Raw genomic sequence first — 55,878 nt, forward strand, 5'->3', positions numbered from 1 at the left:
CCAACGGCCACCACGGCGCCGTACTTTGGCTGACCGGGCTGTCCGGGGCCGGCAAGTCGACCATCGCGATGGGGCTGGAGCGCACCCTGTTCGAGCGCGGCCGGCAGGTCTATGTCCTGGATGGCGACGGCGTCCGCCAGGGCCTCAACGGCGATCTCGGTTTCTCTCCCGAAGACCGGGCGGAGAATATCCGTCGGGTCGCCGAGACGGCCCGCCTGTTCGCCGAGGCCGGCATGATCGTGGTCACCGCCCTGATCTCGCCGACCCGCGAGGACCGTGCCCGCGCCCGCGAGATCGGCGGCGCGTTCTTCCGCGAAATTCATGTCGCGGCCGATCTGGAGACCTGCGAGTCGCGCGATCCCAAAGGCCTCTACCGCCGCGCCCGCGTCGGCGAGATCCCGGATTTCACCGGCGTCTCCGCTCCCTACGAGGCTCCGGAAGCGGCCGAGTTGGTGATCGACACCGGTGCCCTCGCCATCGACGAAGCGGTCGCCGAACTGGTCGCTTTCGCCGAAGCCACCACCGCCCTGAAGCATCCGCGTGATGCGACGGACGGGCCGGGCGACGGTATCTAGGAGCCCGGCGTCCTCTCGGCAGCCTCCGATATCACCCGCCGGTCGTCCAGCCGGCGGGTGAATCGTATGGCGTCCAGGTGCTCGAGCAGCGGGATGCTGTATTTTCGGGATATCCCCAGCAGCTTGCCGAGATCGCCGACGAGGAAGCCGCCGTTCCGATCCGCCAGATGGGTCTTCATGATCCGTTGCGCTTTGACCAGCGCGTCGCGATGGAACAGGATATCGCGCTTTTGGACCCGGTCGGTGGCTCGGACCAGCACGCCGGTCCGGGTCAGGTACAGGATCGCCTGAAAGCGCTCCCGGTCGTTTCCGACGACGGCGGAAGCGTCGGGCGGCATCAGCCCGCCGCTCAGGAACTCCCGTTCGACCGCAGCGATCAGTCGGCGAGAGCGCTCTGGCAGGAGAGCGGCCGGGTCGAAGTCGCGATGCCGCAACCTTCCCTGCTCGTTCCGCAACTCGCCGCGTTCGACCAGTACCGCCGCCATGGCGCCGGCGTTCCTGCCCAGCCGGTCCCGCGGCAGCCCGGGTTCCGCCGGATGGTCGCGGTGATGCTTCTCCACCAGCGCCAGCACCTCGCATTCCAGCGTGCGGCCCGCCGTTCCGTCGAGCACGGTTCCGTCCGGCAGCAGGATCGCACCGGCATCCTTGAAGTATCTGTGCAACCGGTGCGGCGATACCGCCAGCAGCCGCGCCAGGTCGGCCTCGGCGCATCCGGTCGTGCCGGCGGCGCGCAGGCGGTCGGCCAGTGTTTCCGCAGGTGGCGCCTCCGCCAGGACGCGCAGTCCCGCCAGCGTCCGTCCGTCGTGCCGGCGGTGGCGCCGCGACACTGGATCCAGGATGCGGCCGCCGCCGACTGTAGCCGGCGGTGACGGTGTCCGGATGATGAAGGGCTCACCGGCAGGCACGGCTATGGAAGACTCCGTGAAGAGCTGGACCAGGGCGCTCGTCCCCGGTTCCAGTCGGTCGCGGTCGAGCAGCCTGAGCCGTGCCGAGGTCTCGACCGTTCCGGTCAGCAGCCGGACCACCGCGCCGCTCCGAAGCTCCTTCGAAGCCGTTGCCAATACCGTCAGTTCGGCGTCGAGCCAGCGTGAGCCGGTCAGCAGTCCGGGCGACGCCAGCGCCGTCCCGCGTGGAACATCGGATTGATCGACCCCGCGCAGGTTGACGGCGGTTCGCCGTCCGGGCGGCGCCGTCTCTACCGGACGGCCATGGATCTGGAGGCTTCTGACGCGGGCCTTCCTGCCGCCGGGCGTCAGTTCCACTTCGTCGCCGACGCTCAGGGCGCCGCGCCTCAGCGTCCCGGTCACCACGGTCCCGAAGCCGGGCACGGCGAAGACCCTGTCGGTCGGCAGCCAGAAGACGCCGGAATCGCCTGGCTCTGCCGAACCCTCCGGCAAGTCTCCGAGCAGCCGGCGCAGTTCGTCCAGCCCCTCTCCCGTCACCGCCGAGGTCCGCACCGCCGTCACTTCGGCAATCCCGGCGTCCCGGGCGAGACCGGCAGCGGCTTCTCCGGCGGCGACGGCCTCCTCGACCGGGACGAGGTCGCATTTGGTGACCGCGACGATGCCGCGCCGGACGCCGATCAGTCCGGCGATGCCGACGTGCTCGACCGTCTGCGGCTGGATGCCTTCCCGGGCATCCACAACCAGCAGGACGGCGCCGATCCCGGTAGCGCCCGAGATCATCGTGCGGACAAACCGCTCATGGCCCGGCATGTCGATCAGGTCGATCTCGCCCCCGGCGGTCACCAAGTGCGAAAACCCCAGCACGATCGAGATCCCGCGCCGCTTCTCCTCCGCCAGCCTGTCGGTGTCGATGCCGGTCAGCGCCCTGACCAGCGCCGTCTTGCCGTGGTCGACATGGCCGATCACCCCTACCAGAGCGCTCCTCATTCCGTTACGGACTCCACAAGCACGGTCCCGACCGCACCGGCAACGGCTGGCAAGTCGCGGTCATCGAGCGTCCGCGCATCGAGCGTCAGCCGCCCGCCGGCGATGCGCCCGACGACCGCCGGCCGGTGAAGCCGCAGCCGCCGCGCCAGTTCCGCCGTACCCAGGCCGTTCGCCCTGATCGCCACGATCCGGGTCGGCAGGGTTGTTTCGGGCAGGGAGCCGCCGCCGGAATAACTGTTGCCGTCGGCGGTATCCACCTCCAGTCCGCCGATCCCGCGAAGACGCGCCGCCAGATCCTCCGCCCGCCGCTCCAGTACGGGCATCGGCGCCGCCAGCATGGCGAGCACCGGCACCGCTGCGACCAGCCGGGCGGGGTCGCGGTAGAGCTTCAGCGTCGCCTCGAGCGCCGCCAGCGACAGCTTGTCGATCCTCACGGCGCGCAGCAGCGGGTGGGCTTTCAGGATTCCGATCAGGTCCTTCCGGCCGACGACGATGCCCGCCTGCGGCCCGCCCAGCAGCTTGTCGCCGCTGAACATGACCAGATCGGCGCCGGCGGCGACACTCTCGCGCACGGTCGGCTCATGGGGCAGGCCGATGGTCCTGAGGTCGAGCAGGGTGCCGCTGCCGAGGTCTTCCATCAGCACCAGTCCCCGAGCCCGGGCGAGCGCCGCGAGTTCGGTCATGGCCGGGGCGCTGGTGAAGCCGACGATACGGTAATTGCTCTGATGAACCTTCACGATGGCGCGGGTATCGGACGTGACCGCGGCCTCGTAGTCGGATGCCCTGGTCTTGTTCGTGGTTCCGACCTCCACCAGCCGGGCGCCGCCTTGCCGGATCACGTCGGGCACGCGGAACGATCCGCCGATTTCCACCAGTTCTGACCGCGACACCAGCGCTTCGCCGCCCTGGGCGATGGCGCTGACCGCCAGCAGCACGGCGGCGGCGTTGTTGTTGACGACCAGGGAGGCTTCGGCTCCCGTCAGCTCGTGCAGCAGCCCGGTCACGGCCACGTAGCGCGAGCCGCGCTCGCCGCTTTCCAGGTCGAACTCGAGGTTCGAGTAGGCGGATGCCGCCTCCGCCACGGCGGCGACGGCGTCCTCCGCCAGGGGAGCGCGCCCGAGATTGGTGTGGATGACGATGCCGGTCCCGTTGATCACGCGCCGCAGGTGCCGGTGCCGGCTGGGTTCCAGCGCGCCCCGCGCCGCGGCGATCAGCGTGCCGTTCAGCGATTCGGGGGAAACCGCGTCGCCGCCGATATCCCCCGCCAGCAACGCCCGCCGCACTGCGTCCAGCGCGTCCCGGAGCGCTCCGACCACGGCTTGACGCGGGAACAGGACGGTAAGCTCCCGCGCCGCTTCGGTTTCCATCAGCTTCTGGACCTGGGGCAGGGCGCGCAGCAGTGCCGGGTCCGCGATCGGGGCGGGCGGCGGCCGGGCAGGGGAAGGGGGCGCTGCAAGGGTCATGGAGTGCCATGTGGAAGGAGACGCCCCGAAGCGTACCCCCTCCAATCGATCTACCTCCGGTGACGACCCATCGAGATCGAAGCGGAGATCGAGGCAGTTACGTGCTTCAAGATACCGAAGCGGTCAGTAGCATGCCGCCGGTTCCTCCGGTATCGAATGATTTCTCTTCCGACTACCGCATCACCGGCCCGCAAGGGCTAGGCCCAAATCATCATAGAAATATTAAATCAAATTTTATACGATCTGGACGACAATTTTGATCCGGACCATAGCGATGCGTTCTCTGCCCAAGTTCATGGATGTGTCATTGCCGGCGACGGAGACGGAGACGGCGCCGATCGGCGGTGGCCGTCCGCTTCCAGCGCGCAAGGCGCTGGTGGTCTGGGTGGCCTTGATGTCGGCAGCATGGGTGATCCTGGGAGCGGGCGCCTATGCCGTCCTGATGCCGGGTTCATAAACAGCTTCGCCTTCTGCACGGCACTGCTGCCGGTTTATCCGGAGCATGATGAGATCATGGGGTTTCCTTGCCCGCGATTCGTACCAACATCGATCCGCGGGATCGAGTACGGAGAAGGCGGGAAACCATAGTGTACCTTGGCGGCTTGCGCAGCAGTACGATCACCTTGCCGGACGGACGCCGTCTCGGGATCGCGGAGTACGGCGATCCGGCCGCGCTGCCGGTATTGTATTGCCATGGTTTTCCCAGCTGCCGGCTGGAACCGTCGATGCTGCCGGTTTCGGGCATACGGCTTATCGCCGTCGACCGGCCGGGGTACGGTCTGTCCGATCCGCTTTCCGGACGTACGCTGCTGGACTGGCCGCAGGACATCGCGTCGGTGGCGGATGCCTTAGGGCTCGGCCGCTTCGCCGTCGCCGGCGTTTCCGGAGGTGCGCCATATGCCGCAGCCTGCGCCGCCCGGTTGAAAGACCGGATTATCGGTCTGGCGCTCATCTGCGGCATTGCGCCGCCGGGGGAAGGCAAGGAAGGAGCCAACGGGGCAGGGTGGGAGGCCGGCGGAGCGGCCGCGCGCCTCATGACCCTGGACCGGTTGCCCGGTACCGTTCCTGTCATAGCGGCCTTGGCAAGGCGGCTGGTCGTCGGGGTCGACTCACCCAGGCTCCTGCGCACGCTGTTGCGCTTCGGACATCTGCCGGAACCCGACCGCGCCGTGCTTTCGGCGGGCTTCGGCATCCCCGTCCTCGACAATTTCCGGGAAGCGTTGCGCCAAGGCATCGGCGGCGCCGTCGCCGATGCCCGCATCTATGCGCGGCCCTGGGGTTTCGATCCAGCCGGGATTGTGGCGCCGACGGTGATCTGGCATGGCAATCTGGACAATCAGGTGCCGGTCGCCGCGGCGGAAGTGTACGCCCGGCTTATTCCACATGCACGGTTGTGCTTATTGGAGGGTGAAGGCCATTTTTCCTTGGTCGTACGGCATCATCATGCGATCCTTGCGTCGCTTTTTGCCATTGCGGAACGGTACGCTGGCGACGATGTTACGTCACACGCTCGCGCGTGTCCCGGCTTGGATGCTTGAGCCGGTGCGTCTGCCCGTTTCTCTCAACGATAGAATAAGCACATGCACATAGATACCGTACGCGCTGCCTATCGCCGTTATGCCGGCGTCTACGATCTTGTCTTTGGCAAGAGTTTCGAGGCGGGACGCCAGCAGACGCTAGATAGCATCAACCGTCGCCGGGGCCTGCGAGTCCTCGAGGTGGGGGTCGGCACCGGGCTGTCCCTTCCCGATTATCATCCCGACAACATCATCGTCGGCATCGATGCCTCGGAGGAAATGCTGAGGCTCGCCCATGAGCGCGTCGCCAAGAAGGGACTCAAGAACATCGAGAGCCTGGTCGAGATGGACGCTCAGAAGATGACCTTCGAGGACGCCAGCTTCGACGTCGTCGTGGCGATGTATGTGATGACGGTCGTGGAAGACCCGAAGGCCGTGATGGACGAGTTGAAGCGCGTCTGCAAGCCGGGCGGCGACATCTATATCGTCAACCACTTCTCGGCGGAGAAAGCCGGTCTCCGGCTGAAGTTCGAGCGCATGATCGCCAACTTCGCGGAACTGCTGGGCTGGCACGCCGATATGCCGATGACGCCCTTGCTGTCGAACGCGGGCATCGAAATCGTGAAGATCTCCAAGCTGCCGCCGTTCGGCATGTTCACGATGGTCCACTGCCGGAACCAGGACACTTCCGGAGAGGCGATGCTTCAGGGTGCCGGGTAAGCCTGCCGGCCCGCGACCTCGGTCCTGAAACAGCAATCTTGAGACAAGTTATTCCGGCGGTTCAGGCCCGCCCGCTCAATTCAGCGATGAACGAGCGGGCGGGCCTGAACCGCCGTTGCATATCTGCGAACAGGGTCTTTACCGGGCGACCGCGAGCAGAAGGGCGAGGTTGATGCCCGCCATGGCCACGACAACCGGAACCAGCCAGGTCGGGTGGGTTACGAACAGGGCGATGATGACCAGCAGACCGACCAGGGCCAGTACACCGGCGGCCAGGGGCTTGAGATAGACGTCCATTTCCGGATCTCCGTTCTACATACAGCAACGCGCAAAATTCCAGGCTGCAAGCTACACGAACCGCTCCCCGGCCGGTGTTCAAACCATGGCCGCCGGTATGCGGCCTGTTGTCACAAGATGTCCTTCGATCCTCGGATGCGGAACCGCTGCCTCTCCCCACGGTTTGACTTGGGATATACCGTTCGATCCGATCGAGGAGCCGCGACATGGACCACTCACGCCTGTTCGCCCTGTATGACAGTCCCGATAACGCCCTGGCGGCGCTGGACGACCTGACGAACGCGGGAACCGGCAGGGATGCCGTCACTTTGCTCAGCCCGCATGCCGCCGGACGCCACGGAAGCGCCACGTCGGCCGACATCCCTGCGGACCGCCACGCGAGCAGTAACGTCAATGTCACGGGCATAGGGCCGCTGGTGGTGATCGGTCCGCTCGGGGCTCAACTGCACGACCGCGACATCGTCGCGGTGCTCCGCGACGGCAGCGTCGAGCTGCGGGACGCCCAGACTGCGGCGGAAGGCTTGCGCCGGGGTGCCACCCTGCTGGTCGTCGATGCTCCCCGTTCGTCCCATGACGAAATCCTGGAAATCGTGGACCGCCATCACCCGATCAGGCTGGAAAGCCTCGGCCCGACTTACCTGGAGCCGGGATGGAGTCGTGTCGACCGGGTCGCGGGCGACGATGGCGTGCTGGAAGTTGCCGACGACCTGCTGAACGTCAAGCGTCCGGGTGAAGACGCTACGGCGTTCCGTCCGCTGGCGCCGGGAAAGGAAGAGTTGGGGCTTTCCAAGTCGGGCGCCGAGAACCCGGAAGCCGGCAAGGGAGAAATCCTGGGTGGCCAGGGAGCCGGTCCGGACCGGTGAAACGGGTTCGAACCGCTTCCTGAAATGACGAACCCCCGCGTGCTCAGTGGCAGCGGGGGTTCTTAGCGGTTAAAGGATTACCGCAGTTCGGCGCAATGCCGTTCAAACTTGGTAGCATGTGAAGTGCCAATTCAATGGCATATTCATGTAATCGCCGGCGGACTCATGGATTTTACTCACCCTCCAATCAATCGGCACTTGGCCTTTTAGATGGATCCTAGCCATTTTGCAGGCTACGGAGAAGTTTGTCCTGATCTGACGACCTCCTCGTTCTTGCTACACTTTTATGATGTGCCTTTGTCTTAGGGCTGTCAAGCGTCGGACGCTCCGGAAAATTCATTCGGATCGAAAAAAAATGCTCATTGGGTATGGACAAGGCCTCTCTGGCGTCGTAGTTACCCGGCCTCACGACGCGGGTGTAGCTCAGTTGGTTAGAGCGCCGGCCTGTCACGCCGGAGGCCGCGGGTTCAAGTCCCGTCACTCGCGCCATTCTCCCGAATGGCATCTGCCTGGATAAACCGTCCAGCTTTCCGCACAAGATCCAATAGTCGAGATCCTCGCCTTTCGGCGAGTCGCGGTAACCCTCCCCTCTATCCACAAGCCTATCGGTCGGCCGCTCGCCTAAAGCGGTATCCCGCAAGCCCATCGACCGCTGCGCCCGATCCACCTGTTACCGCTTCTGATAAATTGGCCGTACGCCTCCCCACGGTGGGGAGGCGCGACTGTTTGATACCGTCCAGGAAACCCCATGAAGGGGACCGGACCAGGGGGGACGGAAGTATGCGGATAGGGCAGAAAGCCCATGGTCTCAGGCCGAACCGGCCGTTCTGGCCAGGAGCCGGCAGAGGGACCGATCTCGACCAGATTTCAACGGCCCTGACACGGGCCGGCGCCGTCGTCGTGGTGACCGGCGCCGCCGCCATGGGCAAGACAAGGCTTGCACTCGAGGCGACGGCCCGGATCAATGCGGCCTCGATCCCGTGCAGGATGGTCAACGGGGACCGTCACGACGACCTGAACGCGATTATCGAAGAAATGGCGCGGCTGCCCGAGCCGCGCTCTACCGACACAAGGGCGCGTGCCCTGCTGGTTGTCGATCGGGCCGAAGATGCCGGCGCCCAGACCCTGGAGCGGCTGATCCTGATCGCGGGCGCCACGTCCATTTCCGTGATGCTGGTCGGGCGGGCCGAACTTGTCGGCATGCTGGTCAGATCGGTGCCGGAACAGGTCTGTGACGCCATCACCCGCTACGTGGCGCTGGAACCGCTGGACGCCGACCGGACGGCGGAGTTCGTGGCGCACTGCCTTGGTGACGAAACATCGCCGGTGACCTGCGGCAGCGATGCGCTTCGCCGTATCTCCGCCCATAGCCGAGGTGTTCCCGGCATCATCGACAGGCTGATGACGGATGCCGTGCGGCTGGCCAGATTAAGCCGGAGCGCCCGGCTGACGGCGACGGTCATCGACATGATCGCCGACGAGGAACATCCGCCCGCCGAGCAGCCGGATCCGGAAGTTCCGGCGCAATCGCATGCCCGGCTGGACCCGCCGTCATCGGCCACCCCGGCTTTCCGGCGGAAGGCCAGACCGGCCGCCGCACCGCAGCCGGTCCAGCCGCAGCCCGAACCCGACCGGCACGAAGGTCGCACAGGATCGATGCGGAGGGTCCTGACAGGACTTCAAGGGGCGCCCGACCCCCGCCACGGGTACGACACCCGTTACGGATACGGCGACGACTCCGCGTTTCTGGACGAGGACGCCGACGTCACTGACTGGCCGCGGTCTTCGGCGGACATGCTGCATCCGCCAGCGCGGCCGGCACGCCGGATCCCGCCCTGGGCCGGCGGCATAGCCTTCGTCTTGGTAGCGACCAGCGCCATCGCCCTTCAGCATTACCTGCAGTCGGGCGCACCCATCCTGACCCCGGCGGATGGACAGCGTGCGGTCGTAAGCTCGGTGCTTGGGGATACCGGCAGCCGTTCGGCGGCACCTTCCCCGATGCGGCAACCCGACCCGGCGCAAACGGCAGGCCAACCAAGTGCCCGCAGCCCCGAACAAGTGCCTATGGCGGACTATCTTCAGCGGGTGCAAGTGGCGGTGGTCGAGTCGCGCATGCTCAGCGCGCCGGCCGACGAAGGCGAGGCGGAGCGGTCCGTTATGCCGGAAGCAGCCGCCGAACCGAACCCGGAGATGCCCGTTGTCCAGGCACCGGCAACGGAGCCCCTGGCGGAGACCATGCCGGGGTCGGAGCCGGTTCCCCCGGCGCCGGCGGAAAGCGTTCAGCCGGTTCAGGAGCCGCCCGTCTATGAAAACGAAGCGATAGCTCCCGCCGAGCCCGAGCCGGCTCCTGCGGAAGCCATGCCGGCAGAGCCCGCACCGCCTGAACCTACGGCTGAATCTCTGCCTGAACCGGAGACCCCGGCGCCGGCGGTAGAGGCCGTCACGCCTGCCGAGCCGGAAGAGGTTCCGGCGGAAGCGGTTCCGATGGCGCCCACACCGACAGCGGAAAGTCCGGCGGAACCGGCGCCAGCAGACAGAGCGGCCGAGTCGGCTCCGCCTGACGCCGCCCAGCCGCTGGAACCGGAAACCCCGGCTGCGGAAATGTCTCCCCCGGCGGAAACCGCACCAGGCGACCCCGCTCCGAGCGAGCCGGTGGCATCGGAGCCGGAGTTGCCGGCAGCGTCCGAACCCCCGGCAGCCGCCGTCGTTCCGGAAACCCTTCCGCAGGATCCGGCCGCCGAGCAGACCGCACCACCGGAGCCGGCGCCTGAGCCGACCATCGCGGAGCCGGCGCCACCAGCGGCCCCGGCCGCCGAGCCCCCGGCGGACATCGCCATCCCCGAGCCGGCCCTGCCGGAGCCGATCCCCGAGCAGGCTTCCCCACCGGAACCCGAACCGGCACCAATCATCGCGGAACCGGCACCACCGCCTGAACCGGCTCCCGAGCCCCCGGCGGACATCGCCATTCCGGAGCCGGCCCCACCGGAGCCGATCCCGGAGCAGGTTTCTCCGCCGGAGCCGGAGCCGGCGCCGACCATCGCTGAGCCGGCGCCACCGCCTGAACCGGCTCCCGAGCCCCCGGCGAACATCGCCATTCCGGCGCCGGCCCCGCCGGAGCCGATCCCGGAGCAGACTTCTCCGTTGGAGCCCGAGCCTGCACCGACCCTTGCGGAGCCGGCACCATCGCCTGAACCGGAACTGCCATCACCGGAACCGCCGGCACCTGCGCCCGCAGTCGTTACGGCGGCACCTCCGCCGGCTCCCGCACCGGCAGCGCCGAAGCCGCCTTCCATCGCGGAATCGGTTCTTCTGGAAAGGGGGGATCGCCTGCTCGCACTCGGCGATATCGCCTCGGCACGCCTTCTATACGAGTCGGCCGCCGCCGGGGGCAGCGCGCGGGGCGCTCTGCTGGCGGGCCGGACGCTCGATCCGTCCTATCTGCGCAGCTTGGGCACCAGGGGCGTGACCGGCGATCCCGCACGCGCGGCCGAGTGGTATGAAAAGGCTGCCAAGCTGGGCGACGACTTGGCAGCGACCCATCTGGAGGCCTTGGGGCGCCGCTGACCGGCGCCCTACTGGGTCTTGCGGCCGTTCAGCCACATGTCCGCCGCGCTGAACCGGGTCCAGCCGGGGAACTGGGCCGCCAGATTTACCTCGCGCCACTTCGCATGGCGCGGGGGCCTCTGGAATTCTTCGAAGCGGTCGAAGAACGCCTGGGTGAAATGGGCCACCTTGCGGTACCGGTCGTTGTCCGCGGGCCAGTTGTAGACCACCATGACGGCACCGACCGCCACGGTGCTGACGGTGCCGCCATCGGCGACCAGTCCCGGATAATCTTGGTGGCCCAGTGTCGATGGAAGATAGGTATCCAGCAACTCGGCGCTCGCCTCGACCGGGAGGAAATGCAGCCCCCCATCCGACGTCAGGTCGCGGAACAGCCGGGTAGGCTTACCGGCCACATAGGCTGTCGCCGAGATTTTGCCGGCTGTCAGCTTTTCGACCGCCGGCGCCTGATCGAACGACGTCCGCTCGACGTCGATCCCCAGCTTGCCGAACAGCAGCGACGCCGTCATGTCGGTGCCGCTGCCAGCGACGTCGAAATTGACCATTCGGCCAGCCAGATCCTTGACGTCACGGATCCCGCCGGCTGCCAGCAGGTGGAACTCCTCGTTGTATAGCTTGGCGATGTAGCGGACGCGCTTGTCGATGGTCGGGAACAGGCGTTCCCGCTGTGCATAGGCCAGCACGTCCGACTGGACGATGCCAACGTCGATGCCGCGCGTACGGGTGACCCTCTCGAAAGGGGCGACGGCAATGGCAGAGGGAGTGCGGCGGACGCCGGTCAGCCGGTGAACTGGGTCAGCAGGAAGAGTGCCGAGCCGACCAGGGAGGCGACGATGGTGCCGGAAATCCGGACATATTGGAGGTCACTGCCGACCGCGGTTTCTACCCTGTCGGAGACGGTTTGGGCGTCCCAGCCATGGACCACTTCGGCGATGAAGCGGCCGATGCCGCGCCGCCACGGCGAGACCATCTCCAAGGCCAGCCGCTCGACGGAGGCGTTCAGGCGAGCCCGCATGGCCGGGTCGGCTTCCAGCGTCGCCGCCAGCGACCGCAGTCCCGTCGTCAGCGCCTCGCGCGTCTTTCCATCCGGCCTTGCCAAGTCGTCGAGGGTGAGATCGCGCATCTCGTCCCACAGCCCGGCCAGCCAGATCTGGATTTCCGGCCGGTCGAGCAGCTGCGCCTTTGCGGCTTCCACCTGGGCACGCGTGTCGGGATCGTCCTGAAGGTCGCGCGCCAGATCCTCGATAGCCAGTTCCATCCTGATGCGGGTCACGGAAGCCGGGTCCAGCAGGTCGGTCAGGAACTCCTGCGCGCCCTGGCCGATCTTCTGGGCGACCCGCCGGTCGATCGCCTTCGGGATCCACCAGCCGCTGCGCTGTCCGACCATGGATTGCAGACGGCCCTGGTTGCGGTCCATCAGCGTCAGCGCCCAGGCTACGACGCGTTCCAGCAGCGGCTGGTGCTGGCCGCTGGATACCAGCACGCCCAGTATCTTGCCGAGCAGGGGGCTGACCTCGGCACCGCGCAACTGCTCGCCCAGCGCCCGGCCGAAGAAGGCGCGCAGTTCGCGGTCCTCGACCGACTGGATCAGGGTCGGCAGCGTCGTGGTCAGGCGCGCCGCCAGCGCTTCCACCATTCCCGGCGCATTCAGCCAGCGGACGACCCTGTCCGCCGGGTCGATCGACCGGAGCTTCGCCGCGACCAGCGAAGGCTCCAGGAAGTTCCGCTCCACGAAGCTGCCAAGCCCGTCGCCGATCCGGTCCTTGTTGGCCGGGATGATGGCGGTATGGGGGATCGGCAGTCCCAGCGGACGGCGGAACAGGGCGGTGACCGCGAACCAGTCGGCCAGGGCGCCGACGATGGCCGCTTCCGACGCGGCGCGTGCCAGTTCCACCCAGAAGCCCGGCTCGGGCACGAAGCGCAAGGCGGTGAACAGGGTGGCGGCAAGCACAAGCAGGCCGGTCGCCAGGTTCCGGTTCCGCCGCAGGAGGCGGCGCTGGCCCGCTTCGTGGTCGGTATCCTGATCTTCAAGCATGTCGGCCGATCATATCGGTCTGGCGGTCGTACTGGTCGGGCATTTTTTCGGCGATGGTCGCGTGAATCGGTTCGCGGCAGGTCCGCATCCCGGCAACACGCGTGGTGCTCTCCTGGTTGCCGGATGGCTGGACTAGGGCTATCGCATCGGCGTCAAACCGGATAGAACCGCATTTCCAGTTCGTGAGATCCGGCCAGTTCAGCTTACCTTCCGTCGTCCTAACCCGATCGGGTGTCATGATCGGGGGGACAGGATCACGGAGATCATGAAACAGCGCGTTCATTTCGTGGGGTTCGCCGCCACCGTCCTGCTGCCGCTGCTGATATTTTGCAGTGCCATGGTTTTCCTGTTCGACCGGCAGCAGCAGGAGCAGATCGAGCGCATGCTCGTTCAGACGGCGCGGACATTGTCCGACGCGGTGGACCGTCAGTTGATCAACCATGTCTCCGGCCTTGAAGCGCTGGCGACCTCGATCCACCTGGACGAAGACAATCTGGCGGACTTCTCGATCGAAGCGGAACGCCTGCTCGACAGCCGGCCGGAGTGGATGTCGCTACGCCTCAGGCGGGCGGCCGATGCCGCCCTGGTTGTGGTGGCGTTCCCCCAGCGGAGCGGCGACACCCTGCCTTCCGACCAGTTGCCGCCGGCTGCGGTGCAGGAACAGATCGAGAGGGTCGCCGCTTCCGGTGGGCCGGAAATCAGCGATCTCCACGTACTTGCAGGAGGCGAGCCATTCGTTTCCGTGATGGTGCCGGTGAAGCGCGGTGGAGAGGTCCGTTACTTCCTGTCGGTCAACCTGCGGAGCGGCAGCCTTGGCGCTACCCTGGCCGGTCCGGCCATGCCCGATGGATGGGTCGGATCGGTGCTCGACCGCGAGCGGGTCATTGTGGCGCGCTCGCGCCGTCAGGAAGACTTCGTCGGCCAGCCGGCTACCGAATCGCTGCGGAAAGAGATCGAGCACGCGGCTAGCAGCTTCTTCTTCGCCCGCTCCGCCGAAGGGAGTGAAGTTTATGGCGCCTTGACGACGTCGTCGCTCTCCGGATGGACGGTGGCGGTCGGTGCACCGGCGGAGGTGGTGGCGGGTCCCCAGCACCGGTCGCTGCTTGCGGTATCGGCTGGAGGCCTGCTGTCCTTGGCGGCGACCCTTGGGCTGGCGGCCTTGCTGACCCGGGGCGCGTTGCGCCGCCAGAACATGGAGCGGCGACTGGCGGCGCTGGAACAGGAGCGCCTCGTCGAGCGCCGGCTGGGCGATGTCGCCGCCAACCTTCCCGGCATGATCTTCCGGCGGGTGGAAGAGGCGGACGGAACAGTCCGCTATCCCTATGTGACCAGGGGCCAGGGGGGACCGGCACCAGCTCCGTTCGTGCCGGACCCGGACGGCTGCGGAGACGAACTGGCGCACCTGATCCATCCCGACGACCGCCCCGCCTGGGCCGCCGCCTTCACCTTGCCAGCCGGGACGGAGCCGTCGCACCTCGAGGTCCGCGCCGTTCCCGATGCCATGTCCGAGGCCTTGCCGGATGGCGAAGCTGGTGGGAAGGTCATTGGGGAGGCCGACGGGGGAAGAGTGCGCTGGCTCCGGGTCATGGCGCGTCCGTCGCCCCAATCCGAGTCGGGTGGAGGGCGTGCCTGGGACGGCGTAGCCCTGGACGTCACCGACCTGAAGGAAATTCAGGACCGTCTGACCGGCGCCCTGGAGGAAAGCCAGACGCTGCTTGCGGAAGTCCATCACCGGGTAAAGAACAACCTGCAAGTGGTGTGGAGTCTGGTCCAGCTCGAGGCCATGCAGATCGACCATCCGGCGGCCCGTACCCGAATGGAGATCATCGGCCAGCGCATCAACGTCATGGGACGGATCCATGAACAGATCTATGCCCACCAGGAATTCACCCGCATCGACTTCAGCCTGCAACTCCGCGCGCTAGCCGAACGGTTGATCGGTCCGCGCGGCCAGCCGGCGCCGATCGCGCTGGAAGTGACCGGAGAGCGCCTGTTCTGTTCGCTCGATACGGCCATTCCCCTGGCCCTGATCGCCAACGAACTCGTTTCGAACGTCGTCGCGCATGCCTTCCCGTCCGGTGCATCTCCGTCCGGAACGCGCGGAACGGTCCGGATCGACCTGCGCCGCCATGACGAGGACGTCGTCATGACGATCGCCGACGACGGTGTCGGCCTGACGGAGGGCGGGAACGACGGCAAGGGGCTCGGCATGCGGCTGGTCGCTGCACTGGTCGGTCAGCTGGGAGCGCGCATGACCGTGGATGCCGGCGGAGCGCCAAGTATCGGAAGTTCGGCTAAAGATAGCCGTGATCCGGGTGGCGGAACCGGGGGAACCCGTGTCACAATAAAGGTTCCGGGACCCTGGTATGCCGCCGACTGAATTTTTTTGTCGAACTGGAGAGCGCACCTACTTTAGAAACAGTTTAGATTGGTGTGCCAGCCCGAAGAAAAACCGAGGAACCCATGCCCACGCGCCTGGAAGAACTGTGCGTCCAAAAAGGTCTGAAAATGACAGAGCAGCGCCGGGTCATCTCCCGAGTGCTGTCCGAGGCGACCGACCACCCCGATGTCGAGCAGGTTTACCGACGTGCGGTCGAGATCGATCCCAAGATCAGCATCGCCACGGTCTACCGGACCGTCCGCCTGTTCGAGGAAGCCAATGTCATCGAAAGGCTGGACTTCGGCGACGGCCGGTCGCGTTTCGAGGAGAACCGCGAAGAGCACCACCATCACCTGATCGATCTGCAATCCGGTGAGGTGATCGAGTTCGTCAACGAGGAGTTGGAGCGGCTGAAGGAGCGAATCGCCCGCGACCTTGGCTACGAGCTGATCGGCCACAGGCTGGAACTCTACGGCATCCCAGTGAACCGTCCCGCCAAGCAATCAGGCGACAAGTGACGGTGTCGCGCCGGCAGGAGTCGGATGGGCAGGAGTCGCGCGGCCAGACGGCCGTGATCCGGACCTATCGGGAACTGCGCGGAAAAGGGCAGCCGGACCGATTCGCGCTCGAAGCCGCCCTTACCGTGTATTTTTGGCACCATCCCCTGGCACCGGCCGCGGAGGCCGGCCAGATCGTAGCCGGTTGGGTCCGGGCCAGTGGAACCGGCGATGCCACGTTTCACTGATCCCGGACGGTTCCGGCCGGGGCAGGGCCGCTGCGGTCAAGCCCTGTCAGGATAGAGACGGCAGACGATCCCTTATTCGTCGCCTTCTTCGGCGTCCTGCTCGATCTGGCTGGCAAGGTCGCGCAGCATGTCGACGACGTCCTCGTGGCTGGTCTCCTCGACCGCCTGGTTGACGGCGGCTTCGATCATGGCGACGGCAACATAAGAGGACAGCGGACCGCCCTCCTTCATCGCCGCTTCGAGATGTTTTTCGGCGAGATCGAGCGCCTTGTCGAACATGGCTTCGGCAGGGCTGTTGTTCTGGTCGGTCATTTCAAGGTCCCCTTGGGGCATGGTGGCGTGGCAAACAGGCCGTCGATGGGCGAGCTATAGCATTCCGGATTGAAAGGCGCGTCCCAAATCGTTCGCTGTCGTCGTGCGGGTTGTTCTCTGTCTAAACCGGTAACGGCATGCTTTGCTGCACCGGATCGACAAGCAAGGATTCTTCAAAATGGATAACGATGCCTCCACCGCAATCACCAGCCAGGATTTCTACCCCTACTGGATCGACGAATCGGTGCGCTTCGCCGACCTGGACCCGCTGGGCCACGTCAACAACGCCGCCATCAGCACCTATTTCGAAAGCGCACGGGTGGCACTGTTCAGCGACTCAGGCAACTCTCCCGTGTCCGGTCCGCTCTCCGTCGTGATCGCCCGGATCGTGATCGATTTCCGGTCGGAGATGCATTATCCCGGTGCTCTTCGAGTCGGCTTGAAGGCGACCCGCTTCGGCCGCTCTTCCCTGACCGTGGCAGGCGCCATCTTCCATGGCGAGACCTGCATCGCGACCAGCGAAGTCGTCTGCGTCCTGTTCGACACGACCGCGCGGCGGTCGGCGGAAATTCCGGCGGCGGTCCGCGCCCGCCTGACGGAACTGGCCGGCTGACGCGATGGCAAGACGCCCTCAGCGCAAGGCCAGGACCCAGGCTCCCGTCGAGGTCACCGTCGGCGAAATCGGCGCCCGCGGCGACGGTCTGGCCGACTACGGAGGCCGGCGGGTCTATGTCCCGCTGACCGTGCCGGGCGACCGCGTCCGCATTCTGCCGGGCGAGCCGCGCGGCGATGGCATCGCCGCCCGCCTGCTCGACGTACTGGAACCCGGCCCGGACCGGGCGGTCCCGCCCTGTTCTCATTTCGGGATCTGCGGCGGCTGTGCGCTTCAGCACCTGACCGACGGCGCCTATGCCGGCTGGAAGCGTGCCCAGGTGGTGACGGCGCTTAGTCGTGCCAAGCTGACGGGGATCGACGTCGCGCCGACCGTCCGCACGCCGCCCGCCAGCCGCCGCCGCGCCACTTTCGCCGCTACCCGGCGCAGCGGACGCGCGACGCTGGGTTTCAACGAGCGGCAAAGCCACAGGATCGCCGATATCTCCGGGTGTCTGGTGGTCGAGCCGGGCATCCGGGCTCTGCTCGGGCCGCTCGAAGACCTGCTGACGGCCATGCTTCCAGACGGGGCCGCGCTCGACGTGACCGTGGCCGTTCTCGAAGGTGGTCCGGACGTGCTTCTGACCGGCGGTCCCGAACCGGGGCTCGATGCCCGCGAGCGGCTGGCCGCCTTCGCCGAGGAGCAGGACATCGCCCGCCTGTCGTGGCGGCGCTCGCCGTCGTCGCCGCCGGAACCCGTGGCCGCCCGTCGTCCCCTCCATGTCAGGTTCGGCGGAACAGCTGTACCGGTCGAGCCCGGCGCCTTCCTTCAGGCCAGCGGCGAGGGCGAGGCGGCGCTGGTCGATGCCGTTCTGGCCGGCGTCGGCGGTGCCCGCAAGGTGGCCGACCTGTTCGCCGGTCTCGGCACCTTCACCTTTCCGATGGCCAGGACCGCCACCGTCCATGCGGTCGAAGGGGACGCTTCCGCCATGGCCACCCTGTCGGCGGCGGCCCGGACCCTGCCGAACGTGACCACGGCACGCCGCGACCTGTTCGAGGATCCGTTGACCGCTTCGGAATTGTCTCGCTTCGACGCCGTGGTCTTCGACCCGCCCCGCGCAGGCGCCCGCGAGCAGTCCACCCGGATCGCCGAGTCGGGGGTCCCCGTCGTGGTGGCCGTGTCGTGCAACCCCGCCACCTTCGCCCGCGACGCCCGCATCCTGACCGACAGCGGCTACCGCCTGGAAAGCGTCACGCCGGTCGACCAGTTCGTGTGGTCCGCCCATATCGAACTGGTCGCCCGCTTCAGGGCAGCCGGGTGAGACCGTGCGTCAGGTTGTTCCCGTAAGGGATCGACCTGTGTGAATACTTTAACCCCGTAGGCCGGCTGCTGCTTCGCTTCAGCCGGCCTACGGGATCGGGGCCTCCATCAGTCAACTTCTTTCGGCGCTTGGTACAAGCCGTGCTCGTCTATCCGTGCGCCTCGGCAGGGCGGATCGCTGCCGAGGGTTCCTCGTTCTTATCGCGCGGTGCGATGGTGTGCACCGTGACTCTTTGTCGGCGACACTCTTGCCGATTTACCGGGTCATGCCTTCGGCCGGGAGTTCACGGTCTCTCGTCATGACCAGCGAGACGATGACGCCGCCCAGCAGCAGGGCGAAGGTCACCGACAGCGAGATCACCGGGTCGAGCTTGCCGTAGAACTGGTTGTAGAAGATTTTGCCACCGATGAAGACCAGCACCAGGGCCAGCGCGTATTTCAGATAGTGGAAGCGATGGACCATCGCGGCCAGGGCGAAGTACAGCGCGCGCAGGCCCAGGATCGCGAAGATGTTGCTGGTATAGACGATATAGGGATCGGTCGTGATCGCGAAGATGGCGGGTACGGAGTCCACCGCGAAGACCAGGTCGGCGAACTCGATCAGGACCAGCGCCAGGAACAGCGGCGTTGCGAACCGGACCAGCTTGCCCGAACCTTTGGGATCGGGAGCCTTCACGAAGAATTTCTCGCCGTGCAGTTCCTCCGTGACGTTCAGGCGCTTGCGCAGGAACTTAAGGATCGGGTTACCGGAGATGTCCGGCTGCTTGTCCGCGATGAACAGCATCTTGATGCCGGTGATCAGCAGGAAGCCGCCAAAGATGAAGAGTATCCAGTCGAACTCGTTGATCAGCGCCGCACCCAGACCGATCATGATGCCGCGCAGGACGATGACACCCAGGATGCCCCAGACCAGCACGCGGTGCTGATAGATCCTGGGAATGGCGAAATACGTGAAGATCAGCGATATGACGAATACGTTGTCCATCGCCAGGCTCTTCTCGACGAAGAAGCCGGTGAAATACTGCATGCCCGGCTCGGGCCCGAGATACCACCAGAGCCAGGCGCCGAAAAGGCAGCCCATGGCGATGTAGCCGGCGCTGAGCCACAGACTTTCGGCGATGCCGATCTCGTGAGTCTTGCGGTGGAGGACGCCGAGGTCGAAGGCCAGCAGGGCGACGACGATACCGAGGAAAGAAAGCCAGATCCAGGCAGGTTTGCCCAGGAAGTCCGCCGAAACGGCGGCCAGGAGCGCGTCCATGGAAAGAATGACCCGTTTACGCTGCTGCGTCGGCTGTTGCTGACGGAAGGTCCGACATCACGGCCGACGCCTCGGCCGCCAGCGGGGCCCGGACCCGTGGGGTAGTCCATCCGAATTGGCACTGCGATGTGCGAAAATCAAGGGTCAGCCAATTGAAAATCACATAGCTGGTTCGAAAGTATGGCTAGGCTGAAAACGGCCGCGCCTCGGCGGGTTCCGGCGCGCGCCGGAGCGTCACCGTGAAGACGGCGCCGCCATCGGGATGGTTGGCGGCCGAGATCCGGCCGCCGAATCCCTGCACGATCCCATAGCTGATCGAAAGCCCAAGACCCAATCCCTCGCCCACTTCCTTGGTGGTGAAGAAGGGATCGAACAGTCTTGGCAGGTCATCTTCGTCGATGCCGGGGCCGGTGTCCCTCACGCTGAGCAGCACGTGTTCCTCGTCCTCCCCCAGGCTGATCGTGATCAGCCTGTGGTTGCGTGCCGACACCGCGTCCAGCGCGTTGCGCAGCAGGTTGACCAGCACCTGCTCCAGCCGTGCCTCGTCGGCAAGGACCGGCGGAGCCTTCTCCGGCAGTTCGAACACGATCTCGGCGCCCAGGTCGTTCGTCTGAGCGCCGAGAAGGCCCAACGCGTGCTCCACCACGGAACGCGGAGAGACAGGGGTGAGGATGCCCGAGGATTTCCGGGCGAAGGTCTTGAGCTGGCGGGTGATCTGCGCCATCCGCTCGGTCAGCTCCGCTATCTCGCCCAGGTTCGACCGCACCAGATCGAGCCGCCCGCGGTCCAGCAGAAGCCGGGCGTTCTCGGCATAGGACCGAATCGCCGAGACAGGTTGATTGACCTCGTGCACGATGCCGGCGGCCATCTGCCCCAGCGCCGCCAGCTTGGCCGCCTGTATCAGCTCGTCGCGGGCGCGCAGGACTTCCCGCTCGGCCCGCTCGCGCTCGGCGACCTCCTCCGTCAGCCGGGCGTTGGCGGAGCTGAGTTCGGCGGTGCGCTCCGTCACCCGGCGTTCCAGCATCAGTCCCGAACGCCGCTGGTATTCGAGGCGTTCGGCAAGCGCCATCCGCCGCTGGAGCACCACCAGCCCGGCCGCCAGCAGCAGCAGCGTCGCGATCCCGGCGCTCAGCGCCGCCGACAGGGCACGATCGCCGGCCGGCCGGCTGTCCAGCGCCACATGGACGTCCCATTCGGTATCGGGAATGCGCGCGGTGCGCACCATGGCGCTGTCCAGCGCCGGCAGCGGGCGTAGCTCCGCGTTGTGGTACTGCTGGCTGTCGCGCAACTCCTGCCGGGCATCGGCGCTCAGCGGCCGCAGGGTCCGGAAGCGCCAGTCGGGTACATTGGTGATGAAGACGATGCCGTGGCGGTCGGTGACGAAGACACGCTCGCCGCCCATCCCTTTCCAGGTCGTTTCCAGCGCATCCATCGCGACCTTGGCGACGACCACGCCCAGCGTATGGTTTTCCGCCCAGACCGGCCCCCATACCGGATACGCTATGTAGTAGCCGGGGATCTGCGACGTCGTTCCCAGCGCGAAGTACCGTCCGACCTTGCCGTCCAGCGCGTCCTGGAAGTAGGGACGGAAGGAGAAGTTGCGGCCGATGAAGCTGGTTTCGTCGGTCCAGTTGCTGGATGCCAGGGTAACGCCGTCGCGTCCCATGACATAGAGCGCCGACAGGGAAACGCCGGCGTTGAGCGCCGACAGCTTGCGGTCCACCCGGTCGATCAGTTCCAGGTCGCGCGGCTTGGCGAGCAGCGCCGTGACGTCCGGATCCCAGGCGAGCGCCAGCGGCAAGGCCCTGAACTTTTCCAGCTCGGCGGTCAGGGTCGCACTGTAGAGCGTCAGCCGCGCCTGCGCCGTCTCTCCCAGTTCGGTCAGCGCCCGTTCGCGCGCCCATTGGGCGGCACTGTATGCCGCAGGCGGCACCGTCACGCAGGCGGCGATCCCAAGCGCCAGCGCCAGCCCGCGAAAACCGCGCGGGAAAGCGAGCGGGCGCTTGCCCGCCGGCCACCGTGCCCCGATCACCGATATCAGATCCTTCAAGCGGCTTTCCTCAACCGGATACCAACCGTACAATGGAGGATGGTCCCGTCCACTTCCATCCGGAATTTCCAATCCGATAGAAGTGCCGAATGAAAGTGGACGAGAAGGGACCTTCCGGCCGGAGACGGCCGCTTCCCCCACGGAGAACCCGATGTCCGACGCCACCCTCGGCCCGCTGGCCGCTGCCGCTCGCTTCGTCTTCGGCGCCGACAATGCCACCGCCAAAGCCCTCACCGAGGCCGCGGCCGGCGGAACGGAGGCCGATGTCAAGCGCGCGCAGGCCCTGGTCAAGAAGCTCCCGGCCAAGGATCGCACCCGCCTGATGGCGGCTTTCCAGACATTCAGCGACGTCGGCTGACCGAAACCCTGGAACCGGTTCGGCCGCCGATCCCATCGCGGTCAGTCCAGCTGAAGGATCTGGGCCTTCAGATACGCCGTCTCGGGCAGGTGAGGATGGACGGGATGGTCCGCCGCCGCCCCGCCGGTGCGCAGGATCCGCCCGGTCCGACGGGCATCGTCCAGTCCGCGCGCGACCTGCTCGGCGAACAGCGGCACATCGACGTTGTGGCTGCACGACGCCACCAGCAGGAACCCACCGGGCGCCGTGATCGATGCCGCCAGCCGGGTCATCTTGCGATAGGCCCTGGAGCCCGCCTGAAGGTCCTTCTTCGACTTCACGAAGGCGGGAGGGTCGGCGATCACCACGCCGAACTTCTGTCCCGCTGCCGCCAGACGTTCCAGTTCCTCGAAGGCATCGGCCCGGCGGAACTCGCAGATGGATGCGACGCCGTTGGCGTCCGCCGCGGCCCGTCCGTTGGCCAAAGCGGCTTCGGAGCGATCGACCGCCACGACCGATCTGGCGCCGGCCCTGGCACACTGCACGGCGAACCCGCCGTTGTAGCTGTAGAAGTCGATGACATCGGCGTCTCGCGCCAGCGCCGCGATGGCGGCCCGGTTGTCGCGCTGGTCGTAGAACCAGCCCGTCTTCTGGCCCACTCCCGGGTCGGCGAAGAAGGCGCCGCCGTTTTCCTCCAGCCGGACTGGCCCTTCGAGGCTGCCGGATGCAACACGGACCCCGGTCGTCAGTCCTTCCAGGCCGCGTGACGGACTGTCGTTCCGAAGCACCACGGCTCTGGGGGCGAGCACCTCGTCCAGCGCCTCCAGCAGGGCCGGCGTCAGGCGGTCCATGCCGGCGGAGTTGGCCTGCAACACCACGACATCGCCGAACCGGTCCACGATCAGCGCCGGCAGTCCGTCCGCCTCGGCATGGACCAGCCGGTAGAAGGGCCGGTCGAACAGCTTCTCGCGCAGGTCCAGCGCCCGGCGCAGGCGGTCGGCCAGGAACGCCCGGCCGATCTCGGCGCCGGGATCGCGCGTCAGCATGCGCGTGCAGATCAGCGTGTGGGGGTTGAAGGTCGCGGCGCCGAGCGGGGCGCCGTCATGAGTCACCACACGGACCACGGTGCCGGGCGGGATCGCCTTGGCCGTGTTGTCCATGTGTATCTCGTTCGAATAGACCCAGGGATGGCCGTGCTGAACGCGCTTGTGGCGGCTGGGCTGCAAACGGATTGTCGGCCGCGACGCGGTGTCGCCCGACGGCGGATTGCCGGATGGAATGTCGTTCATGGGCCGCAGTCTACCCGCCCCGATCCCACAGGCAATAACAACTCGTGCGGTCCGTTTCGCAGGGGCCGGGCGTCGTTTCGAATGCCGGCATGCCGTCAAACGTCGTTGGCGGCGTCCGGCGTCGTCGGCGCGTCCTGGCCGATCATCCTTTTGCACAACCGCAGCGTTCCCACTGCGTGGCCCGCATCGCGGAAACAGGCCAGCAGCCAGTTGCAGTAATCGGGAAGACTGGAATAGTCATCGGGCAGGTTCGTATGGATGGCGGTGCAGCCAAGTGCCTCCGCCACGCGGTCCATGGCGTTCAGCAACTCGTCGGCGGCGCCCGCCATGTCGAACAGGTCGAGCACGATGAAGTTCTCGACCGTCAGTACACGGCCGTGGCGGAGGTGTTCTTCCACGGTATAGCTGAAAAGGCCGTGGATATAGCCCCGATCGTTCTGGACCGTCATGATCCCGCGGGGATTCGGAACGGCGCCGTCGTCCGTCCGGCCAGTCGTATCGAGCTCGAATTCAAGCTCCCGCGGTAACAGAACGGCTGCGGCAAAATCGCGCCATCGGTCCACGTCGAGATCGGGTGCAATGGTCTGCACCACGGGGAATGCCTGGTCGATCTGACGGCGAATCAAGGGTTTTGCGACATAAGTGGCGTGCATGGGCGTCTCGGCGACGGTTCAGGCACAGACGATGGCAGTCCCTCCGCTCCGGGGTCGTTGACGTAGATCAATGTTGCCGGACACCGGCGTCCTCATAGTCCGCAACCGGCAATGGGACCGTAACTGGCGCCGCGCTCATGCGCGGAAGCAAGGCGGAATCCCCACGTGAAATGATAAGCAACCTTACGGTGGTGTGGACCGACGGGGGGCTCCCCAGGGGCCGGCCGCACCAGACGGGAGATTTGGTAATGACAGCAGCGACCCTGTCCCACGGTTCATCCGTGGGGGGCGAGCGGGCAGGTGAGGAGACCGTCTCGTACAACGAGGCTGTCATCCGCCTGTTCGTCATCGCCACTATGTTCTGGGGCGTGATCGGCTTTATGGCCGGCATCTTCATCGCCCTCGAATTGGCGTTCCCGGCGCTCAATCTGGGCCTGGAATGGACCAGCTTCGGCCGCCTGCGGCCGCTGCACACTTCGGCGGTGGTCTTCGCCTTCGGCGGCAACGCCCTCTTCGCCACGTCGCTGTACGTCGTCCAGCGCACCTGCCGCGCCACTCTCTGGGGCGGTCCGCTGGTGGCCAACTTCCTGTTCTGGGGCTACCAGATCTTCATCGTGCTGGCGGCCTCCGGCTATGTCCTGGGCATCACCCAGGGCAAGGAATACGCCGAGCCGGAATGGTACGTCGACCTGTGGCTGACGGTCGTCTGGGTGGTATACCTGCTGACCTTCGTCGGCACGATCATGCAGCGCCGTGAGCCGCACATCTATGTGGCCAACTGGTTCTATCTGGCGATGATCGTGACCATCGCGATGCTGCACCTGGTCAACAACCTCAGCGTCCCGGTCTCCTTCTTCGGCGCCACCAGCTACTCGTACTTCGCCGGCGTCCAGGGTGCCCTGGTCCAGTGGTGGTACGGACACAACGCGGTCGGCTTCTTCCTGACCGCCGGCTTCCTGGGCATGATGTATTACTTCATCCCCAAGCAGGCCGGCCGCCCCGTCTACTCCTACCGCCTGTCGATCATCCACTTCTGGTCGCTGATCTTCCTCTACATCTGGGCCGGTCCGCACCACCTGCACTACACGGCGCTGCCCGACTGGGCGCAGACGCTGGGCATGACCTTCTCCGTCATGCTGTGGATGCCGTCCTGGGGCGGCATGATCAACGGCATCATGACCCTGTCCGGCGCCTGGGACAAGCTGCGCACCGATCCGGTGCTGCGCTTCCTGGTCACCTCGGTCGCGTTCTACGGCATGAGCACCTTCGAAGGTCCCGTCATGTCGATCAAGGCGGTCAACGCCCTGTCGCACTACACCGACTGGACCGTCGGCCACGTCCATTCCGGCGCGCTCGGCTGGGTCGCCTTCGTCAGCTTCGGCGCCGTCTACTACCTGGTGCCCCAGCTCTGGAAGACCGGCCGGCTCTACTCCCAGCGTCTGGTCAGCTATCACTTCTGGACCGCGACCATCGGCATCGTGCTCTACATCACCGCGATGTGGATCTCCGGCATCATGCAGGGCCTGATGTGGCGCGCGTACGACAATCTCGGCTTCCTCCAGTATTCATTCGTCGAGACGGTCGCCGCCATGCATCCCTTCTACGTGATCCGCGCTCTCGGCGGCATCATGTTCCTCGTTGGCGCTCTTATCATGGTCTACAACCTGTGGCGCACGACCAAGGGCGACGTTCGGGTTGAGAAGCCCTATGTCACCGCCCCGACGCGCAAGTTCGCGCCGGCTGCCGAGTAAGGACGCCGCATAATGGCAACCAGCAATAAGAAGCCCGGACTCTTCGATCACGGCCTGATCGAAAAGAACGTCACCCTGATGATGGTTCTGATCCTGCTCACCGTCTCCATCGGTGGCCTGGTCGAGATCATTCCCCTCTTCACCATCGAGTCGACGATCGAGAAGGTGCAGGGCGTCCGTCCCTACAGTCCGCTCGAGCAGTTCGGCCGCAACATCTACGTCCGCGAAGGCTGCTACAACTGCCATAGCCAGCAGATCCGTCCGTTCCGCGACGAAGCTGAGCGCTACGGCCACTACAGCCTCGCGGCCGAGAGCATGTACGACCATCCGTTCCAGTGGAGCTCCAAGCGCACCGGTCCGGATCTGGCCCGCGTCGGCGGCAAGTACTCCGACGCCTGGCAGGTCGCCCATCTGATCGATCCGCGCGCCGTGGTGCCGGAATCGATCATGCCGGGCTACGCCTTCCTGGCCACCCGGCCGCTGAAGGCCGCCGACGTCAAGGAGCACCTGAAGACGCTGAAGATCGTCGGCGTGCCCTATACCGACGAGCAGGTCGAGAACGCCGCCAAGGATCTGGAAGTCCAGACCCGTCCGGACGGCGACACGGCCGGCCTCCTGGCCCGCTACCCCAAGGCGGTCGTCTCGAACTTCGACGGCGACACCAAGGTCGTGACCGAGATGGATGCGCTGGTCGCTTACTTGCAGATGCTTGGCACGCTGGTCGACTTCACGAAATACCAACCGGCCGATTTCAAGCAATAAGTGGGGGGACCAATGGATCTCAACGCAATCGCTTCGTTTTTGCGCTCCTTCTGGACGGTTTGGTTGATGCTGCTGTTCATCGGCGTCCTGTTCTGGGCCTTGCGGCCCAAGAACAAGGATCAGTTCGAGGAAGCCAGCCTCATCCCGTTCAGGAATGAAGGCCAGGAGAATTAGGTCATGCCGACCAAGGTCGAAAAGGACTCCCTGTCGGGGGTCGATACCACTGGGCACGAGTGGGATGGTATTCAGGAACTGAACAACCCGCTGCCGAAGTGGTGGCTATACGTTTTCTACGTCTGCGTGGCCTTCTCGTTAGGCTACTGGGTCCTCTATCCCGCGATTCCGCTCGGCAAGAGCTATACCGGCGGCATTCTGGGCTATAGCCAGCGCGACGTGGTGCTGGCCGATATCGCGACCGCCCGTGCCGCCCAGGGCGCCTATCGCGCCAAGATCGACAAGGCTTCGTTCGAACAGATCGAAGCCGACCCCGATCTGCTGAGCTTCGCCATCGCCGGCGGCCGGTCCGCCTTCGCCGAGAACTGCTCCGCCTGCCATGGCGCCGGCGGTGCCGGCGGCAAGGGTTACCCGACCCTGGCGGACGACGATTGGCTGTGGGGCGGCAAGGCCGACGACATCCATACGACGCTGCTGCACGGCATCCGCTCGCCGGTCGATGGCGACACCAGGCTTTCGGAGATGCCGAAGTTCGGTGTCGACAAGCTGCTGACCGCCGTGCAGATCGATGAGGTCGCCGAATACGTTCTGTCCTTCACCGGACGGGACACCAACAAGGCCGCCTCCAAGAACGGCGAGGCCGTCTTCACTGAAAACTGCGTGGCCTGCCATGGCGAGAAGGGTGAAGGGATGCGTGAAGTCGGCGCCCCCCGCCTGAACGATAACATCTGGCTGTATGGCGGCGACAAGAAGACGCTGGTCGAGACGATAACCTACGCCCGCGCTGGGGTTATGCCGGCCTGGGGCAGCCGTCTGGACCCGATCACCGTCAAGCAACTCGCGGTCTACGTCCATACCCTGGGCGGCGGCGAGAAGTAAGAACTCCGATTCCACAGGTCGGCACCGAAACGCCGGGAAGGGCAATCTTCCCGGCGTTTTTGCTGCCGCACGCATCCGGCCGGCTTGTCCCGCAGGCCCCTCTCCCACGAAAGCTTTGATTTACCGCAATGCCGCGCCTGTTTCGCGGGCGCACAGTGCACAGGTCAACCGCGTTCCATCAGGGGCGCGGATGGATCGACGCAGACGCGAGCAAGGCATCCGGCATGAGCACGACTACCCAGACCCACGGCGGCGGCGATGAGCAAGTTCCCGCATCGCTGTTTGCGGCCCGTGAGAAGGTCTATCCGAAATCGGTCGCAGGCAAGTACCGGAAGCTGAAGTGGATCGCTCTCGTCGTTCTTCTGGCGATCTACTACGTCGTTCCCTGGATTCGCTGGGATCGCGGGCCGGCCGCACCGGACCAAGCGGTTCTGGTGGATCTTGCCGGTCCGCGGCTTTACTTCTTCTTCATCGAGATCTGGCCGCAGGAAATCTATTACCTGACCGGCCTGCTGATCATGGCCGCCATCGGACTGTTCCTTGCGACATCGCTGGCCGGGCGCATCTGGTGCGGGTATGCCTGCCCGCAAACGGTCTGGACCGACCTCTACGTCTGGATCGAGCGCAAGATCGAGGGTGACCGGTCCGAGCGTATCCGCCTCGACAAGAGCCCGCTGAGCGGCGCGAAGGTGCTGAAAAAGCTCTCCAAGCATCTTGCCTGGCTCGTGGTGGCTTTTCTCACCGGTGGCGCCTGGGCGATGTACTTCACCGATGCGCCCACTCTGGTTGCCGGCCTTTTCAGGCTCCAGATCGACGAGTTGTCCCTGATCTTCATCGCCCTCTTTACATCCACGACCTACCTGCTGGGCGGCTGGGCGCGTGAACAGGTCTGCACGTATATGTGCCCATGGCCGAGGCTCCAGGGTGCTATGATCGACGAGGACAGCCTCATCGTCACGTATGAGAGCTGGCGCGGCGAGCCGCGCGGAGCGAAGCGCAAGTCGCAGGACTGGGACCAGCGCGGCGACTGCATCGACTGCAAGGCCTGCATCCATGTCTGCCCGACCGGGATCGATATCCGCGAAGGCCTGCAGATGGAATGCATCGGCTGCGGGCTGTGCGTCGATGCCTGCAACGAGATCATGACGAAGATCAGCCGGCCGCTGAACCTGATCACCTTCGACACCCACAACAATCAGGTAGCAAGGTCGCACGGCTCCACCGCGCATGTCCGGCTGATCCGTCCCCGCACCCTGATCTACGGGCTGATCATCGTCGTGCTCGCCGGCATGATGGTCGCCGGCCTGGTGTTCCGCCCGCAGCTCGATATCAGCGTCCTGCGGGACCGGGCGCCGTTGTTCGTCACCCTGTCCGATGGCGATATCCGCAACGGCTATACCTTCAAGATCTCCAATATGACGCGCTACGCCAAGGACTACAGCCTCAGGCTCGACGGCGTGGCCGGCGCCACTCTGGCCGTCGTCGGACAGGAGGATCGGGTCGAAAGGATCGACCTTGCCGCCCGGCCCGACACGGTCGCGACATACCGGATCTATGTGCGGGCGCCGGCGAGAGCGCTGGCGTCCACATCGACTCCGGTGACCTTCACCCTGACCGACAAGACGACGGTCGGCAGGGGCGCTCCCGAAGAGGTCGACTATCACTCCGTCTTCATCGGGCCGGACAAGTAGTCCCGGATGAAACACGCGATCCGTTCAAGCGCCTCAGGCGCCGGTACAGCAATGGGAAACGCCGATGTCCGTTGAAAATCTGCAGGGTCGCCGCACCGGATCGTCTGGCGCCGCATTATCTGGTGCAGGATCGTCTGGCACCGGATCATCGGGCGGCCGTCCGCCCGGCTGGTGGTATCCCTGGATCTTCGTCGGATTCTTCTTCATTACCGTCGCGGTCAACGGGACCATGGTGTTCTTCGCCATCAGCAGCTGGACCGGGCTGGAAACCCAGCATTACTGGGAGCGGGGCACGGCCTATAACGCCGCTATCGACGGCGCTCGCGATCAGCGGAAGCGCGGCTGGCAAGTCGGGATCGAGTTTCAGGCACCGGATATCCGATCGGCCCGGCTGGCCGTGGATATCAAGGACCATGCCGGCACTATCCTCGCCGGTGCCCGGGTGACCGCCGAAGTGGTCCGGCCGACCAGCGAAGGGCACGATTTCACGGTCGAGCTCTCGGATCGGGGCCAGGGCCGGTATACCGCCGACTTTGCCTTCCCGTTGCCGGGGCAGTGGGACATCCGCGTCGTCGCCGACCATCCCCAGGGCGACTACCAGGAAGTCAAGCGGGTGATCGTCAAGTAAAATCCGGTCCGGATCGGCATCGGGAAAGTCGGCGTCTGGTAAATCAGCGTCAGGAAAATCAGGGTCAAGTGATGAGCACAGGCACTTCCTGTCTCCATTGCGGGCAGGATATAGCGGAACGGACGACGGCCGGCAGCCGGTTCTGCTGTTCCGGCTGCGAAGCGGCCTATGGCCTGATACAGGGCCTGGGTCTCGATACCTACTACGCGCGCCGCTCCATCGACCCCGACGCGCGGCCTCTCCGGCCCGACGAGGAAGTGCGGGCCGCCGACTTCTCCGCCCATGCCTCGACCACGAAGGACGGCCACGCGACCCTCCACCTGATGGTCGATGGCCTGCAATGCGCCGCCTGCGTCTGGCTGATCGAGACGGTGCTCAGGCGCGAACCGGGCGTGACATATGCCCGGCTCAACATGACGACCCGCCGCCTTATCATCACCTGGGACCCGGACCTGAGCGACGCCGCCGCCGTCACGGGACCGGTTCTCCGCCTGGGTTACCGCCTGGTGCCGTTCGACCCGGAAAAGCTCGACGCGGCGGAAGCGTTGCGAGAACGCGAATTGCTGCGGGCGCTGGGAGTCGCCGGGTTCTCCGCCGCCAACGTCATGCTGCTGTCGGTCGCGATCTGGGCGGGTCACAGCCAGGGAATGGGGCCTGCTACCCGCGACCTCCTGCACTGGGTCTCGGCGCTGATCGCGATGCCCGCGATCCTCTATGCCGCCAAGCCGTTCTTCCGCTCGGCCTGGAACGCCCTGAAGTCCCGACGCACTAACATGGACGTGCCGATCTCGATCGGCGTGACCCTGGCTACCGGCATGAGCCTTGCCGAGACGATCCGGGGAGCCGAACATGCCTATTTCGACAGCGCGATCACGCTGCTGTTCTTCCTGCTGATCGGCAGATACCTGGATATGCGGGCGCGGGGCCGGGCGCGGTCCGCCGCCGAACACCTGCTGTCCCTCAACGCCTCCGCCGTCACCGTCCTTGACGAGGACGGTCAAAGCCGCGTCGTCCGTCCGGAACAGGTCGCAGCCGGAATGACCGTGCTGGTCGCCGCGGGCGAGCGGATACCGGTGGACGGCCGCGTCGCCGACGGCGTGTCCGATATCGATACCGGCCTGATTTCCGGGGAGAGCGTGCCGGGCGCCGCCCGTCCCGGCGACAGGGTCTTCGCCGGCACCCTCAACCTCACGGCGCCGCTCCGGCTCGACGTGACGGCGGTCGGGGAAGGCACCCTGCTGGCCGAGATCGTCCGCCTGATGGAAGTGGCCGAGCAGGGCAGGGCGCGCTACGTGGCGCTGGCGGACCGGGTGTCGCGGGCCTATGCGCCGGTGGTCCACCTGACCGCACTGGCGACCTTCCTCGGCTGGGTGTTCATCGCCGGAACCGCATGGCAGCCGGCGCTGCTCAACGCCATCGCCGTGCTGATCATCACCTGCCCCTGTGCCCTGGCGCTCGCCGTGCCGGTCGTCCAGGTGATCGCCAGCGGCAGGTTGCTGCGGCAGGGCATCCTGCTGAAATCCGCCACCGCACTGGAGCGTCTGGCGGAAATCGACACGGTCGTCTTCGACAAGACGGGCACGCTGACCGAAGGCCGGCCGGAACTCCACGCCGCCGGATTGTCCGATGCCGACCTTCGTCTGGCCGCTTCCCTCGCGGCGTCGAGCCGCCATCCCCTGGCCCGGGCGCTCTGCCGGGCTGTTCCCGGCGCAGCGGTGGCTGCCGGCGTCCGGGAAATCCCCGGCTCCGGCCTGGTGCTCGCCGGTCTCGACGGCGAGATCCGCCTGGGAAGCCGGCGCTTCACCGGTGCCGCAGCCGAAGACGCCAACGAGACCGCAAGGCCCAATCCCGAACTCTGGCTCGCCCGGCCCGGCGCCGTTCCGGTCCGTTTCCGGTTCACCGACGCGCTCCGGCCCGATGCGGCCGCCGTCGTGGCGGCGCTTCTCGCCAGAGGCAAGCGAGTCGTGCTGCTGTCGGGCGATCGCTGGGCCGCTGTTTCCGATGTCGCGGCCCGCCTCGGCATCGGCGAGTGGCGCGCCGAGCAGAGCCCGGCCGACAAGGCCGCCTGCCTGGAGGAACTGGCGCGGAGCGGAGCGACCGTGCTGATGGTCGGCGACGGCCTCAACGACGCGCCGGCGCTTTCGGCAGCCCATGTTTCCCTGTCGCCCTCCACGGCGGTCGACGTCAGCCAGACCGCCGCCGACATGGTGTTCCAGGGTTTGAAGCTTTCCCCGATCCTCGAAGTGCTCGACGTGGCGCAGCGGTCGGGCCGGCTGGTCAGGCAGAACTTCGCCATGACCTTCGTCTATAATCTGGTGACGATCCCGCTCGCGGTGGGCGGTCTGGTCACTCCCCTGATCGCGGCTGCGGCGATGTCGTCTTCGTCGCTGATCGTGATCCTCAATGCCCTGCGCCTGTCACGGCGCCGGCACCGATTGGACCAAAGCGATGGACGCGCTGATCTTTCTCATTCCGCTGGCGGTGGGGCTGGGGCTGCTGGGCCTGCTGGGCTTCCTCTGGTCCCTGAAGTCCGGTCAGTTTGACGATCTTGACGGTGCGGCGCACCGCATCCTGTTCGATGACGACGACATAAAGCCGTCATCGCGTGGCGGCGGGGTAACACCGTCGCGCCGCGACGACGGAAAATGACATGAAATCGTTCGGTAAGATGCACGCATGTTGCAATCTTGCGAAAAATCCAATTTATCACCAGAATGGAACATGAGAAGCAGACGGCAGGGGGGATCGCCATGCCTCCATTCGACATGGGCAGAGTACGCGAAAAGAGTTCCTTGGCTGACACCACACCCTGCGGCGCCTGCCCTGTACGTACCCTGACGGTCTGTGCGGCCTTGGAAGCGGATGAGCTTCGCCGCCTTTCCGACATCGTCCAGATGCAGCGGGTCGAGGCGAATCAGACGATTTTCGCCGAAGGCGAGGGGGCCGACGCCTTGTTCAACGTGACCGCCGGGACCGTGAAGCTTTACAAGCTTCTTCCCGACGGGCGGCGCCAGATCACGGGCTTCCTGGTGACCGGCGATTTCCTCGGTCTCGCCATGAACGAGAGCTACGCCTACTCGGCGGAAACGGTAACGCAGACATCGCTCTGTCGATTCCCCCGCCGCAAGATGGAAGCGCTGCTCGACGAGTTCCCCAAGATGCAGCGCCGGCTCTTCTCCATGGCGTCGAACGAACTGGCCGCAGCCCAGGACCAGATGCTGCTGCTGGGGCGGAAGACCGCGCGGGAAAAGATCTGTTCGTTCCTGCTGATGCTGGCGCAGCGCCAATCCCGGCGCGGACACAAGGACAACCCCGTCTATGTCCCCATGAGTCGTGCCGACATCGCCGATTATCTCGGCCTGACGACCGAAACCGTCAGCCGCACCTTCACCCAGCTCAAGACTTCCGGCGCGATCTCGCTCCAGGAAGGCAACCGCATCCAGATCGCCGATATGGATGGCATCTACGATATGGCGGAAGGCGTCTGAAACGCTCCTCTCCGCCCGATCGCCTCTAGACAGGTTCCGCCCTGTCTCCCGCCGAGCGCTCCTCGACCTTCAGCGCGTCGGCGAGGCGGATCTGGGCGGTCCCCGGCTTCATAGGCTTCTGCTGGCTTTCATGCGGGGCCCAGCCGGCCAGATACAGGATCTGGAACGTCGCGGTCACCCGGCCGTCGGGCTCCGAATACAGCTCGGCATACCGGCGTGCGGCATCGACCATCAGGGCACGCGGAGTCGGGTGCTTGCGCCGGTTCAACCCTGCATTCGTCTCGCCCATGCCGCGCAGGTCGGTCATCAGCTTGAAGGCGCTCTCGTAAGTCACCGTGATCGTGTCGCTGTCCACCACGGGCAGGGTGAACCCGGCACGCTGAAGCAGTCCGCCGGCGTCGCGCACCTCGGCGAAGGGAGATATCCGGGCGGTAACGCCGCCGGTCAGGTCAAGTTCGGCTTCCATCAGGCAGCGGCGTAGTTCGAACAGCGTCTCGCCGCCCAGCATCGCCCCGATGAACAAGCCGTCCGGCTTCAGCGCACGCCGGAGCTGGAGCAGCGCGCCCGGCAGATCGTTGACCCAGTGAAGGCTAAGGTTGCTGACCGCGAGGTCGAAACTCGAGTCGGCGAAGGGCAGGAGCTCCTCGTCCCCGGCGACCCGCAGGTCTCCTTCCGCCGCACATACCATGGCGGGCGACAGGTCGCATTGGACCAGCGTCTCGATCCCCTTGCGCCCGCGCAGGACGCGGCCCGCTTGTCCCGTATGGCAGCCCAGGTCAAGCGCCGTGGGGAAGTTGCGGACGACGTCGTCCAAGCGGTCGCCCAGGCGTTCGGCGACCTCTGTAAAGAGGAAGTCGTAGCCGGCAAATCCGGCGGCGGCGCGGTCGCGGTGACGGCGCACCGTCTCCCGGTCGAACACGGTCATGATATCGCGGTCATCCATCCTCCTAATATAGAGGGGCCGCCGCGTCGCACAACGACCGGAAGGGACCGGTCCGGTGCGACTTCCTGGCCGATTGACCGGACCTGCATACGGGCGCACAGGGGATGCCATGAGCATCAAGCCGTCGCTATCCCGCTTCCTGGCCGGCATGGGCCGCACCGCGCTGGACGCGATCCTGCCGCCGCGCTGCCTGTCCTGTGCCGGCACGGTCGACCGCCAGGGCACCCTTTGCCTGTCCTGCTGGAGCGGGCTGACGTTCATTTCGCCGCCGCACTGCGCCTGCTGCGGCGAACCCTTCGACATAACGCTGGCTGTGGATGCCTCCGACACCCTGCTATGCGCGACCTGCATCGGCCAAACGCCCGCCTATGGGCGCGCCCGTTCGGTGCTGACCTATGACGACGGCTGCCGGGGCATGATCCTCGGGTTCAAGCACGCGGATCAGACCTATGCCGCCAGCGCCTTCGGGGCATGGCTCGCCCGCGCCGGGGCCGAACTCCTGGTTCCCGAGACCGTCCTGGCGCCTGTGCCTCTCCATCGCTGGAAGCTGTTCGCCCGCCGCTACAATCAGGCGGCATTGCTGGCTCATGCCGTCGGCCGCCATGCCGGCCTCGCCGTCCTCCCGTCCCTGCTGGTGCGCCATCGCCGCACGACGCCTCAAGGCGGGCATAGCAGGACCGGACGCCGGCGCAACGTCCGGGGCGCGTTCCATGTCCGGCCCCGGCTGGTGGAACGGGTCCGGGGGAAGCCGGTGGTGCTGATCGACGACGTGCTGACGACGGGCGCCACCGTATCGGAATGCGCCCGCGTGCTGCTCAGGGCCGGGGCATCCCGCGTCGATGTGCTCACCCTCGCGCGGGTTCCGAACGGCGGTATCTGGCGAAACTGATGGGGCTCGCCATATAGTCGTGAACAGTCAGGTTCTCATTTCCCGATCGGAGTTCACGGTCCATGGCCGAAGTCGTTATGTATTCCAGCCCCTGGTGCCCCTATTGCTCGCGGGCCAAGAAGCTCCTCAACGAGAAGGGGGTCCAGTTCGAGGAGATCGACGTCATGATGCAGCCGCGCAAGCGGGTGGAGATGACGGAAAAGGCCGAAGGGCGGACCACGGTTCCGCAAATCTTCATCGACGGCAAGCCGATCGGCGGCTGCGACGACCTCTACGCGCTCGACCGTTCCGGCAAGCTCGACCCGATGCTGGGACGCGCTTGATGGCCGGCTCCCTGACCGTCGCATGCGTGCAGGTGAACGCCGGGCCGGAGATCGAGCCCAACCTGCACACCGTAGGCGACCTCATCCTGCGTGCACGCGAGGCGGGGGCCGATTTCATCACGACGCCCGAGAACGTCGGCATGGTTGTCCAGGGCCGCGCCCGGGTGCTCGAGCGGGCACGGCCGGAACAGGACCATCCGGCGATACCCTTCTTCCAGGATCTGGCGCGCCGGACCGGCGCCTGGCTGCTGGCGGGTTCGCTCGCCGTCCGGCTCGACGGCGAGGACCGGGCCGCCAACCGCAGCCTGCTGTTCAGCCCGGACGGTTCTATCGCGGCACGCTATGACAAGATCCACATGTTCGACGTCGACCTCGCCAACGGCGAGAGCTACCGCGAATCGGCGACGTTCCGGCCGGGCGACAAGGCCGTGCTGGCGCAGACCCCCTGGGGCGGCGTCGGCATGACGGTCTGCTACGACCTGCGCTTCGCCCATCTGTACCGGGCACTGGCGCAGGCCGGCGCCTCGATCCTGACCGTGCCGTCCGCCTTCACCGTTCCGACCGGCCGTGCCCACTGGCACGTGCTGCTGCGCGCCCGCGCCATCGAGACCGGATGCTTCGTGATCGCACCTGCCCAGTGCGGCACCCACGATGCCGGACGGACCACTTATGGCCATTCGCTGATCGTCAGCCCCTGGGGCGAGATCCTGGCCGACGGCGGCGAGGAACCGGGGATCGTCACGGCGCGGCTCGACCTGGGCGAGATCGAGAAGGCGCGCGGCATGGTGCCGTCGCTCAGGCACGACCGCGGCTTCGCGCCACCTGCTCTCTAGAGTTTCGGCTTTTCAGGTGCCGGTGAAGTCCTTGATGACTTGCAGGAGCCGCTCGATCTCGATCGGCTTCTGCAATACCACCAGCCGGTCGTCGGTGGAGACGCCCTGCTCGTCGTTCAGCGACATATAGCCGGTCATGACTACGATCGGCAGGGCTTCGTCCAGGCTTCTCAAGCTGGAGATCAGCTCGCGTCCGCCGCCGCGCGGCATCCGGATATCGGTCACCACGACGTCCGCCGGGTCTTGCTTGTGAAATTCGAGGGCTTCGATGCCGTTGACCGCCGTCGTGATGCGATAGCCTTTTCGGGTCAGGAAGCGTTCCAGCGCCATGGCTGCGATCGCTTCGTCGTCGGCCACCAGGATGTGGGGCATGGCCGACGGTTCGGGGTCAGGCATCATATTCCCTTGTTCAGTTTCTGCGTACCGGCAGTGATATGGTGAAGCGGGCGCCCTGTTCCAGGTTTTCCGCGGTTATCCTTCCTCCCATGGCGCCGATCAGGCTGGCGCAGATCGACAGGCCCAGGCCGACCCCCTTGGTGGCGTCCTTGGTCGTGAAGAACGGATCGAAGATGCGTTCCGCCAGTTCGGGGGGCAAACCGATGCCGTTGTCGGTGATGGCGATTCGGACCTGTTCGGCGGAATGGTCCATGCCGACCGTAACCTCTATCCTGCCGGTCAGCGCCGGATCTTCTTCCCGGCGCATGGCTATGGCGTCGCGGGAATTGCTCAGCAGATTGATGACGACCTGCTCCAGGCGGCCGGGCCGACCCGCTACCTGGATCCCGTCCGGCATGTCGCCGCTCACCAGCTCCATGCCTTCGCTGGCATAGTGGCGTTCCAGCAGGTTTATCGCGCGCCGAACCGGCGGCACGGGATCGAACGGGGCGACCTCCGCGGTGTCCCGGCGGCTGAAGGAGCGCATCTGATCGACGATCTCGCCCATACGCGCGGCTTGCGTCGCGATCAGGTCCATCCCCTGCGACAGGTACGCGATATCGCTCTGTCCCTCCGCGATCATCAAGCCGCAGTCGTCGGCGGTGATCTTGATGATGTTGAGCGGCTGGCTCATTTCGTGCGCGATACCGGCCGCCATGGTGCCCAGGGTCGCCAGTTTCGATGTCTGCGCCAGTTCCTCCTGGAGCGTCCTGTATTCCGTCATGTCGCGCGCTGTTCCCAGCAGCTTGACCGGCAGGCCTTCGGGGGAAAGCACGGGGGCCAGGTTGGTCTGCCAGATCCTGGTTCCCGTCGGCAGCTTCAGGGTTTCCTCGTATTGGATCGGCTGTTCCGATTCGCAGCAGGCGCGATAGCGCTCGACCAGGTGGTCCGCCATGTCGGCATCGAAGACTTCGTGCGGAGTTAGGCCGGCGATATCCTCCGACCTGAGCCCGGTCTGACGCTCGTGACTGGGGTTGAGCGCTTCGTAGCGGAACTCGCCGGTGCCGGCGATCCGGATGACGAACAAACCTTCGGCCAGATGCTGGAAGATGCTGGAATAGTGGCTTTCGCTGGCGCTCAGGCGGCGATTGGCTTCCACCAGTTCGGCGGTGCGCTCGGCGACGCGGGTTTCCAGCAATTCGTTGGCCCGCTGAAGCTCGGCGGTCCGTTCCGCTACCCGTGCTTCCAGCTCGTCCACCATGCGGCGGACCTCCAACTCGGCGCGGCGGCGTTCCAGGACCTGCATTTCGAGCGAGCTGTTGGCTTCCCGGAGCTGCGCCGGGCTGGGCAGCGCCAGCGCCTGGGGGATCAGCGGCCACAGGATCACCGCCGTGACGACCGAAATGGCGGCCGTGAAGGCCTTGACGGCGCCTTGGGCCACGTAATCGGGATACCAGAGCGTCCAGGCGCCGAAAAAATGGGTCACGCCGCAGGCCAGGATGAACCCGCAGAACATCAGGAAGATCCATTTATAGGCGAGATCCTGACGCTGACAGACGAAGTAGAGCAAACCTACTGGAATGGAAAAATAAGCCAGCCCGATCATGATATCCGACAGCAGATGGACCCAGATCAGTTCCGGCCGCCATGTCAGGCAAAGGCCGTGCGGCAGGAAGTTTCCCGGTGCGGCAAGCGACTGAAGGAAGCTATCCATTCCGGCAATACCCGTACTGTATTTGCAGTTATTTTGAGAATTTCACGGTAGCCCGCAATGCATAGTCTTTATCCGGGAAGTGGCCAAGTCAAAGGATTCGCTTGGACATCGAACATCGCGCAGAGCCGCTGGACGACGGCTTTCTTCGGACTGTCGACCTCCCCCTGTTCGAACGCGACGACCTGAAGGCCGGTCCCGGCCAGTCCCAGCAACTCGCCGGGCTCCAGCAGGAAAGCAGGCGAGGACGGCCGCCCGAAGCGCTCGTTGCCGCGCGCGAAGGTCTCGTAGATCAGCACCCCTCCGGGCTCGATCAGGGCGGTCAGCAGCGGCAGCAGGGGCCGGTGCAGATAGTTGGTGACGACGACGGCGGCGAACCGCCGGTCAGGCGGCAAAGGCCACGGACTGCCGTCCTCGAGATCGGCCCGCAGCAGATCGACTTCCGGACGGCCGGCCAGATCGGCTACGCCGCCGAGGTCCCGGTCGATCCCGGTCACGGGATGGCCGGCGCCGGCAAAGAGCCGGAGATGCCTGCCGCTGCCGCAGGCGATGTCGAGGACGCCGCCGCCTGGCCTTGCCAGCGGCGCAAAGCGCCGAACCCATGCCGAAGCTTCAGGAGTGTCGTGCATTCCGGTACCCTCGCTTCCGCTTTCATCTTGGTCTAACGAATTCGTGCATATATTACAGTGCATGCTTGCCGGAAAGTCGGTGGTCCTGCGGCGCCATCAGGAGCGGAACGAGTAACGGTCGATGATCCTGTTCGATCTGAAGTGCGGCGAAGGCCATGTGTTCGAGGCCTGGTTCAGGAACGGCGGCGCCTATGATGCGCAGGCCGCCGCGAACGAGATAGCCTGTCCCCTCTGTGGCGACAGCCGGATCGCGAAGGCCCCGATGGCTCCGCGGATCGGAAAGTCGCGGCAGGATGTCGAGAAGACCGAAACCGCCGCCCTGCGTCGGGCGGAGGTGATGCGCGAACTGGTGGAACTGCGCCGCAAGGTGGAAGAGAAGTGCGACTACGTCGGCGATCGCTTCGCCGAGGAAGCACGCCGCATCCACTATGGCGAGATCGATAGGCGCGACATCTACGGCGAAGCGACCGAGACCGAGACGACGGAGCTCAAAGAAGAGGGGATCGTGGTCGAACGGATCCCCTGGGTTCCGACGACCAACTCCTGAAGCCCTTCGCGATCACTTCCGGTACTGCCCTCTGTCCGGTCATGTCTCTGTCCGGTCACGTCTCTGTCCGGTCACGTTTCCGGACGGTCGCGGCGGCGGGACGGCATGAGCTGGGTGGCGCCTGGGTTCATGCGCCAGCTTTGCAGGATGGGCAGTGCCGCTTCCGGCGTGACCCGGTCATAGAGCGCCAGCACGCGCGACAGCTCGCGCGGATCGACGATCTGTTCTCCCGGTCGGGCAGCCCGGCTGAGCAGGAAGATCGATGCGAAGAACCCCTTGTCGATCTTCAGGGCGCGGCATGCCAGGGTCAGGGCTTCCCCGCCGCTTTCCGCGATCAGCAGATGCATCGTTTCCGGCGCCAGCCCGGCGATCCGGCCGAACAGGGCCTTGAACAGGTCGATCTGCCCCAGCCGCAGCGTCTGGATCAGGATGGGCGGCGTGATGGCTCCCGCTTCCGCTAGACGCTCGACGGTTTCCAGCTGTTCCCCGGTCAGGCTGGTCCGCCCCCGCGTGCCGTCCACCAAGTCCTGGACCGTCGACTGGAGCGCCGCGTCGAGTTGCTGACGGGGAATGGGATAGCGTTCCAGGATGGCCCGCCGAAGCTCCTGCGAGACGAGCCAGTAGATCCTGGTCGCAAGGTCGGAGGTGAGTTCCGGCCGGCCGAGCAGCGGTTCGCGGAGCGGCGGGACGCGGCGCGCGGCGGTCGTCAGCTTGGCCATCGCCTGCGGAGACAAGCTGGCGCCCCGGTTGCCGAGCAGCGTTTCCGCCACCTGGACGCTGCCCATCTCCACCAGGGCGTCGGCCACCGGTGCGCTGACCGCCGGGCGTTTCGCCACGGCGATCTGATAGGCCTCCGCGTGGCGCAGGATGATGTCGATGAGATCGGCATCCCGAAGGACGCCGCTGTGCAGCAGGACCGGTTCGGCGATCTCGATCCTGTCGTTGGCAAGCAGGACGATCAGGTCGTGCGGAGCCTGGTCGTGGACGGCCAGACGCTGGGCCAGTCCCAGCCGGACGTCCATCTCAGCGTCGCGGATCACCTGCCGGAGGATATCCACGACAAGGTCCATCTCGCGTTTCGACAGGTCGTGCCCGGCGAAATAGAAGTCCCCGACCTTGTCGGCCAGATCGCGGCGCCCTGCCGGAGTACGGTCGCGCGCCATTTCGAACAGTTTGGCAAGATGCGCCATCGTACCGCCGCCGGTCTCCATATCGGTTCCCATCTCCACTCCGCTCATGGGCATATCCCGAAGCGATCCTGCCGCAGGCGCGCGGGACCAAGGGATCCGCCATACAGGGCGTCGGATGAGAACTCCCTCAATTCCTGAAACATCGATAACCAGTAGCCCATCGTCACGACCCTTCTGGTCGGGCGGTTTTAAGAATGGAGCCTTGTCTCCACTGACTTCGCAGTTCCCCCAGCATGAAGATTCTTCCTTAGCAAGTTGTTAACTCTTGTCTGCCGCAGCCGGCATGGGAGCCGTGAAACATGGGTCAAAACAGTGACATTTTAATTGTTTTAGTTCGATATTCGCCTGTTCGGCAGGATATGAGGCTGATGGTCCATCCTTCCGCCCGATCGGGGCGAATACTTTCGTCGCATTGGTGTGGCTATATACTGCCGATACGCGCTATGATTCTTTTGAGTACCTTCGAAAGAGTCCGGCTTTGGCGCCGGGCCGGGGTGCTGCGGCACATGGATCGCCCGTGATGCCGCCGATTGGATGCCAAGGGAGAGTTCGATGCAGATCCAGTCTTCGGGTGCGGCTCCGGCTGCGGGGTATTCCGCTGTTCAGTCCGGCGCAAGCCGTCCCGCTGGCGGCGCCACCGCTCAGGACGTTCAGCAGGACGGCGGCGTCCAGGCCAAAGGCAACGACGGCGGCAACCAGCCGGTTCAGGACCCCAACGCCACGCGTGGGCGAATCGTCAATATCACCGCCTGATCCGATCTCGCTGGGGGCGAGTGCCGGCGACTGCCGTTCCGCTTGCCGCGCGGCACGGCCTGAGCCACATTACGCCCATGAGTTCCGAATCCACCCCAAGCGGACCTGTCGTCCGCATGATCCCCGAGGGGGATGACCGCCAGCGTCTGGTATGCACGGACTGCGGCTTCATCAACTATGAAAACCCGAAGATCGTGGTCGGCTCCGTCGCCGCGTGGGAGGACCGCATTCTCCTGTGCCGCCGGGCGATCGAACCGAGCAAGGGCCTGTGGACGCTGCCGGCCGGCTACATGGAACTCAACGAGACGACAGCCGAAGGGGCGAAGCGCGAGGCTTGGGAAGAAGCGCGGGCGAGGATCGAGATCGATTGTCTGCTCGCGGTCTATGAAATCCCCCGCATCAGCCAGGTCCAGCTCATCTACCGCGCGCGCCTGCGCTCCCCCGACGTGGAACCGGGACCGGAAAGCCTGGAAGTGGGGCTGTTCCGCTGGGACGAGATACCATGGGACGCCATCGCCTTCCCCACGGTTCACTGGGCATTGGACGAGTACGACAAGCGCCGCCGCGAGCACGAGTTCAGCCCCGCCACCAATCCGGAACCGGAACCTCCGCCACCGCTGGGTCTGTAAACGCCCGTCGCCGCCGCGCCGGATAGCCGAACGTTCACCATCTGGAAACCATGGTGGATCATAAAGGGATCGAATACCCCTTCGTTCGGCAGTCCGGGGACGACCTTGTCCATCAAAGAGCAGATTCCAACGGTCGGCGGCGCGCTCGATTATGAAACCTCGAAGCGGATGGCGCAGAGCGAGGATGCAGCCACCCGCGCACAGGTGGCGAGCCGCGAGGATGTCCGCCCGGAGCTGCTCTACTATCTGGCGATCGACCCAGCGGTCGAAGTCCGCCGCGAAGTGGCGGCCAACCCGGCGGCGCCGTCCCAGGCCAGCGCCGTCCTGGCACGCGACTCCGACGAAAGCGTACGCAGCCTGCTGGCCGGCAAACTTGCCCGTCTCCTGCCCGACTTGTCGCAGGAAGCCCAGAGCCAGCTCTTTCAACTGACGGTGCGGACACTGGAGCAGCTGGCGAGGGATCAGGCGGTCGGTGTCCGGCAGGCGCTGGCGACCAGTCTCAAGGATGTCGCCTGCGCCCCGCCCGACTTGTGCCTTCACCTTGCCCGCGACATCGAGCACGAGGTCGCCGAACCCATCCTGCACTATTGCGCCACGCTGACCGACAAGGACCTGCTCAGCATCATCGCTGACCAGCCGAAGTCCTGGGTGCTGAGCGCCATCGCCAGAAGGGACGGCGTCTCCGAGCCCGTTTCCGCGGCCCTGTACAATGCCGGCGACATTGCGGCGTCCACCGTGCTGATCGACAATTCCGGTGCCTTGATCCCGGAGCATACCCTGACCGGCATGGTCGAGGACTCGGCCGGGTATCCGGCTTGGCAGATGCCGCTGGCGCGCCGCCCGAAACTGCCCAGACGCCTGGCGGTCCGTCTTGCGGAGTTCGTCGACCAGCATGTCCTGACGATCCTGCGCCAGCGTCGCGACCTCGACGCGGAGACGGCGGAGGAGGTGGTCAGCGTCGCCCGGCGCCGGATCGACTATCGCGACCAGAGAACGGACGGAGAGTCGCCGGAGCAGCGGGCGCGGCGCCTGTTCACCATCGGTCAACTGGACGAAAGCGCCATCAGCGACGCCTTGTCATGGAACGACTTGGTGTTCGTCAAGCTGGGGCTGGCGCTGCTGGCCGGTATCGTCCCGGCGATCGTCGACGACATCATCGCGGCTCAAAGCCCCAAGGGCGTGACCTCGCTCGCGTGGCGGGCCGGGCTCAGCATGCGGTGCGCCATGCAGCTCCAGTCGCGTGCCGCCAACATACCTCCCCGCATGCTGCTGAACGCCCGCAACGGTTTCGACTATCCTCTGACACCGGTGGAAATGAGTTGGCAGTTGGAATTCTACGGCGCGAAGCTGTAGACATTCTGGATGCACCGGAACCGGCCTGCTCTCATCGTCGACAGCTATCGCGAAGTCCGCTCGGGCCTCGAAGCATGACATCGGGCGGAATGTCGATCCAGGTGATGCTGATCGTGCTTCTGGCGGCGTTCCTCCATGCCAGTTGGAACGCCGTGGTCAAGTCGAGCCGGGATAAGTTCCTCGATATCGTTCTCGTCACGGGCGGTTCGGGACTGCTGTCCGCCGTGGTCCTGCCTTTCCTTCCTCTGCCGGCCCCTGCGAGCTGGCCCTATGCGGCGGCATCGGTGGCGGTCCATGTCGGCTACTTCGCCCTGGTCGCGGCCGCGTACCGCGCGGGCGACATGAGCTTCGCCTATCCCGTGATGAGGGGTACAGCGCCGCTTCTGGTGACGATCGCCAGCGGCCCGCTGCTCGGCGAGTATCTCGGCCCCGGAGCCTGGGGCGGCGTCCTGCTGATCTGCGCCGGCGTTCTCGGCATGACCCTGGCCCGCTCCCAAGGGCCTGCCGGGGCCAGTGGCAACGCGACGATGCTCGCCCTGGCCAATGCCGCCGTTATCGCCTGTTATACCTTCGTCGATGGGATGGGCGTGCGGCTGTCCGGCCATGCCGTCGCCTATACGATGTGGGTCTTCCTGATCACGGCGCTTCCCCTGACGGCCTGGGCCATGCTGAGGCGGCGGACCGATCTGGTCGCGCATTGCCGTTCCCGCTGGCATTTCGGGGCGATCGGGGGCGCATGCACCCTGGGAGCCTATGTCCTGGCCCTATGGGCCATGACCCAGGCACCGGTCGCCCTGGTCGCGGCCCTGCGCGAGACCTCGATCCTGTTCGCTACCGCACTTTCGGCCGTGGTCCTGAAGGAGCGTTTCGGGTGGACCCGGCATGCCGCCGCGGCGGCGGTGGTCGCGGGAGCGGTCGTCCTGAAGCTGTCCTGAACGGTCGGGCCTGATGCGGCTGAAATGATCTTGTCGTCCGAGTCTCGAAGTCGTTCGCAATAATTCGATTTGAACGGAAATATCGCTCCGAACATTCCGTCCGGGCTGTTTGGCGGCAGACTATCGGATACTGCGTCAATCTGCCGCCGCGACCTGAATCGGTCCTGAAAAGAACGATTCGAAGGCGTCCCAACCGGCCCGTCCAACCTGTCCGGCGGTTACATACCCGGCCGTGGCACCCGGTCGACCGGCCGTTTGACCGGAACGTTCGCTTCGAAGCGGACCACCGGCCTGGCCAGCGCATCGCGGCAACGCTGGCGCGCGGCCGCCTGTTCGAGGCTGGGTTCCCTCTGCCGGAACGGCGTCTCGAACCAGGCGCCGGCTTCTTCCCATGCCGGGATTGCAACCATCAGCAATGTCTGCAAGGACCGGCATTCGAACGTCTCCACCGCGTCCGAACGGGGTTCCAGGACGGTGATGCCCGGCGGCGTGGGTTGCGCCTCGTCGGTCGCCCTGGCCCGTTCGGCCGGTTCCATTGCTACTTGCGCTTGTATGGGCGAAGAGACGGCCATAAGCGCCGCCGCGCCGCACAAACCGTAGACCCAGGTCCTCATGAACGCCCTCCATCACCGAATTTTGGTATTACCATCCAAACGTTAAGTGCCGGGCTCCGGTTCCCGAAGCGCTATTCCGGAGAGGCTGCGGAAGCGGGCCGTTAGCGGGTGCGTTTCAACCGCCGCTCGGTTGAAGGCATCCCGTTCCCCTTGCCCTTCGGCCAGATTCGGAGTACGTACCCGCGCGGATTTGAGGGTCGTCAGGCCCGGCCGAAAGTGACCCTCGCTCCCTTGTATAATCATCTCCGCAACACTTGGGGAACGCTTCATGGCACGCAATAAAATCGCGCTCGTCGGCGCCGGCCAGATCGGGGGCACTCTCGCCCTGCTGGCGGGCTTGAAGGAACTTGGCGACATCGCCGTGTTCGACATCGCGGAAGGCATGCCGGACGGCAAGGCGCTGGACATTTCACAGTCGGCCCCGGTCGAGGGTTTCGACGCCGTCCTGACCGGCGGCAGCGACTACTCGGTCATCGAAGGCGCCGACGTCGTAATCGTCACCGCGGGCGTTCCCCGCAAGCCGGGGATGAGCCGCGACGACCTGATCGGCATCAACACCGGTGTCATGAAGACGGTCGGCGCCGCCATCGGCAAGCATGCGCCCAATGCCTTCGTCATCGTCATCACCAACCCGCTCGATGTGATGGTGTGGGTCCTTCAGCAGGCGTCGGGCCTGCCCACCAACAAGGTCGTCGGCATGGCCGGCGTGCTCGACAGCGCCCGCTTCCGCACCTTCCTGGCCGAAGAGTTCAAGGTCTCGGTCGAAGACGTCACCGCCTTCGTGCTGGGCGGCCATGGCGACACCATGGTCCCGTTGGTCCGCTACTCCACCGTCGCCGGCATCCCGCTGCCCGACCTCGTCAAGCTCGGCTGGACCACCCAGGAAAAGCTCGACGCCATCGTCCAGCGCACCCGTGACGGCGGCGCCGAGATCGTCAAGCTGCTGAAGACCGGTTCGGCCTTCTACGCGCCGGCGGCTTCCGCGATCGCCATGGCGGAAAGCTACCTGAAGGACAAGAAGCGCGTCCTGCCGGTCGCCGCACACCTGACGGGCCAATATGGCGTGGACGACCTTTACGTCGGCGTGCCGGTGATCATCGGCGCCGGCGGCGTCGAGAAGATCGTAGAGATCGAACTGAACGCCGAGGAAAAGGCTCAGTTCGACAGCTCGGTCGGGGCCGTGAAGACCCTGGTCGAAGTCGTCAAGAACCTGGAAAGCGAGAAGCCCGCCTCCTGAGGCGGCCTTCTCAAGAGGCCGCCGTCCCCGGCGGCCTTTTTCGTGTCACGGCGGGCCAAACGTCGCAGGGGGTTTGGCCTCGTCCGGTTCTAATCCGGTACCGGAGAGTGCTAGACTGAGCGGCCGGCATACTCCGTGAACCGGTTCGAACCGGGGCAGCCAAGTCGATGTCGCGACGCGATGCTTGCCCCCGTCACCAGATAGCCGCCATCAGATAGACGGACGTCCATGAATATCCATGAATACCAGGCCAAAAACCTGCTGAAAAAATATGGTGTGTCGGTGCCGCGCGGCGGCGTCGCCTACACCATCCCCGAGGCCGAACAGGTAGCCAAGGAACTGGGCGGACCCGTCTATGTGGTCAAGTCCCAGATCCACGCCGGCGGCCGTGGCGCCGGGCGTTTCGCCGACAACCCGGAAGGCAAGGGCGGCGTCCGCGTCGTCAAGTCGGTCGAGGATGTCGCTTCGAACGCCAAGGAAATGCTGGGCCACGTCCTCGTGACCAAGCAGACCGGTCCCGCCGGCAAGGAAGTCAAGCGGCTCTATATCGAGGAAGGCTGCGACATCAAGCGCGAGCTGTATCTCGGCCTGCTGATGGACCGCGCCACCGCTCGTGTCACCATCATGGCCTCGACCGAGGGCGGGATGGAGATCGAGGAGGTCGCCCACAACACGCCCGAGAAGATCCTGAAGGTCGCGGTCGATCCGGCCACCGGCATCTCCGGCTTCCACGCCCGCAAGATCGCCTTCGGCCTCGGCCTGGAAGGCAAGCAGGTCAACGCGGCGGTCAAGCTGATCCTGGCGACGTACAAGGCGTTCATCGACCTCGACGCCTCGATCGTGGAGATCAACCCGCTGGTCGTGACCGGTTCGGGCGACATCATCGCGCTCGACGCCAAGATGAACTTCGACGACAACGCCCTGTTCCGCCACAAGGACGTGGAAGAGCTGCGCGACGCCGACGAGGAAGAAGCCTCCGAGCTGGAAGCCGCCAAGCACGGCCTCAACTACATCAAGCTCGACGGTTCGATCGGCTGCATGGTCAACGGCGCCGGCCTGGCGATGGCGACCATGGACATCATCAAGCTGTACGGCGGCGAGCCGGCCAACTTCCTGGATGTCGGCGGCGGCGCCACCCGCGAGCGCGTCACGACGGCGTTCAAGCTGATCCTTTCCGACAAGAACGTCGAAGGCATCCTGGTCAACATCTTCGGCGGCATCATGCGCTGCGACGTGATCGCCGAAGGCGTAGTCGCCGCTGCCCGCGAAGTCTCTCTCCATGTCCCGCTGGTCGTCCGCCTCGAAGGCACCAACGTCGAGCTGGGCAAGAAGATCCTGAGTGAATCCGGCCTCCCCATCCTGTCCGCCGACAATCTGGCGGATGCGGCGGAAAAGGTGGTCAATGCGGTGAAGGAAGCGGCATAAATGGCTGTCCTGGTCAATTCCCAAACTAAAGTCATCTGCCAGGGCTTCACCGGCGCTCAGGGGACCTTCCACTCCGAGCAGGCGATCGCCTACGGCACCCAGATGGTCGGCGGCGTCACTCCGGGCAAGGGCGGCACCAAGCACCTCGACCTGCCGGTGTTCGACACCGTGGCCGAGGCGGTGCATGTCACCGGCGCCAACGCCAGCGTGATCTATGTCCCGCCGCCGTTCGCCGCCGACGCCATCCTGGAAGCGATCGACGCCGAAATCGCGCTGGTCGTCTGCATCACCGAAGGCATTCCGGTCCTGGACATGGTTTCCGTCCGCCGGGCGCTGAACGGTTCCAAGACCCGCCTGATCGGGCCGAACTGCCCGGGCATCATCACCCCCGACGAATGCAAGATCGGCATCATGCCCGGTCACATCCACCGTCGCGGCAAGATCGGTGTTGTCTCGCGCTCCGGCACCCTCACATATGAGGCGGTGGCGCAGACCACGGCGGCGGGCCTGGGGCAGACGACCTGCATCGGCATCGGCGGCGACCCGGTCAACGGCACCAATTTCGTGGATAGCCTGGAGCTGTTCCTGGATGACCCGGAGACGGAAGGCATCATCATGATCGGCGAGATCGGCGGCGACGCCGAGGTCAAGGGGGCCGAATTCATCAAGGCCAGCAAGACCAAGAAGCCGGTCGTTGGCTTCATCGCCGGGCGTACCGCCCCTCCGGGCCGCCGGATGGGTCACGCGGGCGCCGTGATTTCCGGCGGCAACGACACCGCCGACTTCAAGGTCGAGGCGTTGAAGGTTGCCGGTATCCACGTTGCCGATAGCCCGGCCAGCCTGGGCAGCACCATGTTGAAGGCCCTGAAGGGTTGATAGTTTCCAACCCATCGGAGCCGTGAACCCTTGCAAGAAAGAGGGCGCGGGCGCCAACGCCCGCGTCATTTAAAAAATGTCAGCGACCCCTGATCAGTCTTCGTTCCTGTTCGGCTCGAACGCCACCTTCATCGCCGAGCTGTATGCCCGCTATCTCAATGACCCACAGTCCGTCGACTCAAGCTGGAACAGCTTCTTCACCGAGCTGAACGACGACGCGCGAGAAGTGCTGGACGAACTGCGCGGGGCGAGCTGGGCTCCCAACACTACTTCCGTCATCGGCGAGGAGCCGGCCGCCAAGACCAACGGCGCCACCGCTCCGGCGGCCGCCAAGGCCAACGGCCATGCGGCAGGTCTGAACGGCGCCGCCGCTCCGGCCGCGGCGCTCGACCAGGACCAGCTTCGCGCCGCGACGCTGGACAGCCTGCGCGCGCTGATGCTGATCCGCGTGTACCGCGTCCGCGGCCATCTCCAGGCCACCCTCGACCCGCTGGGCCTCGAGAAGCGGGAGCAGCACCCGGAGCTGGACCCGCGTTCCTACGGCTTCACCGATGCCGATTTCGACCGTCCGATCTTCATCAACAACGTCCTCGGCATGGAGACGGCGACGCTTCGCCAGATCCTCGAAGTGTTGCAGAAGACCTATTGCGGCACGATCGGCGTCGAGTTCATGCACATCCAGGATCCGGACCAGAAGGCCTGGATCCAGGAGCGCATCGAAGGCGGCCGCAACCACACCGATTTCACGGTCAACGGCAAGAAGGCGATCCTCGAGCGCCTGACCGCCGCCGAGAACTTCGAGCGCTTCCTCGACAAGAAATACACCGGCACCAAGCGCTTCGGCCTGGATGGCGGCGAGGCCCTGATGCCCGCCATGGAACAGGTGCTGAAGCGCGGCACCCAGCTCGGTCTCAAGGAGGTCGTGCTCGGCATGGCCCATCGTGGCCGCCTGAACGTGCTCGCCAACTTCATGGGCAAGCCCTTCAAGGCGATCTTCTCGGAATTTCAGGGCAATTCGGCCCATCCGGAAGACGTCCAGGGCTCGGGCGACGTCAAGTACCACCTGGGCACCTCGTCCGACCGCGACTTCGACGGCGCCCCCGTCCACCTGTCGCTCAGCCCCAACCCGTCGCACCTCGAGGCCGTCGACCCCGTCGTGGTCGGCCGCGTCCGCGCCAAGCAGATCCAGCGCAGCGGCACCGTTCCGCCGACCGAGGAAAGCCGTGACGAGGTTCTTGGAATCCTACTGCACGGCGACGCCGCCTTCGCGGGTCAGGGTCTCGTCGCCGAGACGCTGATGATGAGCGAGTTGAAGGGCTACCGGGTCGGTGGCACCATCCACTTCATCATCAACAACCAGATCGGCTTCACGACGATGCCGAGCTACTCGCGCTCGGGTCCGTACTGCACCGACGTCGCGAAGATGATCCAGGCGCCGATCTTCCACGTCAACGGCGACGATCCGGAAGCGGTGGTCCACGTCTCGCGGATCGCGATCGAGTTCCGCCAGAAGTTCAAGAAGGACGTGGTCGTCGACCTGTTCTGCTACCGCCGTCACGGCCACAACGAGGGCGACGAGCCCGCGTTCACCCAGCCGCTGATGTACAAGGCGATCCGCAGCCATCCCTCCACCCGCGAAGTCTATGCCCAGAAGCTGATCGCCGAGAACGTGATCACGCCGGCCGAGTCCGAGCAGATCGTCGCCGACTTCTTCAAGAAGCTGGAAGACGACTTCGAGGTCGCGAGCCACTACAAGCCGAACCGCGCCGACTGGCTGGAAGGCAAGTGGTCCGGCCTGGAAGCGGCCTCGGGCGACGACCGTCGCGGCAATACCGCCGTCAGCATGGAATTGCTGCGCGAAGTCGGCAAGGCGATCTCGACCGAACCGAAGCACATCAAGGTCAACGGCAAGATCGCCCGCCAGCTCAAGGCCAAGGCCCAGGCGATCGAGAGCGGCGAAGGCATCGACTGGGCAACGGCGGAAGCGCTGGCGTTCGGCACGCTGTGCGCCGAAGGAACGCCGGTCCGCCTGTCGGGCCAGGATGTAGGGCGCGGCACCTTCTCGCAGCGCCATTCGGTGCTGATCGACCAGGAAACCGAAGAGCGCTTCATTCCGCTCAACAGCATCCGTGAAGGTCAGGCCACGTACGAGGTCCATGACAGCCCGCTGTCGGAAGCGGCTGTGCTGGGCTTCGAATACGGTGTCTCGCTGGCCGAGCCGCACGGTCTTGTCCTGTGGGAAGCGCAGTTCGGCGACTTCGCCAACGGCGCCCAGGTCATCATCGACCAGTTCATCAGCTCCGGCGAGTCGAAGTGGCTCCGCATGTCCGGTCTGGTGATGCTGCTGCCCCACGGCTACGAGGGCCAGGGGCCGGAGCACAGCTCCGCCCGCCTCGAGCGGTATCTTCAGATGTGCGGCGAGGACAACTGGCAGATCCTGAACTGCACGTCGCCGGCCAACTACTTCCACGCTCTCCGCCGCCAGATGCGCCGCGACTTCCGCAAGCCGCTGGTCGTGTTCGAGCCGAAGTCGCTGCTACGCCATAAGCTGGCGGTGTCGAAGCTGGAAGAGTTCGGTCCCGGCACCTCGTTCCATCGCATCCTGAGCGAGCCGTTCGAACTGGTGGCCGACGATCAGGTCCGCCGGGTCGTGCTGTGCACCGGCAAGGTCTATTACGACCTGCTCCAGGAGCGCGAGGCGCGCGGCATCAAGGATGTCGCGATCGTCCGGCTGGAACAGCTCTACCCGTTCCCGCGCACGTCGCTGACACGCGAACTGTCCCGCTACAAGAACGCCGACGTCGTGTGGTGCCAGGAAGAGCCGCGCAACATGGGCGCTTGGGCCTTCATCGACCGCCGCCTGGAAGACTGCATCGTCGCGGCGCAGATCAAGGCGAGCCGCCCAAGCTATGCCGGCCGCGTCGAAGCGGCGTCTCCGGCGACCGGCATGCTCAAGCGGCACAACCAGGAACAGGCCAAGCTCGTCGATGACGCGCTGACCGTAAAGTAACCTGACCCGCGCGGGCAGGGTGGCGACAGTCGCCGCCGCTCTGCCCGCGCATCCCCGCACAGAAACCGAACGAAGCCCTTTCAAGAAAAAAAGGTTAAGACATCATGGCCCTGGAAATCACGGTCCCCGTTCTGGGCGAGTCGGTCACGGAAGCGACAGTCGCGAAATGGCTGAAGAACGTCGGCGACGCCGTAGCGCTGGATGAGCCGCTGCTGGAACTGGAGACCGACAAGGTCACCCTGGAAGTCAACGCGACACAGGCCGGCACCCTTGCCGAGATCGTCGCCGCCGAAGGCGACACCGTCGAGGTCGGCGCCCTGCTGGGCACCTTGTCCGACGGCGCCGGTGCTCCCGCCGCCAAGCCCGCTCCGGCCGCCAAGGCCGAGCCCGCTCCGGCTCCGGCGCCCGCTCCGGCCCCCGCCGCTCCCGCGTCTGCTCCCGCCGCGACCCAGCACGACACCCTCTCGCCGGCCGTGCGCAAGCTGATCGACGACAACAAGCTGACGCCGTCTGACATCTCCGCCAGCGGCAAGGACGGCCGCCTGACCAAGGAAGACGTGTTGCGCTTCCTGGAAAGCCGCCCGGCCCAGATGCCGGCGCCGGCTCCCGCCGCAGCCAAGCCCGCTCCGGCGGCAAAGCCCGCCGTTCCCGCCGGCCCGCGCGCCCGTGCCGACCAGGAAGAGCGCGTCCGCATGACGCGCCTGCGCCAGCGCATCGCCGAGCGCCTGAAGGAAGCCCAGGATACGGCCGCCATGCTGACCACCTTCAACGAGGTGGACATGACGAACCTGCTGGCCGTCCGCAATGCCTACAAGGACGTGTTCGAGAAGAAGCACGGCGTCAAGCTCGGCTTCATGTCGTTCTTCGTGAAGGCGGCCATCGCGGCGCTCCAGGAAATCCCGGCGGTCAACGGCGAGATCGAGGGCACCGACGTCATCTACAAGAACTACTACGACATCGGCGTCGCCGTCGGTACGCCGACCGGTCTGGTGGTTCCCGTCGTGCGTGATGCCGACAAGCTCGGCTTCGCCGGGATCGAGAAGGCCATCGGCGCGCTCGGCAAGAAGGCCCGCGACGGCAAGCTGTCGATGGAAGACCTGTCCGGCGGCACCTTCACGATCTCCAACGGCGGCGTCTACGGCTCGCTGCTGTCCACCCCGATCCTGAACCCGCCGCAGTCGGCCATCCTGGGCATGCACAAGACCCAGGAGCGCCCGGTCGTGGTGAACGGCAAGATAGAAGCCCGTCCGATGATGTATCTGGCGCTCAGCTACGATCACCGCATCATCGACGGCAAGGAAGCGGTCACCTTCCTCGTCCGCCTGAAGGAAGGCATCGAGGACCCGCAGCGTCTCCTGCTGGATCTCTGATCCGACGGGCATAGGCCCTCACGAAGACAAAACCCCGGCCACCGATGTGGCCGGGGTTTTGTTTTGCCCTAGTCTGAACTGTCGGCGACTTTCTTACGCGACGGCGCTAAGCAGCGGCAGGGTCAGGTTATCCTCTTCGGCGTCCAGATGCTCGATCCGGAAGGGCGCGCGTACGCCGCCGTTCAGCAGTTCGGCGCATTCCAGCGACCGGCGAACCCGCTGCTCGGCCGGCTGGCCGGCCGTCGAGGCAAGAGAACCCAGGGCGTAGTCGGCACCGCAGCCGATCGCATGGAATCCCCGATTGGTTTCGCAGACCTGATAGTCGCTCTGGATCGAGAACAGCCGGCCCTGATAGGCCACCAGGAAACTGCCGCCCTGTTCGGCGTCGTTGTTCCGCTGGGCATAGCCGCCTTCCTTCAGGCAGTTTCGGACTTCGTCTACGAAATCCATCACCATGTAGCGGAAGACGTCCATGCCTTCGGGACGGGGCGGGGGCCGCAGGCGGAAAGCCAGCAATTGACCCATCCGGAAGGAACTGGTGAAGCCGATCAGGAAATCACCGTTGCGGAAAACTTTTGCGTCGGCGCGTACGGTGATGTCCAGGCCCGAAACTCCGGCGCTGTCGCCGCCCATCCAAACGCGGCGGCCGTCGATCAATCCTACGATACAGGTCATTGTTTCCCCGGATTGGCAAAATTAACCAATCCAGCATCCTGCATCGTGGTTAACAACAAGTTATCGAATGACGAGGCATTCAATCACCTCCGCCCACCCGACCGCTTGCCTTTCCCTTTATTGGCAAGCCCCTCGCGCACGATCATGTCCTTCTTGAACTGTTCGAAGGCGAAGAAGATGCTGATGATCCCGTCCGCGGTGCCGTCGCCATAGTACACGTCCATCTTCGTCCGCCCCTCCGGCTTCTTGACCATCTGGTCGTAGCGGCCGAAAACCACGTCGAAAACATCGCAGAAGTCCTGATCGGTGAACTTGTAGGCATTTGCTTCGATATTGGCGACGATTATCCCGGTGAAGCTCTGACGTTGCTGGTTGAACTGCTTGAACCGCAGCAGCATGCGGATGAAGATCTTGTCCGCCAGCATGCTCATCGTCTCGTCGGCCCGGATCAGCGGCCATGTCTGGGCATCGTCGTCGGTGCCGATGGTGGCGAAGATCGCCTGAGCCTGACTGTTCAGCATTTCGTACTCGGCGTTGCTGAACAGGTTGACGATGTTCCGCTGGATGCCACGGACGATCACCTGGGGAAAGTACTTGCCGCTGCCGGGATCCATGCGTGAGGGGATGCCGGTGATCAGCAACGAGAAGACGAACCGTGTCAGGAAGTCCTTGCGTCGTGCATCGGGGTTGTAGGCCCGCACGCCGATCTTGTCGATGCAGAGCCGGCAATTGGCCTTGAAGGCGGGCAGAGTCTTTGGCCAGAATCCCTCGATCAGGTTGAATGCCCGGTCCAACTCTTCCTTCGTGATGTGATCCTTCCGGTCGAACTGGCCCGACAGGGCCTCATAGAAGGTCCGGATCAGCGTGCGCGCGAGATCGTGCTGGGTTTCGTGAAACGTGTCTTCGGCCATGTTCTTGCTTCGATTGGATGCCGGAGGATAGGGGCGTCGCCCGTCCCCTCATCACGTGACGACATCATGGGGGCCGCCGCGGTTAAGGAAGAATTACAACGATGCCAAACCATCTCCGGTACCCATGCGACCCATCGCCGCGTGTGTGCCTCCCATGCGCACGGGGCAACGCGGAAGTGCGTGAATCCAGCCATTTCCGTGGGTTTGCCGAAGTTTGAGAGATTGCCACGAGCGGCTTGAAGGGCCATAAATCGCAACCGCAAAGCATGGCCCGCCCGCGAGCTGCCCACGGAGGCGAAGAAGAAAAGATGCCTGAGAAAACCTACGACGTCGTCGTCATCGGCGGCGGACCCGGCGGTTACGTTGCCGCCATCCGCGCCGCACAGCTTGGCCTGAAGACGGCTTGCGTCGAGCAGCGCAAGACGCTCGGCGGCACCTGCCTCAATGTCGGCTGCATCCCGTCCAAGGCGCTGCTGACCAGCTCCGAGAAGTTCGAGGAGGCCAAGCACACGCTCGCGGGCCATGGCATCAAGCTCGGTTCGGTCGAGCTGGACCTGCCGACCATGATGGCCAACAAGAACAAGGTCGTCAAAGACAACACCGTCGGCATCGAGTTCCTGTTCAAGAAGAACAAGATCGACTGGCTCAAGGGCAAGGGCCGCATCTCCGCCAAGGGCGAAGTCACGGTGGAAGGCGACGGCGGCGCCGAGGTGATCGGCGCCAAGAGCATCATCATCGCGACCGGTTCCGAGTCGATCCCGGTCCCCGGTGTCGAAGTCGACGAGCAGCGCATCGTGACCTCCACCGGCGCGCTCGAGCTGACGGAGGTGCCCAAGCGCTTCGCGGTGATCGGCGGCGGCGTCATCGGGCTGGAACTGGCATCCGTCTGGAGCCGCCTGGGCGCCGAGGTGACGGTGATCGAGTATCTCGACCGTATCCTGCCCGGCCTGGACGGCGAGGTGTCCAAGCAGATGCAGCGCATCCTGGGCAAGCAGGGCTTCACCTTCAAGCTCGGCACCAAGGTCACCGGCGCCGCTGCCGGAAACGCCGGTATCACCCTGACGGTCGAGCCCTCCAAGGGCGGCGAGCCGCAGCAGGTCGAGGCCGATGTCGTCCTGGTCGCCATCGGTCGCCGTCCCTACACCGCCGGCCTGGGCCTGGAAGAGATGGGGATCGAGGTCAACGCACGGGGCCGCATCGTCACCGATGCCCACTGGCAGACCAACGTTCCCGGCGTCTACGCCATCGGCGACGTGATCGAAGGCCAGATGCTGGCCCACAAGGCAGAGGACGAGGGCGTCGCGGTGGCGGAGTTCATCTCCGGCCAGTCGGCCCATATCAACTACGACGCCATTCCGGGCGTGGTCTACACGTGGCCGGAAGCCGCCAATGTCGGCAAGACCGAGGAAGAGCTG

Annotated in this window: 54 protein-coding genes and 1 tRNA gene (2 of these 55 running past the window's edge); 36 read left to right on the forward strand and 19 right to left on the reverse strand. The window is 65.5% G+C overall.

Annotated features, from left to right (window positions below):
- A protein-coding gene (gene cysC, locus N826_RS14400; RefSeq protein WP_044429892.1) for an adenylyl-sulfate kinase crosses the window boundary here: on the forward strand, positions 1-575 show its 3' end. 1,324 nt of this gene lie to the left of the window's left edge; the window shows 575 of its 1,899 coding nt (coding positions 1,325-1,899); its start codon lies off the left edge, out of view; it ends in the stop codon at positions 573-575.
- On the opposite strand, the gene selB is transcribed toward cysC, so the two are convergent.
- Both selB and selA read right to left on the reverse strand, forming a co-directional pair.
- Positions 572-2,467, reverse strand: a complete 1,896-nt coding sequence (gene selB, locus N826_RS14405; protein ID WP_044429895.1) for a selenocysteine-specific translation elongation factor — start codon at positions 2,465-2,467, stop codon at positions 572-574. The genes cysC and selB overlap by 4 nt on opposite strands.
- A complete protein-coding gene (gene selA / locus N826_RS14410) occupies positions 2,464-3,930 on the reverse strand; it encodes an L-seryl-tRNA(Sec) selenium transferase (protein WP_084720755.1) in 1,467 nt (488 codons plus the stop codon). Before selA ends, selB begins: the two co-directional genes overlap by 4 nt.
- Before the next feature lie 274 nt (positions 3,931-4,204).
- Between selA and N826_RS14415 the strand changes: the two genes are divergently transcribed.
- From N826_RS14415 to N826_RS14425, 3 genes are all read left to right on the forward strand, one after another.
- Positions 4,205-4,387 carry a hypothetical protein gene (locus tag N826_RS14415; protein ID WP_044429897.1) on the forward strand — a complete coding sequence of 61 codons (183 nt, stop codon included), beginning with the start codon at positions 4,205-4,207 and terminating at the stop codon, positions 4,385-4,387.
- Positions 4,388-4,517: 130 nt separating this feature from the next.
- Complete coding sequence (locus N826_RS14420; protein WP_052831257.1) at positions 4,518-5,468, forward strand: alpha/beta fold hydrolase; 951 nt, start codon at positions 4,518-4,520, stop codon at positions 5,466-5,468.
- A 42-nt stretch (positions 5,469-5,510) separates the two neighbouring features.
- Positions 5,511-6,167 carry a class I SAM-dependent methyltransferase gene (locus N826_RS14425; protein WP_044429899.1) on the forward strand — a complete coding sequence of 219 codons (657 nt, stop codon included), beginning with the start codon at positions 5,511-5,513 and terminating at the stop codon, positions 6,165-6,167.
- 138 nt (positions 6,168-6,305) lie between these two features.
- Here the strand turns inward: N826_RS14425 and N826_RS43045 are convergent, their stop codons facing one another.
- A complete protein-coding gene (locus tag N826_RS43045; RefSeq protein WP_157599342.1) occupies positions 6,306-6,464 on the reverse strand; it encodes a hypothetical protein in 159 nt (52 codons plus the stop codon).
- Positions 6,465-6,670: 206 nt separating this feature from the next.
- Between N826_RS43045 and N826_RS14430 the strand changes: the two genes are divergently transcribed.
- From N826_RS14430 to N826_RS40020, 3 genes are all read left to right on the forward strand, one after another.
- The gene (locus N826_RS14430) at positions 6,671-7,327 is read left to right on the forward strand and encodes a hypothetical protein (RefSeq protein WP_044429901.1); all 657 of its coding nucleotides are present in this window, start codon (positions 6,671-6,673) and stop codon (positions 7,325-7,327) included.
- A gap of 412 nt (positions 7,328-7,739) precedes the next feature.
- Positions 7,740-7,816 (forward strand) — tRNA-Asp (locus N826_RS14435).
- Between the two features lie 291 nt (positions 7,817-8,107).
- Entirely contained in the window at positions 8,108-10,891 is a 2,784-nt protein-coding gene (locus tag N826_RS40020) for a hypothetical protein (protein WP_052831259.1), read from the forward strand.
- An 8-nt stretch (positions 10,892-10,899) separates the two neighbouring features.
- Here the strand turns inward: N826_RS40020 and N826_RS14445 are convergent, their stop codons facing one another.
- Genes N826_RS14445 through N826_RS43050 form a run of 3 tightly spaced genes read right to left on the reverse strand, consistent with a single transcriptional unit; the run spans position 10,900 to position 13,209 of the window.
- Complete coding sequence (locus tag N826_RS14445; RefSeq protein WP_084720757.1) at positions 10,900-11,748, reverse strand: TAXI family TRAP transporter solute-binding subunit; 849 nt, start codon at positions 11,746-11,748, stop codon at positions 10,900-10,902.
- A complete protein-coding gene (locus tag N826_RS14450) occupies positions 11,670-12,926 on the reverse strand; it encodes a DUF445 domain-containing protein (protein ID WP_044429903.1) in 1,257 nt (418 codons plus the stop codon). Before N826_RS14450 ends, N826_RS14445 begins: the two co-directional genes overlap by 79 nt.
- On the reverse strand, positions 12,919-13,209 hold the full coding sequence (locus tag N826_RS43050) for a hypothetical protein (protein ID WP_147040751.1): 291 nt from the start codon (positions 13,207-13,209) through the stop codon (positions 12,919-12,921). The genes N826_RS14450 and N826_RS43050 overlap by 8 nt, the downstream gene beginning before the upstream one ends.
- Between N826_RS43050 and N826_RS14455 the strand changes: the two genes are divergently transcribed.
- From N826_RS14455 to N826_RS14465, 3 genes are all read left to right on the forward strand, one after another.
- Entirely contained in the window at positions 13,192-15,306 is a 2,115-nt protein-coding gene (locus tag N826_RS14455; protein ID WP_044429905.1) for a sensor histidine kinase, read from the forward strand. The two genes, N826_RS43050 and N826_RS14455, sit on opposite strands and share 18 nt — an antisense overlap.
- Positions 15,307-15,389: 83 nt before the next feature.
- Entirely contained in the window at positions 15,390-15,824 is a 435-nt protein-coding gene (locus N826_RS14460; protein WP_044429907.1) for a Fur family transcriptional regulator, read from the forward strand.
- Positions 15,821-16,051 (forward strand): hypothetical protein, encoded by a 231-nt coding sequence (locus N826_RS14465; RefSeq protein WP_044429909.1) that lies wholly within the window; start codon positions 15,821-15,823, stop codon positions 16,049-16,051. The genes N826_RS14460 and N826_RS14465 overlap by 4 nt, the downstream gene beginning before the upstream one ends.
- A 72-nt stretch (positions 16,052-16,123) precedes the next feature.
- Here N826_RS14465 and N826_RS14470 read toward each other — a convergent pair whose 3' ends face one another.
- Positions 16,124-16,363: a hypothetical protein gene (locus N826_RS14470; protein ID WP_044429911.1), complete on the reverse strand. Its 240-nt coding sequence runs from the start codon at positions 16,361-16,363 to the stop codon at positions 16,124-16,126.
- 178 nt (positions 16,364-16,541) lie between these two features.
- Between N826_RS14470 and N826_RS14475 the strand changes: the two genes are divergently transcribed.
- Together N826_RS14475 and N826_RS14480 are read left to right on the forward strand one after the other, a co-directional pair.
- Positions 16,542-16,976: an acyl-CoA thioesterase gene (locus tag N826_RS14475; protein WP_044430093.1), complete on the forward strand. Its 435-nt coding sequence runs from the start codon at positions 16,542-16,544 to the stop codon at positions 16,974-16,976.
- Positions 16,977-16,980: 4 nt separating this feature from the next.
- A complete protein-coding gene (locus tag N826_RS14480) occupies positions 16,981-18,276 on the forward strand; it encodes a class I SAM-dependent RNA methyltransferase (RefSeq protein WP_044429914.1) in 1,296 nt (431 codons plus the stop codon).
- Between the two features lie 255 nt (positions 18,277-18,531).
- On the opposite strand, the gene N826_RS14485 is transcribed toward N826_RS14480, so the two are convergent.
- Together N826_RS14485 and N826_RS14490 are read right to left on the reverse strand one after the other, a co-directional pair.
- Positions 18,532-19,533 (reverse strand): TerC family protein, encoded by a 1,002-nt coding sequence (locus N826_RS14485; RefSeq protein ID WP_044429915.1) that lies wholly within the window; start codon positions 19,531-19,533, stop codon positions 18,532-18,534.
- 184 nt (positions 19,534-19,717) lie between these two features.
- The gene (locus tag N826_RS14490) at positions 19,718-21,583 is read right to left on the reverse strand and encodes a sensor histidine kinase (RefSeq protein WP_052831265.1); all 1,866 of its coding nucleotides are present in this window, start codon (positions 21,581-21,583) and stop codon (positions 19,718-19,720) included.
- A 151-nt stretch (positions 21,584-21,734) separates the two neighbouring features.
- Between N826_RS14490 and N826_RS14495 the strand changes: the two genes are divergently transcribed.
- Positions 21,735-21,941: a hypothetical protein gene (locus N826_RS14495; protein ID WP_044429917.1), complete on the forward strand. Its 207-nt coding sequence runs from the start codon at positions 21,735-21,737 to the stop codon at positions 21,939-21,941.
- A gap of 41 nt (positions 21,942-21,982) precedes the next feature.
- Here N826_RS14495 and N826_RS14500 read toward each other — a convergent pair whose 3' ends face one another.
- Together N826_RS14500 and N826_RS14505 are read right to left on the reverse strand one after the other, a co-directional pair.
- On the reverse strand, positions 21,983-23,209 hold the full coding sequence (locus N826_RS14500; protein ID WP_044429918.1) for a class I SAM-dependent rRNA methyltransferase: 1,227 nt from the start codon (positions 23,207-23,209) through the stop codon (positions 21,983-21,985).
- Positions 23,210-23,304: 95 nt separating this feature from the next.
- Complete coding sequence (locus tag N826_RS14505) at positions 23,305-23,862, reverse strand: hypothetical protein (protein ID WP_044429920.1); 558 nt, start codon at positions 23,860-23,862, stop codon at positions 23,305-23,307.
- Positions 23,863-24,110: 248 nt separating this feature from the next.
- Between N826_RS14505 and ccoN the strand changes: the two genes are divergently transcribed.
- The 9 genes from ccoN to N826_RS14545 all read left to right on the forward strand — a co-directional run bounded on the left by ccoN (position 24,111) and on the right by N826_RS14545 (position 33,235).
- Entirely contained in the window at positions 24,111-25,613 is a 1,503-nt protein-coding gene (ccoN, locus tag N826_RS14510) for a cytochrome-c oxidase, cbb3-type subunit I (protein WP_044429922.1), read from the forward strand.
- Between the two features lie 12 nt (positions 25,614-25,625).
- Complete coding sequence (ccoO, locus tag N826_RS14515) at positions 25,626-26,375, forward strand: cytochrome-c oxidase, cbb3-type subunit II (protein ID WP_044429924.1); 750 nt, start codon at positions 25,626-25,628, stop codon at positions 26,373-26,375.
- 12 nt (positions 26,376-26,387) lie between these two features.
- Entirely contained in the window at positions 26,388-26,549 is a 162-nt protein-coding gene (locus N826_RS14520) for a cbb3-type cytochrome oxidase subunit 3 (protein WP_044429926.1), read from the forward strand.
- A gap of 3 nt (positions 26,550-26,552) precedes the next feature.
- Positions 26,553-27,428 carry a cytochrome-c oxidase, cbb3-type subunit III gene (ccoP, locus tag N826_RS14525; protein ID WP_044429928.1) on the forward strand — a complete coding sequence of 292 codons (876 nt, stop codon included), beginning with the start codon at positions 26,553-26,555 and terminating at the stop codon, positions 27,426-27,428.
- 224 nt (positions 27,429-27,652) lie between these two features.
- Positions 27,653-29,119: a cytochrome c oxidase accessory protein CcoG gene (gene ccoG, locus N826_RS14530; RefSeq protein ID WP_044429930.1), complete on the forward strand. Its 1,467-nt coding sequence runs from the start codon at positions 27,653-27,655 to the stop codon at positions 29,117-29,119.
- A gap of 64 nt (positions 29,120-29,183) precedes the next feature.
- Complete coding sequence (locus N826_RS14535; RefSeq protein ID WP_052831266.1) at positions 29,184-29,747, forward strand: FixH family protein; 564 nt, start codon at positions 29,184-29,186, stop codon at positions 29,745-29,747.
- 71 nt (positions 29,748-29,818) lie between these two features.
- Entirely contained in the window at positions 29,819-32,290 is a 2,472-nt protein-coding gene (locus N826_RS14540; protein ID WP_044429931.1) for a heavy metal translocating P-type ATPase metal-binding domain-containing protein, read from the forward strand.
- Positions 32,196-32,396, forward strand: coding sequence for a cbb3-type cytochrome oxidase assembly protein CcoS (gene ccoS / locus N826_RS45245; protein WP_084720758.1), 201 nt, complete (start codon positions 32,196-32,198; stop codon positions 32,394-32,396). Before N826_RS14540 ends, ccoS begins: the two co-directional genes overlap by 95 nt.
- A gap of 101 nt (positions 32,397-32,497) precedes the next feature.
- Positions 32,498-33,235, forward strand: a complete 738-nt coding sequence (locus N826_RS14545) for a Crp/Fnr family transcriptional regulator (RefSeq protein WP_044429933.1) — start codon at positions 32,498-32,500, stop codon at positions 33,233-33,235.
- Between the two features lie 25 nt (positions 33,236-33,260).
- Here N826_RS14545 and N826_RS14550 read toward each other — a convergent pair whose 3' ends face one another.
- Entirely contained in the window at positions 33,261-34,178 is a 918-nt protein-coding gene (locus tag N826_RS14550; protein WP_044429935.1) for a methyltransferase domain-containing protein, read from the reverse strand.
- 109 nt (positions 34,179-34,287) lie between these two features.
- Here N826_RS14550 and N826_RS14555 point away from each other — a divergent pair, with 109 nt between their 5' ends.
- The 3 genes from N826_RS14555 to N826_RS14565 all read left to right on the forward strand — a co-directional run bounded on the left by N826_RS14555 (position 34,288) and on the right by N826_RS14565 (position 36,223).
- A complete protein-coding gene (locus N826_RS14555) occupies positions 34,288-35,067 on the forward strand; it encodes a ComF family protein (RefSeq protein WP_044429936.1) in 780 nt (259 codons plus the stop codon).
- Positions 35,068-35,129: 62 nt separating this feature from the next.
- Positions 35,130-35,390: a glutaredoxin 3 gene (grxC, locus tag N826_RS14560; RefSeq protein ID WP_044429938.1), complete on the forward strand. Its 261-nt coding sequence runs from the start codon at positions 35,130-35,132 to the stop codon at positions 35,388-35,390.
- Entirely contained in the window at positions 35,390-36,223 is an 834-nt protein-coding gene (locus N826_RS14565) for a carbon-nitrogen hydrolase family protein (RefSeq protein ID WP_044429940.1), read from the forward strand. The genes grxC and N826_RS14565 overlap by 1 nt, the downstream gene beginning before the upstream one ends.
- Before the next feature lie 12 nt (positions 36,224-36,235).
- On the opposite strand, the gene N826_RS14570 is transcribed toward N826_RS14565, so the two are convergent.
- From N826_RS14570 to N826_RS14580, 3 genes are all read right to left on the reverse strand, one after another.
- Positions 36,236-36,622, reverse strand: a complete 387-nt coding sequence (locus tag N826_RS14570) for a response regulator (protein ID WP_244619611.1) — start codon at positions 36,620-36,622, stop codon at positions 36,236-36,238.
- A 10-nt stretch (positions 36,623-36,632) separates the two neighbouring features.
- Entirely contained in the window at positions 36,633-38,312 is a 1,680-nt protein-coding gene (locus tag N826_RS14575) for a sensor histidine kinase (protein WP_044429942.1), read from the reverse strand.
- A 68-nt stretch (positions 38,313-38,380) separates the two neighbouring features.
- The gene (locus tag N826_RS14580; RefSeq protein WP_044429944.1) at positions 38,381-38,938 is read right to left on the reverse strand and encodes a class I SAM-dependent methyltransferase; all 558 of its coding nucleotides are present in this window, start codon (positions 38,936-38,938) and stop codon (positions 38,381-38,383) included.
- 121 nt (positions 38,939-39,059) lie between these two features.
- On the opposite strand from N826_RS14580, the gene N826_RS14585 reads away from it, so the two are divergent.
- Entirely contained in the window at positions 39,060-39,485 is a 426-nt protein-coding gene (locus tag N826_RS14585; protein ID WP_044429946.1) for a DUF1178 family protein, read from the forward strand.
- Positions 39,486-39,556: 71 nt separating this feature from the next.
- Here N826_RS14585 and N826_RS14590 read toward each other — a convergent pair whose 3' ends face one another.
- Positions 39,557-40,723, reverse strand: a complete 1,167-nt coding sequence (locus N826_RS14590) for a DUF2336 domain-containing protein (protein WP_044429948.1) — start codon at positions 40,721-40,723, stop codon at positions 39,557-39,559.
- A 504-nt stretch (positions 40,724-41,227) separates the two neighbouring features.
- On the opposite strand from N826_RS14590, the gene N826_RS14595 reads away from it, so the two are divergent.
- The 4 genes from N826_RS14595 (at position 41,228) to N826_RS14610 (ending at position 44,345) form a co-directional block, all read left to right on the forward strand.
- On the forward strand, positions 41,228-41,428 hold the full coding sequence (locus N826_RS14595) for a hypothetical protein (RefSeq protein ID WP_044429950.1): 201 nt from the start codon (positions 41,228-41,230) through the stop codon (positions 41,426-41,428).
- Between the two features lie 77 nt (positions 41,429-41,505).
- On the forward strand, positions 41,506-42,057 hold the full coding sequence (locus N826_RS14600) for an NUDIX hydrolase (protein WP_044429952.1): 552 nt from the start codon (positions 41,506-41,508) through the stop codon (positions 42,055-42,057).
- Positions 42,058-42,162: 105 nt separating this feature from the next.
- Positions 42,163-43,410 carry a DUF2336 domain-containing protein gene (locus N826_RS14605; RefSeq protein WP_044429953.1) on the forward strand — a complete coding sequence of 416 codons (1,248 nt, stop codon included), beginning with the start codon at positions 42,163-42,165 and terminating at the stop codon, positions 43,408-43,410.
- A gap of 74 nt (positions 43,411-43,484) precedes the next feature.
- Positions 43,485-44,345 (forward strand): DMT family transporter, encoded by an 861-nt coding sequence (locus tag N826_RS14610; RefSeq protein WP_244619612.1) that lies wholly within the window; start codon positions 43,485-43,487, stop codon positions 44,343-44,345.
- Positions 44,346-44,563: 218 nt separating this feature from the next.
- On the opposite strand, the gene N826_RS14615 is transcribed toward N826_RS14610, so the two are convergent.
- A complete protein-coding gene (locus tag N826_RS14615) occupies positions 44,564-44,959 on the reverse strand; it encodes a hypothetical protein (RefSeq protein WP_147040753.1) in 396 nt (131 codons plus the stop codon).
- Between the two features lie 268 nt (positions 44,960-45,227).
- On the opposite strand from N826_RS14615, the gene mdh reads away from it, so the two are divergent.
- The 5 genes from mdh (at position 45,228) to odhB (ending at position 52,877) form a co-directional block, all read left to right on the forward strand.
- The gene (gene mdh, locus N826_RS14620; protein WP_044429958.1) at positions 45,228-46,196 is read left to right on the forward strand and encodes a malate dehydrogenase; all 969 of its coding nucleotides are present in this window, start codon (positions 45,228-45,230) and stop codon (positions 46,194-46,196) included.
- 228 nt (positions 46,197-46,424) lie between these two features.
- Positions 46,425-47,621, forward strand: a complete 1,197-nt coding sequence (sucC, locus tag N826_RS14625; protein WP_044429960.1) for an ADP-forming succinate--CoA ligase subunit beta — start codon at positions 46,425-46,427, stop codon at positions 47,619-47,621.
- The gene (sucD, locus tag N826_RS14630) at positions 47,622-48,497 is read left to right on the forward strand and encodes a succinate--CoA ligase subunit alpha (RefSeq protein ID WP_044429963.1); all 876 of its coding nucleotides are present in this window, start codon (positions 47,622-47,624) and stop codon (positions 48,495-48,497) included.
- A 76-nt stretch (positions 48,498-48,573) separates the two neighbouring features.
- Positions 48,574-51,507: a 2-oxoglutarate dehydrogenase E1 component gene (locus tag N826_RS14635; protein ID WP_044429964.1), complete on the forward strand. Its 2,934-nt coding sequence runs from the start codon at positions 48,574-48,576 to the stop codon at positions 51,505-51,507.
- A 104-nt stretch (positions 51,508-51,611) separates the two neighbouring features.
- Positions 51,612-52,877, forward strand: a complete 1,266-nt coding sequence (odhB, locus tag N826_RS14640) for a 2-oxoglutarate dehydrogenase complex dihydrolipoyllysine-residue succinyltransferase (protein ID WP_044429966.1) — start codon at positions 51,612-51,614, stop codon at positions 52,875-52,877.
- A 93-nt stretch (positions 52,878-52,970) separates the two neighbouring features.
- Here the strand turns inward: odhB and N826_RS14645 are convergent, their stop codons facing one another.
- Positions 52,971-53,552, reverse strand: coding sequence for a hypothetical protein (locus N826_RS14645; RefSeq protein ID WP_044429968.1), 582 nt, complete (start codon positions 53,550-53,552; stop codon positions 52,971-52,973).
- 83 nt (positions 53,553-53,635) lie between these two features.
- A complete protein-coding gene (locus tag N826_RS14650) occupies positions 53,636-54,463 on the reverse strand; it encodes a hypothetical protein (RefSeq protein WP_044429970.1) in 828 nt (275 codons plus the stop codon).
- A 308-nt stretch (positions 54,464-54,771) separates the two neighbouring features.
- Here N826_RS14650 and lpdA point away from each other — a divergent pair, with 308 nt between their 5' ends.
- Positions 54,772-55,878: the 5' portion of a dihydrolipoyl dehydrogenase gene (lpdA, locus tag N826_RS14655; protein ID WP_044430100.1), read on the forward strand. Its footprint extends 300 nt past the window's final position; only the first 1,107 of its 1,407 coding nucleotides appear in the window; the start codon lies at positions 54,772-54,774; its stop codon lies beyond the right edge, outside the window.

It is taken from the genome of Skermanella aerolata KACC 11604 (assembly GCF_000936425.1).
In the GTDB taxonomy this organism is placed as follows: domain Bacteria; phylum Pseudomonadota; class Alphaproteobacteria; order Azospirillales; family Azospirillaceae; genus Skermanella; species Skermanella aerolata.

Coding starts and splice junctions, on each gene's coding strand:
- selB (WP_044429895.1), bottom strand. CDS start 2,467: ATGAGGAGCGCTCTGGTAGGGGTGATCGGCCATGTCGACCACGGCAAG.
- selA (WP_084720755.1), bottom strand. CDS start 3,930: ATGACCCTTGCAGCGCCCCCTTCCCCTGCCCGGCCGCCGCCCGCCCCG.
- N826_RS14415 (WP_044429897.1), top strand. CDS start 4,205: ATGCGTTCTCTGCCCAAGTTCATGGATGTGTCATTGCCGGCGACGGAG.
- N826_RS14425 (WP_044429899.1), top strand. CDS start 5,511: ATGCACATAGATACCGTACGCGCTGCCTATCGCCGTTATGCCGGCGTC.
- N826_RS43045 (WP_157599342.1), bottom strand. CDS start 6,464: ATGGACGTCTATCTCAAGCCCCTGGCCGCCGGTGTACTGGCCCTGGTC.
- N826_RS14430 (WP_044429901.1), top strand. CDS start 6,671: ATGGACCACTCACGCCTGTTCGCCCTGTATGACAGTCCCGATAACGCC.
- N826_RS40020 (WP_052831259.1), top strand. CDS start 8,108: ATGCGGATAGGGCAGAAAGCCCATGGTCTCAGGCCGAACCGGCCGTTC.
- N826_RS14450 (WP_044429903.1), bottom strand. CDS start 12,926: ATGCTTGAAGATCAGGATACCGACCACGAAGCGGGCCAGCGCCGCCTC.
- N826_RS14455 (WP_044429905.1), top strand. CDS start 13,192: ATGAAACAGCGCGTTCATTTCGTGGGGTTCGCCGCCACCGTCCTGCTG.
- N826_RS43050 (WP_147040751.1), bottom strand. CDS start 13,209: ATGAACGCGCTGTTTCATGATCTCCGTGATCCTGTCCCCCCGATCATG.
- N826_RS14460 (WP_044429907.1), top strand. CDS start 15,390: ATGCCCACGCGCCTGGAAGAACTGTGCGTCCAAAAAGGTCTGAAAATG.
- N826_RS14470 (WP_044429911.1), bottom strand. CDS start 16,363: ATGACCGACCAGAACAACAGCCCTGCCGAAGCCATGTTCGACAAGGCG.
- N826_RS14475 (WP_044430093.1), top strand. CDS start 16,542: ATGGATAACGATGCCTCCACCGCAATCACCAGCCAGGATTTCTACCCC.
- N826_RS14480 (WP_044429914.1), top strand. CDS start 16,981: ATGGCAAGACGCCCTCAGCGCAAGGCCAGGACCCAGGCTCCCGTCGAG.
- N826_RS14485 (WP_044429915.1), bottom strand. CDS start 19,533: ATGGACGCGCTCCTGGCCGCCGTTTCGGCGGACTTCCTGGGCAAACCT.
- N826_RS14495 (WP_044429917.1), top strand. CDS start 21,735: ATGTCCGACGCCACCCTCGGCCCGCTGGCCGCTGCCGCTCGCTTCGTC.
- N826_RS14500 (WP_044429918.1), bottom strand. CDS start 23,209: ATGAACGACATTCCATCCGGCAATCCGCCGTCGGGCGACACCGCGTCG.
- N826_RS14505 (WP_044429920.1), bottom strand. CDS start 23,862: ATGCACGCCACTTATGTCGCAAAACCCTTGATTCGCCGTCAGATCGAC.
- ccoN (WP_044429922.1), top strand. CDS start 24,111: ATGACAGCAGCGACCCTGTCCCACGGTTCATCCGTGGGGGGCGAGCGG.
- ccoO (WP_044429924.1), top strand. CDS start 25,626: ATGGCAACCAGCAATAAGAAGCCCGGACTCTTCGATCACGGCCTGATC.
- N826_RS14520 (WP_044429926.1), top strand. CDS start 26,388: ATGGATCTCAACGCAATCGCTTCGTTTTTGCGCTCCTTCTGGACGGTT.
- ccoP (WP_044429928.1), top strand. CDS start 26,553: ATGCCGACCAAGGTCGAAAAGGACTCCCTGTCGGGGGTCGATACCACT.
- ccoG (WP_044429930.1), top strand. CDS start 27,653: ATGAGCACGACTACCCAGACCCACGGCGGCGGCGATGAGCAAGTTCCC.
- N826_RS14535 (WP_052831266.1), top strand. CDS start 29,184: ATGTCCGTTGAAAATCTGCAGGGTCGCCGCACCGGATCGTCTGGCGCC.
- N826_RS14540 (WP_044429931.1), top strand. CDS start 29,819: ATGAGCACAGGCACTTCCTGTCTCCATTGCGGGCAGGATATAGCGGAA.
- ccoS (WP_084720758.1), top strand. CDS start 32,196: ATGGACGCGCTGATCTTTCTCATTCCGCTGGCGGTGGGGCTGGGGCTG.
- N826_RS14545 (WP_044429933.1), top strand. CDS start 32,498: ATGCCTCCATTCGACATGGGCAGAGTACGCGAAAAGAGTTCCTTGGCT.
- N826_RS14550 (WP_044429935.1), bottom strand. CDS start 34,178: ATGGATGACCGCGATATCATGACCGTGTTCGACCGGGAGACGGTGCGC.
- N826_RS14555 (WP_044429936.1), top strand. CDS start 34,288: ATGAGCATCAAGCCGTCGCTATCCCGCTTCCTGGCCGGCATGGGCCGC.
- grxC (WP_044429938.1), top strand. CDS start 35,130: ATGGCCGAAGTCGTTATGTATTCCAGCCCCTGGTGCCCCTATTGCTCG.
- N826_RS14565 (WP_044429940.1), top strand. CDS start 35,390: ATGGCCGGCTCCCTGACCGTCGCATGCGTGCAGGTGAACGCCGGGCCG.
- N826_RS14570 (WP_244619611.1), bottom strand. CDS start 36,622: ATGATGCCTGACCCCGAACCGTCGGCCATGCCCCACATCCTGGTGGCC.
- N826_RS14575 (WP_044429942.1), bottom strand. CDS start 38,312: ATGGATAGCTTCCTTCAGTCGCTTGCCGCACCGGGAAACTTCCTGCCG.
- N826_RS14580 (WP_044429944.1), bottom strand. CDS start 38,938: ATGCACGACACTCCTGAAGCTTCGGCATGGGTTCGGCGCTTTGCGCCG.
- N826_RS14585 (WP_044429946.1), top strand. CDS start 39,060: ATGATCCTGTTCGATCTGAAGTGCGGCGAAGGCCATGTGTTCGAGGCC.
- N826_RS14590 (WP_044429948.1), bottom strand. CDS start 40,723: ATGAGCGGAGTGGAGATGGGAACCGATATGGAGACCGGCGGCGGTACG.
- N826_RS14595 (WP_044429950.1), top strand. CDS start 41,228: ATGCAGATCCAGTCTTCGGGTGCGGCTCCGGCTGCGGGGTATTCCGCT.
- N826_RS14600 (WP_044429952.1), top strand. CDS start 41,506: ATGAGTTCCGAATCCACCCCAAGCGGACCTGTCGTCCGCATGATCCCC.
- N826_RS14610 (WP_244619612.1), top strand. CDS start 43,485: ATGACATCGGGCGGAATGTCGATCCAGGTGATGCTGATCGTGCTTCTG.
- N826_RS14615 (WP_147040753.1), bottom strand. CDS start 44,959: ATGAGGACCTGGGTCTACGGTTTGTGCGGCGCGGCGGCGCTTATGGCC.
- mdh (WP_044429958.1), top strand. CDS start 45,228: ATGGCACGCAATAAAATCGCGCTCGTCGGCGCCGGCCAGATCGGGGGC.
- sucC (WP_044429960.1), top strand. CDS start 46,425: ATGAATATCCATGAATACCAGGCCAAAAACCTGCTGAAAAAATATGGT.
- sucD (WP_044429963.1), top strand. CDS start 47,622: ATGGCTGTCCTGGTCAATTCCCAAACTAAAGTCATCTGCCAGGGCTTC.
- N826_RS14635 (WP_044429964.1), top strand. CDS start 48,574: ATGTCAGCGACCCCTGATCAGTCTTCGTTCCTGTTCGGCTCGAACGCC.
- odhB (WP_044429966.1), top strand. CDS start 51,612: ATGGCCCTGGAAATCACGGTCCCCGTTCTGGGCGAGTCGGTCACGGAA.
- N826_RS14645 (WP_044429968.1), bottom strand. CDS start 53,552: ATGACCTGTATCGTAGGATTGATCGACGGCCGCCGCGTTTGGATGGGC.
- N826_RS14650 (WP_044429970.1), bottom strand. CDS start 54,463: ATGGCCGAAGACACGTTTCACGAAACCCAGCACGATCTCGCGCGCACG.